The organism is Nostoc sp. PA-18-2419 (assembly GCF_005869855.1).
GTDB lineage: Bacteria > Cyanobacteriota > Cyanobacteriia > Cyanobacteriales > Nostocaceae > Nostoc.
Genome location: NZ_SZNH01000015.1, coordinates 115,343 through 160,764, shown reverse-complemented (window position 1 = coordinate 160,764; position 45,422 = coordinate 115,343). Strand labels below are relative to the sequence as shown.

At 40.5% G+C, this 45,422-nt stretch carries 41 protein-coding genes and 1 pseudogene (1 of these 42 cut by a window edge); 24 read left to right on the top strand and 18 right to left on the bottom strand.

Features of this window, described 5'->3' with window-relative positions:
- From FCR06_RS17285 to FCR06_RS17275, 3 genes are all read left to right on the top strand, one after another.
- The coding region (locus FCR06_RS17285) for a tetratricopeptide repeat protein (protein WP_138501829.1) at window positions 1–1,583 on the top strand (1,583 nt) is incomplete at its 5' end.
- A 176-nt stretch (window positions 1,584–1,759) separates the two neighbouring features.
- Window positions 1,760–1,960 carry a hypothetical protein gene (locus FCR06_RS17280; RefSeq protein WP_138501827.1) on the top strand — a complete coding sequence of 67 codons (201 nt, stop codon included), beginning with the start codon at window positions 1,760–1,762 and terminating at the stop codon, window positions 1,958–1,960.
- 471 nt (window positions 1,961–2,431) lie between these two features.
- A complete protein-coding gene (locus tag FCR06_RS17275) occupies window positions 2,432–3,055 on the top strand; it encodes a 4Fe-4S single cluster domain-containing protein (protein ID WP_138501825.1) in 624 nt (207 codons plus the stop codon).
- A 117-nt stretch (window positions 3,056–3,172) separates the two neighbouring features.
- Here the strand turns inward: FCR06_RS17275 and FCR06_RS17270 are convergent.
- Window positions 3,173–3,448, bottom strand: a pseudogene (locus FCR06_RS17270) (NHLP bacteriocin export ABC transporter permease/ATPase subunit); the annotation flags it as partial.
- A gap of 92 nt (window positions 3,449–3,540) precedes the next feature.
- Between FCR06_RS17270 and FCR06_RS17265 the strand changes: the two are divergent.
- The 4 genes from FCR06_RS17265 (at window position 3,541) to FCR06_RS17255 (ending at window position 7,360) form a co-directional block, all read left to right on the top strand.
- Window positions 3,541–3,789 (top strand): hypothetical protein, encoded by a 249-nt coding sequence (locus tag FCR06_RS17265; RefSeq protein ID WP_138501823.1) that lies wholly within the window; start codon window positions 3,541–3,543, stop codon window positions 3,787–3,789.
- Between the two features lie 531 nt (window positions 3,790–4,320).
- Entirely contained in the window at window positions 4,321–4,482 is a 162-nt protein-coding gene (locus FCR06_RS32730; RefSeq protein ID WP_189523463.1) for a hypothetical protein, read from the top strand.
- A gap of 598 nt (window positions 4,483–5,080) precedes the next feature.
- Entirely contained in the window at window positions 5,081–5,740 is a 660-nt protein-coding gene (locus FCR06_RS17260; protein ID WP_138501821.1) for a DUF4142 domain-containing protein, read from the top strand.
- A gap of 303 nt (window positions 5,741–6,043) precedes the next feature.
- Entirely contained in the window at window positions 6,044–7,360 is a 1,317-nt protein-coding gene (locus FCR06_RS17255; RefSeq protein WP_138501819.1) for a Gfo/Idh/MocA family protein, read from the top strand.
- Window positions 7,361–7,717: 357 nt separating this feature from the next.
- Here FCR06_RS17255 and FCR06_RS17250 read toward each other — a convergent pair whose 3' ends face one another.
- Complete coding sequence (locus tag FCR06_RS17250) at window positions 7,718–8,428, bottom strand: GDYXXLXY domain-containing protein (RefSeq protein WP_138501817.1); 711 nt, start codon at window positions 8,426–8,428, stop codon at window positions 7,718–7,720.
- Window positions 8,429–8,734: 306 nt separating this feature from the next.
- Window positions 8,735–10,129, bottom strand: a complete 1,395-nt coding sequence (locus FCR06_RS17245; protein WP_189523464.1) for a DUF2157 domain-containing protein — start codon at window positions 10,127–10,129, stop codon at window positions 8,735–8,737.
- Window positions 10,130–10,316: 187 nt separating this feature from the next.
- Here FCR06_RS17245 and FCR06_RS17240 point away from each other — a divergent pair, with 187 nt between their 5' ends.
- Both FCR06_RS17240 and FCR06_RS17235 read left to right on the top strand, forming a co-directional pair.
- Window positions 10,317–11,291 (top strand): RsmB/NOP family class I SAM-dependent RNA methyltransferase, encoded by a 975-nt coding sequence (locus FCR06_RS17240; RefSeq protein WP_138501813.1) that lies wholly within the window; start codon window positions 10,317–10,319, stop codon window positions 11,289–11,291.
- Window positions 11,292–11,346: 55 nt separating this feature from the next.
- Window positions 11,347–11,550, top strand: coding sequence for a hypothetical protein (locus tag FCR06_RS17235; protein ID WP_138501811.1), 204 nt, complete (start codon window positions 11,347–11,349; stop codon window positions 11,548–11,550).
- 287 nt (window positions 11,551–11,837) lie between these two features.
- Here FCR06_RS17235 and FCR06_RS17230 read toward each other — a convergent pair whose 3' ends face one another.
- Complete coding sequence (locus FCR06_RS17230) at window positions 11,838–12,383, bottom strand: NADPH-dependent FMN reductase (protein WP_138501809.1); 546 nt, start codon at window positions 12,381–12,383, stop codon at window positions 11,838–11,840.
- A gap of 394 nt (window positions 12,384–12,777) precedes the next feature.
- Here FCR06_RS17230 and ftsH point away from each other — a divergent pair, with 394 nt between their 5' ends.
- The 3 genes from ftsH to FCR06_RS17215 all read left to right on the top strand — a co-directional run bounded on the left by ftsH (window position 12,778) and on the right by FCR06_RS17215 (window position 17,462).
- Window positions 12,778–14,667 carry an ATP-dependent zinc metalloprotease FtsH gene (gene ftsH, locus FCR06_RS17225; protein WP_138501807.1) on the top strand — a complete coding sequence of 630 codons (1,890 nt, stop codon included), beginning with the start codon at window positions 12,778–12,780 and terminating at the stop codon, window positions 14,665–14,667.
- A gap of 555 nt (window positions 14,668–15,222) precedes the next feature.
- Window positions 15,223–16,473 carry an MFS transporter gene (locus FCR06_RS17220; RefSeq protein ID WP_138501805.1) on the top strand — a complete coding sequence of 417 codons (1,251 nt, stop codon included), beginning with the start codon at window positions 15,223–15,225 and terminating at the stop codon, window positions 16,471–16,473.
- A gap of 29 nt (window positions 16,474–16,502) precedes the next feature.
- Entirely contained in the window at window positions 16,503–17,462 is a 960-nt protein-coding gene (locus FCR06_RS17215) for an N-acetylglucosamine kinase (protein WP_138501803.1), read from the top strand.
- A 43-nt stretch (window positions 17,463–17,505) separates the two neighbouring features.
- On the opposite strand, the gene FCR06_RS17210 is transcribed toward FCR06_RS17215, so the two are convergent.
- Complete coding sequence (locus tag FCR06_RS17210; protein ID WP_138501801.1) at window positions 17,506–18,246, bottom strand: dienelactone hydrolase family protein; 741 nt, start codon at window positions 18,244–18,246, stop codon at window positions 17,506–17,508.
- A gap of 213 nt (window positions 18,247–18,459) precedes the next feature.
- Between FCR06_RS17210 and FCR06_RS17205 the strand changes: the two genes are divergently transcribed.
- The gene (locus FCR06_RS17205; RefSeq protein ID WP_138501799.1) at window positions 18,460–20,043 is read left to right on the top strand and encodes an McrB family protein; all 1,584 of its coding nucleotides are present in this window, start codon (window positions 18,460–18,462) and stop codon (window positions 20,041–20,043) included.
- Complete coding sequence (locus FCR06_RS17200; RefSeq protein ID WP_138501797.1) at window positions 20,034–21,233, top strand: McrC family protein; 1,200 nt, start codon at window positions 20,034–20,036, stop codon at window positions 21,231–21,233. Before FCR06_RS17205 ends, FCR06_RS17200 begins: the two co-directional genes overlap by 10 nt.
- A 237-nt stretch (window positions 21,234–21,470) precedes the next feature.
- Here the strand turns inward: FCR06_RS17200 and FCR06_RS17195 are convergent, their stop codons facing one another.
- Complete coding sequence (locus FCR06_RS17195; RefSeq protein WP_138501794.1) at window positions 21,471–22,832, bottom strand: FGGY-family carbohydrate kinase; 1,362 nt, start codon at window positions 22,830–22,832, stop codon at window positions 21,471–21,473.
- A gap of 157 nt (window positions 22,833–22,989) precedes the next feature.
- Between FCR06_RS17195 and psaM the strand changes: the two genes are divergently transcribed.
- Window positions 22,990–23,121 (top strand): photosystem I reaction center subunit XII, encoded by a 132-nt coding sequence (gene psaM, locus FCR06_RS17190; RefSeq protein ID WP_138501792.1) that lies wholly within the window; start codon window positions 22,990–22,992, stop codon window positions 23,119–23,121.
- A gap of 252 nt (window positions 23,122–23,373) precedes the next feature.
- Entirely contained in the window at window positions 23,374–23,784 is a 411-nt protein-coding gene (locus FCR06_RS17185; protein ID WP_138501790.1) for a hypothetical protein, read from the top strand.
- A gap of 159 nt (window positions 23,785–23,943) precedes the next feature.
- Here the strand turns inward: FCR06_RS17185 and FCR06_RS17180 are convergent, their stop codons facing one another.
- Complete coding sequence (locus FCR06_RS17180) at window positions 23,944–24,666, bottom strand: tetratricopeptide repeat protein (protein ID WP_138501788.1); 723 nt, start codon at window positions 24,664–24,666, stop codon at window positions 23,944–23,946.
- Between the two features lie 661 nt (window positions 24,667–25,327).
- On the opposite strand from FCR06_RS17180, the gene FCR06_RS17175 reads away from it, so the two are divergent.
- A complete protein-coding gene (locus tag FCR06_RS17175) occupies window positions 25,328–25,792 on the top strand; it encodes a hypothetical protein (RefSeq protein ID WP_138501786.1) in 465 nt (154 codons plus the stop codon).
- A gap of 5 nt (window positions 25,793–25,797) precedes the next feature.
- Window positions 25,798–26,355: a glutathione S-transferase family protein gene (locus FCR06_RS17170; protein ID WP_138501784.1), complete on the top strand. Its 558-nt coding sequence runs from the start codon at window positions 25,798–25,800 to the stop codon at window positions 26,353–26,355.
- Window positions 26,356–26,480: 125 nt separating this feature from the next.
- On the opposite strand, the gene FCR06_RS17165 is transcribed toward FCR06_RS17170, so the two are convergent.
- From FCR06_RS17165 to FCR06_RS17155, 3 genes are all read right to left on the bottom strand, one after another.
- Complete coding sequence (locus tag FCR06_RS17165; protein ID WP_138501782.1) at window positions 26,481–26,972, bottom strand: YajQ family cyclic di-GMP-binding protein; 492 nt, start codon at window positions 26,970–26,972, stop codon at window positions 26,481–26,483.
- Window positions 26,973–27,359: 387 nt separating this feature from the next.
- Entirely contained in the window at window positions 27,360–27,863 is a 504-nt protein-coding gene (locus tag FCR06_RS17160) for a DNA recombination-mediator protein A (RefSeq protein ID WP_138501780.1), read from the bottom strand.
- Window positions 27,864–27,944: 81 nt separating this feature from the next.
- On the bottom strand, window positions 27,945–28,493 hold the full coding sequence (locus FCR06_RS17155) for a PadR family transcriptional regulator (protein WP_138501778.1): 549 nt from the start codon (window positions 28,491–28,493) through the stop codon (window positions 27,945–27,947).
- A gap of 99 nt (window positions 28,494–28,592) precedes the next feature.
- On the opposite strand from FCR06_RS17155, the gene FCR06_RS17150 reads away from it, so the two are divergent.
- On the top strand, window positions 28,593–29,117 hold the full coding sequence (locus FCR06_RS17150; RefSeq protein ID WP_138501776.1) for a DUF4188 domain-containing protein: 525 nt from the start codon (window positions 28,593–28,595) through the stop codon (window positions 29,115–29,117).
- Between the two features lie 123 nt (window positions 29,118–29,240).
- On the opposite strand, the gene FCR06_RS17145 is transcribed toward FCR06_RS17150, so the two are convergent.
- Entirely contained in the window at window positions 29,241–30,335 is a 1,095-nt protein-coding gene (locus FCR06_RS17145; protein WP_138501774.1) for a phosphotransacetylase family protein, read from the bottom strand.
- Window positions 30,336–30,640: 305 nt separating this feature from the next.
- Between FCR06_RS17145 and FCR06_RS17140 the strand changes: the two genes are divergently transcribed.
- Window positions 30,641–30,889, top strand: coding sequence for a S8 family serine peptidase (locus tag FCR06_RS17140; RefSeq protein WP_138501772.1), 249 nt, complete (start codon window positions 30,641–30,643; stop codon window positions 30,887–30,889).
- 211 nt (window positions 30,890–31,100) lie between these two features.
- Here FCR06_RS17140 and FCR06_RS17135 read toward each other — a convergent pair whose 3' ends face one another.
- Window positions 31,101–31,601, bottom strand: coding sequence for a fatty acid hydroxylase (locus FCR06_RS17135; RefSeq protein ID WP_138501770.1), 501 nt, complete (start codon window positions 31,599–31,601; stop codon window positions 31,101–31,103).
- 817 nt (window positions 31,602–32,418) lie between these two features.
- On the opposite strand from FCR06_RS17135, the gene FCR06_RS17130 reads away from it, so the two are divergent.
- The gene (locus FCR06_RS17130; RefSeq protein WP_138501848.1) at window positions 32,419–32,565 is read left to right on the top strand and encodes a ribbon-helix-helix protein, CopG family; all 147 of its coding nucleotides are present in this window, start codon (window positions 32,419–32,421) and stop codon (window positions 32,563–32,565) included.
- 695 nt (window positions 32,566–33,260) lie between these two features.
- Here the strand turns inward: FCR06_RS17130 and FCR06_RS17125 are convergent.
- Window positions 33,261–33,440 carry a RepB family protein gene (locus tag FCR06_RS17125; protein WP_138501768.1) on the bottom strand — a complete coding sequence of 60 codons (180 nt, stop codon included), beginning with the start codon at window positions 33,438–33,440 and terminating at the stop codon, window positions 33,261–33,263.
- A 440-nt stretch (window positions 33,441–33,880) separates the two neighbouring features.
- On the opposite strand from FCR06_RS17125, the gene FCR06_RS17120 reads away from it, so the two are divergent.
- Complete coding sequence (locus tag FCR06_RS17120) at window positions 33,881–37,423, top strand: NB-ARC domain-containing protein (RefSeq protein ID WP_138501766.1); 3,543 nt, start codon at window positions 33,881–33,883, stop codon at window positions 37,421–37,423.
- A gap of 59 nt (window positions 37,424–37,482) precedes the next feature.
- On the opposite strand, the gene FCR06_RS17115 is transcribed toward FCR06_RS17120, so the two are convergent.
- The 3 genes from FCR06_RS17115 to FCR06_RS17105 form a co-directional block, all read right to left on the bottom strand.
- Window positions 37,483–38,466 carry an SGNH/GDSL hydrolase family protein gene (locus tag FCR06_RS17115; RefSeq protein WP_189523462.1) on the bottom strand — a complete coding sequence of 328 codons (984 nt, stop codon included), beginning with the start codon at window positions 38,464–38,466 and terminating at the stop codon, window positions 37,483–37,485.
- 62 nt (window positions 38,467–38,528) lie between these two features.
- Window positions 38,529–39,641, bottom strand: coding sequence for a 3-oxoacyl-ACP synthase III family protein (locus FCR06_RS17110; RefSeq protein ID WP_138501764.1), 1,113 nt, complete (start codon window positions 39,639–39,641; stop codon window positions 38,529–38,531).
- 20 nt (window positions 39,642–39,661) lie between these two features.
- Window positions 39,662–41,416, bottom strand: coding sequence for a ScyA-related TPP-binding enzyme (locus tag FCR06_RS17105; protein WP_138501845.1), 1,755 nt, complete (start codon window positions 41,414–41,416; stop codon window positions 39,662–39,664).
- A 340-nt stretch (window positions 41,417–41,756) separates the two neighbouring features.
- On the opposite strand from FCR06_RS17105, the gene FCR06_RS17100 reads away from it, so the two are divergent.
- Both FCR06_RS17100 and FCR06_RS17095 read left to right on the top strand, forming a co-directional pair.
- Window positions 41,757–42,461: a haloacid dehalogenase type II gene (locus FCR06_RS17100; protein ID WP_138501762.1), complete on the top strand. Its 705-nt coding sequence runs from the start codon at window positions 41,757–41,759 to the stop codon at window positions 42,459–42,461.
- 420 nt (window positions 42,462–42,881) lie between these two features.
- Entirely contained in the window at window positions 42,882–43,751 is an 870-nt protein-coding gene (locus FCR06_RS17095) for a DUF5895 domain-containing protein (protein WP_138501760.1), read from the top strand.
- 177 nt (window positions 43,752–43,928) lie between these two features.
- Here FCR06_RS17095 and FCR06_RS17090 read toward each other — a convergent pair whose 3' ends face one another.
- Window positions 43,929–45,200 carry a murein transglycosylase A gene (locus FCR06_RS17090; RefSeq protein ID WP_138501843.1) on the bottom strand — a complete coding sequence of 424 codons (1,272 nt, stop codon included), beginning with the start codon at window positions 45,198–45,200 and terminating at the stop codon, window positions 43,929–43,931.
- A gap of 3 nt (window positions 45,201–45,203) precedes the next feature.
- On the bottom strand, window positions 45,204–45,422 hold the 3' portion of the coding sequence (locus tag FCR06_RS17085; RefSeq protein WP_138501758.1) for a hypothetical protein. It continues 36 nt past the right edge of the window; only the last 219 of its 255 coding nucleotides appear in the window; its start codon lies beyond the right edge, outside the window; its stop codon occupies window positions 45,204–45,206.

Below are 45,422 nucleotides of genomic sequence, written 5' to 3'. Positions count from 1 at the left end.
ATACACTAAAAGCTATTGGCGATGTTTTGCAGTTTCTTGACCGACGCGAACAAGCTTTACAACGCTACGAAACTGCTTTGCAATTCTACCGCGATATCGGCGTTCGCTTGGGGGAAGCAAATACACTAAAAGCCATTGGCGATGTTTTGCAGTTTCTCAAACGCAGTGAACAAGCTTTACAACGCTACGAAACTGCTTTGCAATTCTACCGCGATATCGGCGTTCGCTTGGGGGAAGCAAATACACTAAAAGCCATTGGCGATGTTTTGCAGTTTCTTGACCGACGCGAACAAGCTTTACAACGCTACGAAACTGCTTTGCAATTCTACCGCGATATCGGCGATCGCTTGGGGGAAGCAAATACATTACAATCCATTGGCAATGTTTTGCAGTTTCTCAAACGCAGTGAACAAGCTTTACAACGCTACGAAACTGCTTTGCAATTCTACCGCGATATCGGCGATCGCTTGGGGGAAGCAAATACATTAAGAGCTATCGGCGATGTTTTGCAGTTTCTTGACCGACGCGAACAAGCTTTACAACGCTACGAAACTGCTTTGCAATTCTACCGCGATATCGGCGTTCGCTTGGGGGAAGCAAATACACTAAAAGCCATTGGCGATGTTTTGCAGTTTCTCAAACGCAGTGAACAAGCTTTACAACGCTACGAAACTGCTTTGCAATTCTACCGCGATATCGGCGTTCGCTTGGGGGAAGCAAATACACTAAAAGCCATTGGCGATGTTTTGCAGTTTCTCAAACGCAGTGAACAAGCTTTACAACGCTACGAAACTGCTTTGCAATTCTTCCGCGATACTGGTTCTCGCTTGGGGGAAGCAAATACATTAAGAGCTATCGGCGATGTTTTGCAGTTTCTTGACCGACGCGAACAAGCTTTACAACGCTACGAAACTGCTTTGCAATTCTTCCGCGATACTGGTTCTCGCTTGGGGGAAGCAAATACATTACAATCCATTGGCGATGTTTTGCAGTTTCTTGACCGACGCGAACAAGCTTTACAACGCTACGAAACTGCTTTGCAATTCTACCGCGATATCGGCGATCGCTTGGGGGAAGCAAATACACTAAAAGCCATTGGCGATGTTTTGCAGTTTCTCAAACGCAGTGAACAAGCTTTACAACGCTACGAAACTGCTTTGCAATTCTACCGCGATATCGGCGATCGCTTGGGGGAAGCCAACGTTCTGCAAGAATTCGGGAAGTTACAAGAAAATCCGACAGCAGCACTCGACTATCTCCAGCAAGCGCAAAACCTCTACATCGAAATTGGCGATATCTACAGCCAAAGTCGTAACCTGTTGTTTATCGCCGATGTCCAGTTAAACATGGGAGACTCAAACGCCGCCATTAATTCCTTAAATGATGCGGCTGAACTCGCCAGAACCATTAACTATGCACCATTCCAAGAATACGCCCAAACTCGCATCGCTCAAATCAACTCACCACCCGCATCTACAAACGGAATGAAAGACAAACTCATCCAATTTATCCAACAGCCTTGGGTAAAGTTCGCGCTTTGTTTTTTGATTGGCTTAATTGCTTTTATGCTGCTGCGCCGCTAAGTATTAAATTACTAATTAATATCTTTAGAGAAGCGAGTATATCTGGCTACACCTTTTCCATTCTTTATATAGTATCCTGTCAACTAGTAAAAAGTCAACAGTTTTGTGCCTTTTTAAGGCTACTATCTACACACAAGTCTTTTAAAGTTGTTGTGTAACTTAAGGTAGGTTAGTTTTTGCAAGCCAATGCATTAACAGTGCAAGCCAATGCATTAACAATGCAAGCTAATGTATTAACAATGCAAGCCAACGCATTAACAATGCAAGCCAACGCATTAACAATGCAAGCCAACGCATTAACAATGCAAGCCAATGCATTAACAATGCAAGCCAATGCATTAACAATGCAGGTCAAGAGACTTATACATACACCGTAGCTTTTTAAGAACTTTCAAATAAATAGGACTTATGCAACGCCAATATTGTCATTGCGAGCGGAACGGAGTGTAGGGAAGCAATCCCAGGGTCAGGGGGGATTACTTCGCTATCGCTCGTAATGACGGAGTTGCGTTATTTTTGCGTAAGTCCTGATAAAAAAACATCTAATTTTCTTGTGGGGCTGTATTACAAAATATACTTTTAGCAGTCACACATGTATTTTTATCTATTTCTTTAGAAATTTGCCATTTGAAAATTGATGTTATGAATTGGTGCTGAATATTCCATCTGTGACAAAGATTATTCAAATTACTATTAATAGCAAAACTCAACCTCAAAAACATCCATTTTAAGTAATGATTGAGTACAAAGTCTGACAAAAAGCCTGAGTTTCTTACTAAGGTTAAGGATTATAAGACTTCGCTATAGTTAAAGATTAACAGGCAACGGCTTTAAAAGGAGTTAAAGAGATGGAAACTAAGCCAACTGACCCATCACTAGCACTCACAGAAATTCCCTCTGGCTATCTTAACATTATGGGTTACGTTGATGAGTCAGAAGTCAACGGCCCTGGTTGTCGTGCAGTCATCTGGGTGCAAGGTTGTCCACGTGAGTGTGCTGGCTGCTTTAATCCTGACTCCTGGTCTTTTGAAGCTAACCAACTAATTGCTATTGATACTCTTGCCGAAAACATTCTTAGCAACCCCCGCAACATGGGTGTAACCTTTTCTGGTGGAGAACCGTTTTGGCAAGCACCTGCACTCACATCTTTAGCTCGTAAGGTAAAAGCTGCTGGATTAAATATCATGTCTTTTACTGGCTTCACCCTCAAGCAGCTACAGTCCGAATCTGCGCCGCCAGGTTCTCAAGAATTGTTAGAACAACTCGATATCTTAATTGATGGGCCTTTTGTGCAATCTCTGGCAATTAATTCTCCCAATTCTCCAGTTTCTTCTAGCAATCAACGGATTCACATTCTTAACCCTGCTTTCGCTGACCAGATTACCTGGGCTAGCGACCAAATAGAAGTCCACATCCTCAAGGATGGTAGCCGCATTGTCACTGGCTATCGAGGTGGGCTGGAACTGGCTTAGCAGTAATTTTTAGAGAACTCTACCGAGAAGCAAGCTAGCAAGAGCGTCTGGTAGAGAAGCTCACCGTTCGCGTAGCCTCTCGCACAGAAGGTATGGCTCAGTGATTTTGCAATCCTTTTACAAATATTGCCGTTGAATGAGTTGACTAAATAATCCTGCTTGATTTGTCATTTGCTCAAAATTACCTTGTTGTACTAGTTTCCCATTTTCTAAAACATAAATTCTATCGACATAGCGAATTGTACTCAGGCGATGCGCCACAACAATCTGGGTAACGTTCAGCTTTTGTAAACTTTCGCTAACTATTTTTTAGGTGTGATTCTCTCAAGCGCTGGTGGCTTCGTCAAAAAGCAGAATTCGTGGACCTAAAGCCAGCGCCCGAGCAATTAATAATCAATGACAAATTACGAATCACAGCTGACATTAGCACCCAAGATGTGTAAAGTAGTTGAAGATGAATAAAATAATCTTTAACACATCCATCTATGGATAGAAAAAGTAAAAAAACGCGACGTCTTTTGCTGCTAGTTGTTTCCTGTAGTATAACTGGTGTAATTTTAGGAGGTACTGCCAGTTGGGCAGAAAGCAATCTGTGTTTGCAAGATAGCAAGGTTACAAGTGATTGCCTAACCCAAGATCCAATCCAAAAAACTATCGAAGGAATGAGTACAGGATTGTTAGCTGGAGCTGGAGCCGCTTTTGGTGCAGTATGGCAGTTACGTCATGAAGATTAAGGGACTTCCAGAAAATAAATTATCCAATTTCATGCCCATCAAAACGACTTTCTCTCCCCCTGCTCCCTGCTCCCCTGCCCTCAAGGCGTTCGCGTAGCATCCCGCAGGGATGAAGTATTTTTTTAATTAGAAGTCCCTAACTTAATATCTGCCCAAGTTATATATTCTTTAGTTAAAACCGTCATTGGTCATTAATCTTTTGTCCTTTATATTTCTGAAGGACAAAGGAAAAGCACAGCAACGTGATTTTGTGATATTTGACAAAAACCCGTTTTGGCAGAGCGATCCTTTTGTAATAATTATTAAAAAATTTAAGGTCGTTTGACTAATTTAGCMTGCATTCGCAGCAGAATCATAGGAAGCAGCCCGAACACCTATCTGACTTTTCACCAGATGTAAAAAAAGAGGATTAGTTCGTGATTAGAATCTGCGAACAAAACCTAATCCTTCTTCTTATTTAGAACTTCTTCAAATCTGATTTTTTCTCTTATAGCCGTAGTCACATAAATTAGGACATCATGACAAGCGTGAATGTTAGGAGCAGTAATAGTTTTACTCCAGCAAGAACTGCCTTCTTCTGACGCTCTCTACGACACGCGCAAGGGACGCAGACACGGCTTAGCTGCGCTATCCAGCAAGAACTGCTATATTATATTCGCTCAAATAATACTGATTGCCACCGTAGGCAAGTAATCCTGAAAACTTTGTAATTACGTTGTTTTAGTACCCTGTCGTGAACCCTTTAAGCGAACGTTTGACTCGCTTAGGACGACATATTACGAACTATTCACTGAACATCATATTACATGCATAGATATATAAAGGTTATATAATTATCATTTTCTGTAGAAGCTCGCTTCCTTGCTGAAGTTTTAAACAAAAAGCGATCGCCTAACGTAATACAAATCACTTCGCTTTTGGTAACCCTCTTCGGTTATAATGAACTATATTTTGTATGAAAGATAACTTCAGCCTCCGGGCAGGTATTTTCCACTAATATTTTTTTTACTATTCGAGCTACTACTATAAATTTAAAAGTTACAGAGATGAAGCTGAGGTTAAAACACCCTGATTTAGACTGCTGCTGATAGCATTCAGTCTGGAACTTTTGCTGGAGAGCAAGCAAAGGAATTGAATTATGGAAAGAATAATTCTACTTAGCACTACTGAAATTAATAGATTTTGTTTGTAGTTAGTGATTGTACTCAAAAGGGCGATCGCTAAGTTGATATTTTAAATCGTTGCAACTGTAGGTTGCAAGATAGAACTTTATCCAAGGAGAACATCGCTCGTGCCTAATTTTAAAATAGTCTCTACTGGTCTAGTGGCGATCGGCTTATTGGCAAGTGGTTGTACACCAACAACTCCCCACGACCAGAATACATCTGAAGCTCCACCTGCTCAATCAGTGCAAACAACTGAAAGTCCATCACCAACTGCATCACCAACTGCCTCACCAACCACATCAGGGCAAAACACCTCTAGTTCTTCAGACAAACAGTTTATGACCGAAGCTGCTCAAGGTGGTTTAGCAGAAGTCCAACTCGGACAACTGGCATTGAAACGTGGAACTAGCAATGCGGTAAAACAATATGCACAGCGCATGATTAAAGACCACACCCCAGTGAACAATCAACTTAAACAGTTGGCGAAGAAAAAAGGTGTAACCCTGCCAACTAAGCTTGACAGCACAAATCAGCAAGTCAACCAGCGCTTATCAAAACTTTCTGGTACTAACTTTGACCGCGACTATTTGAATCAAATGCTTCAAGACCATCAAAAGGATGTTTCCGCATTTCAAACTGAAGCTCAACAAGGACAAGATCCAGACGTAAAAGCATTTGCGGCTCAAAAGCTACCAACCCTTCAAGAACACCTGCAACAGGTTAGTTCCCTTGTAAATCCTGGAAGTTCAACTAGTAGCACCCCAACTCCAACCAGTACTCCTTAATATCGTGTCCGGCTAAAAACTTATTATTAGGGCTGAGGCAAAGAGAAGTCGGAGCGTTGGCTTGCGGCGATAGCGAGTCCTCTCCCAAGGGGGACGCTTTAGCGCAACGAGCGTCTGGCTTCTCTACGAGACGCTACGCATAGCTTGCTTCTCCGTAGGAGTACGACGAACTGAACTTCTCCTTCAAAGACGCTCTTGCTAGCTTGCCTAAGAGCAGGGGTGTGGGGGACGCAGAGAGTTTTTTTGATAAATAGATTAGGTGGACATGATATGAGTCTAAAATTTCATGATTAAGGAACCATAATGTCTGAATTGTTTAAAGGAGAATTTTCTCGTCGTCAGATTTTGACCACTGCTGGATTAGGAGCGATTTCAGCCGCCGCGCTTGGTAGTATGGGCGAACAGGTTGCTGCCCAGCAGCCGACTGGGCAAGCTACCCCACACGGAGGCACTTTGCCCCCTCAGATTCAGTTTCCGCCCATATCGGAAAAGACTGAGGTTGAAACAGGAGGCCCTCCGACTGCATTGCCTCCAGAGCGACGTTTGGGGTTTGCGATCGTTGGTCTGGGGAGACTGACATTGGAAGAAATCATGCCTGCGTTTGCAGAATGTAAACTAGCAAAGCCAACTGCATTAGTTAGTGGCGATGCAGTCAAAGCCAATCAAGTTGCCCAACAGTATGGCATCAAACCGCAGAACATTTACAACTATCAAAATTACGACAATCTCCGCAATAATTCAGACGTTGATGTGATTTATATTGTACTGCCCAACAGTATGCACCGGGAATATACGGTGCGTGGAGCTAAAGCGGGAAAGCACATTCTGTGTGAGAAGCCAATGGCAACCACAGTCGCAGATGCTCAACAGATGATTGACGCGTGCAAACAAGCCAATCGCAAGCTGATGATTGCTTATCGCTGCCAATACGAGCCACACCATCGCGCCATGATTGGGATGATTCGCAGCAAAGAATTGGGAACCATCAAAGTAATTCAAGCAGATAACGGACAAAACCAGGGTGGTGACTTAAACCAGTGGCGATTGAAACGCGCTTTAGCTGGAGGTGGCTCTTTACCAGACGTGGGAATTTACTGCTTGAATGCAACTCGTTATTTGACAGGAGAAGAACCGATCGCAATTAGCGCCCAAACTTTCACCACTCCCAGCGATCCCCGCTTCAAAGAAGTAGAAGAAAGTGTCACTTTCCAATTGCGGTTTCCCAGTGGGATACTAGGGATTTGCTCCACTAGCTACGGCTTTCACGAAGCGCGGCGGTTTCGGGTCTTCGGTTCTGATGCTTGGGGACAACTCGATCCAGGGTTCTCCTACAACGGTTTGCGGATGATGATTTCGCGTAAATCACCAACAAACAGCATGGCTGAAAACATCAGTGAAGTGCGGATCGGCGAGAAGAATCAGTTCGCCTTAGAAATGGATCACATGGCGGATTGTGTAATTCAAAATAAGCAACCCCATACGCCTGGTGAAGAAGGTTTGCAAGACCAAAAACTGATCGCGTTGATTTACGAAGCGGCACAAACAGGTAAAACGATTACCCTACCTCGTGTGTCGGGACTGGATACCACTCGTGGACCTGCTCCGAGAATGCTCAAGTAAATAGGTGTACACCGCAAGCCATGATCAAATAATTACTAATTCGTAATACTCGCCTCCGGCGAGAAGCAAGCTACGTAATGACGCTCTCTACGAGACGCACAAGGGACGAGGACACGGCTTAGCTGCGAAGACAGTAATTCGTAATTAATAGATACTTTAAAAAACGTGATACCGGCGGTTTTGGACAGTTTACACTAGTTTTCAAATAAAGACTTCCAATCCTGATTTTGTCTAAATCCTCACTGATTGAATTGTGAATTCTTCTTTAAAGATATGATTAGCCCTTTGTCATTTGTATTCACAAAGGGCTAAGGACTAACTTTGCGAGTAGACATGCAAGTTTATTTGCATAAAAACTTAAAAGCGATAGTTGCGATCGCGTACCCACATACTAATTGGTACTGCGCTTCCTTGGGGATCGACTTTTGCCTTCACCACAATTGGTGGTACTTGTCCTCTCCTGGCACGTTGGGTTTGCAAGTCATTTCTAATCTGCTGCCGTTGGTTTTCTGGAATATAATATGTTTCCAAACCGTAGTTAACGGAACCATCCTCATAGACACCTCTTAAGGCTGCTTGATTAGCTCTTAGGGAAGTGGGGCGCGAGCTACTGACTCGTAACGGTCTCCAAGCTCTAGGAACACCACGACCAAAAGATGGTTGCTCTTGTAAAGTCACGTAGATGTTGGTTCCTTCGGGCAATCTCCTGCCACTTCCACRACCTTTGCTGACTAATGTCTGCCAACCAGGCAGTCTGCTCAAATTAGCAGTCCGGGAAATGTTATAGTCTAAGGCGAGGCTATTTCCTTGTAGGGCATCATTAGGATTTACGGGTACGGTTTGCAAAATTACCGTTTTACCCGTCACGTCTGTATAAAGCGCTTGAGCTGGTACTGCCATAATTAGCGCTGTTTGTACCGCTAATGGTGCTATTAACCGCCAAACAGGTAAAGGCTTATTCGATTTTTGTTCAGTAGCAATCAAGTAATCCCGAAAAGTCACTGTATTGGAAAATTCAGCTTCGGGAGACAAGGGTTTATTTTTAGATTCAGAAGAATTACTTGCCATGAGCGTAGTCCTAAAAAGCAGGGGGTAATGAGGAGGAGAAAAGTAACGAGATTAGGACTGACGCAGAGAAACTTTCAAAATTTGAGATTTGGGTCGCACCTTTAGTGCATTGCTGCTATTTGGATTTTAGATTGAAATAAAAATCTCAAATTTCAAATCCAAAATTTGTAGAGTTAGAAGTCATTGAATTTTAGATTTGGAATTTTCGATTGCAGGAAAAATTGAAACTCCCAAATTATTACCAAATTAGTGAATTCTGACTTCTTTGATCGTTTACACTACTCCTGACTTATAAACTTAGATGCACTACTTTTGACGGCGTTCAAACCAAAGTCCAGCACTGATTAAAGCTGAACCGCACAAAACAAAGACCAGGGACTTAAAAAGTAAGTCGGTATCGTACTCTTGTACCCGACTGATAATTTGCAGTGTTAATAACAGCATACCGCCCCAAAAGGAACTTCTGCTTTTTAATTTCAATCCTTCTTGAATTAGTCCCCAGGCTAATGTTGCTAGAAGTACATTGAAAATAAAAATCCCAAGTTCATCAATTCGGCTGATAGTTTGATGCCAAAAAGGTACTAAGACAATAAAGACAAGAAAAGTAGTAATCACAGCAGTCGTAAAAATCACTTCGCGGCGGGGAGGATTATTTCTTTGACGCAGTAGAAACAACCATTGCAACACCGCTAAGCCACTAAGAATTCCCAAATCAATGATTGGCAGAGACTCGAATAAGTTTGTCAAAGTCGTTGGCTGATTAGAGCTATAATCTGAAGATTCCCAGACCCAACGAAAAGACAAGACATAGAAGACAACACCAAAGCTTACCAACGCTAAATTACGAGCTAGGAATTGGAACAACCTGTAATTTATAGTTGGAAACAGCAAGTCATCATAACTCCAGAATAATGCAGGTGGAAGTGCAAAAGCAAAAGATGCCACCCAAGGGGCTATATCAGCATAATTTAGCAGTGGCAGAGGATTGAGATTGGCTTGCAAAGAACTAGCAAAGACAAAGGCTGCTAGAGCGAAAATCCAACGCGATCGACACAAGTAAGCCAAAGGTACAAACACCAGCCATGCCAACAGAGGCATATGCTGTACCACTAGTCGCGACCAAATTACTTCACTTGAAGAGTACCACAAATCTTCTAGCCCCGTCCAATAGCCAATTTCCACAAGGATAATAGACAGAATTCCTAAAGAATTTAAGAACAGACTATAGGCCATGACTACAACACCAAAGCCCCAAGCGAGAAACAGTTGGGAAATTGAGCCGCTAATATTGAACATCTGGGCCATCAGCAGTAGATTTGCACCGAAAATCAAAGCGCTTAAAAATAGCAAACCCTCTCCCAGCGAGCGTTTGCTTTGTTGTGGCTTTTTTGTTCCAGGTTGTCTCCAAGTATAAAAACCAACGATCGCCGTGGCAAAAAACAAACTCATCAGCAGAATAAACTTGACTTCTCGTGAGCCTGACTGCCAGTTTGCTGCTACAAAAGTAACTATGCCTAAACATAAAAGGATGCTGCCTATAGCAATCACCATTGCAATAAAGCGATCGCGTGCAGCAGCTTCCAGATTTTTAAATTGGTAACGTTCTGCTATTTGTTCATACTGCGAAGAACTAATTATTCCCTCATCCCTCCATAATTGTGCTTCTTTACGTAATTTTTGCCCAAAATTATCTAAGAACACGACCTTCTCCGGTGCAGTGGGGTAGCTTGGCCATTGCATTCCCAATGGCGGTCATTATATTTTGAGTATGAAGCTAAAAGCCTGAATTACACTGTTCTTGTGTAACAGTTTGACTTGTATTCTGATACAACCAAATTAGTAAGAATTCAGAACTCATAATTTTGACTGCATTTATTTATATATCTACATGGAAAAACCTTCTAATTTATTACTTAAACTTTCACGGCGTTTGTTTACTAATCTAGATGAACAAGAAAAATTTATTGAGGCATTAATAAATCCTCAACCATTTCCAGCTAGTATTCTTTGGTGTCAAGAAAAACCAGAACTTTCACCTTTTGCAGTGGAAACACCAACATATTGGCAACCGCAATTTATAGACCGTTTACAGTTAGGAGAAAAACCTGGTCAACATTCACTACATGGAAAAGGATATTTTTATTGTTTGGATTTTTCTTCAGTATTTGCGGCTGCTACTCTGTTCGCTATTCCTCAGCCAATAGATTTAGTTTTTGATATGTGTGCTGCACCTGGAGGGAAAAGCATTTTTGCTTGGAAAGCCTTGCAACCTAATTTACTTATCAGTAATGAAGTAATTGGCAAACGTCTGGGAATGCTAATTTCTAATTTGAAACGTTGCCATATTAGTCCTAGTGCTATAGTTAATAGAGATTCGAGTATATTTTCGGAAATTATCCCAGTTTCTAGCAATTTGGTAATAGTAGATGCTCCTTGTACTGGACAATCGCTACTTGCTAAAGGTGAAAAAGCAACCGGTTGTTTTCATCCAACTGCTATTAATAAAAGTGCAAATCGACAAAAACGTATTATAGCTAACTCTGCTAAACTTGTCTCGCCACAAGGATATCTGGCTTATATGACTTGCACCTATTCGTCAGAAGAAAATGAGCAAGTTTGTGAATGGTTTTTAGAACGGTTTCCTGATTTTAAAGCGATAGAAGTTAGCTATTTAGCTAAATATCAGTCTCATTTAGCTACAATGCCTTGTTATCGAATGTTTCCTCAAGATAGGTTAGGGGCTGGTGCGTTTACAGTACTATTTAAAAATACTAATCAAGGTGAAAGTAAAGAAATTAATTTAGATGCAATGTCTTTGTTATATATCTACCAAAATTTGAAGAATTCAACTGCTATTAGTTAGTGGCAATGTAGCTTGCCAAATAGTAGTACCATTGTTTCTCTAATACCAATTCTCTATGAAGTTGGTTGCCAATCGCCGTGAAGTAGATGCAATTTTAGCTAGTAAAATTGAGAGTGATCGCCAACTAACTGTTGAAGGTGTCCAAGATTATCTGCATCATTTCAACGATGCAATGTTTCCCAACATTTTGGCAAATCAAAGTATGTTATTTGCTTGGCTCAGTTTACTATACACAGCTAGTACAGCAGAGCGGAAATAAACCAACGATTTTAAATGTCTGAAATCCTTTCTAATTACGAATTACTGTCTTCGCAGCGTTAGCAAGTCTTTGAGCGTCATTACGTAGCTTGCTTCTCGCCAGAGGCGAGTATTACGAATTACGACTCGAAGCTATTGAAAAAGAAATTAATCACAACAATCTTACAAGAATCATGCCTTACAAGTTGTTACTACCTTCCAAAATTCCACAAGGTATAAATATCTAATTCGATTTTATCAATTGACTTGAAAAGGTGTAGGGTGGGCAAAGTTTTGCTCACCCTACAACTAATTTACGCCTTGCAACTTGCGAGTATTATCAACTAAACTCTGAGCAAATTGGTCAAATCTTTGAGAAAGTTTCTCATCTAATAACTTACCTTCAGGACTGAAAGCACCCCAAGCTTGTCCGATCGCAATTTGTTCTGGAATTACCCAACCGTGTACCCAACGGACGATTAATCTTAGGTCATTCAAAGCGTTACTATTAGACTGACCACCCAAAACACTAATTAGTCCTGTTACTTTATCCGACAGTTGGTCAAAGCTCATTAAATCTAAGGCATTTTTGAGAACACCACTCACGCCACCATGATACTCTGGTGTCGCTAAAATTAACCCATGAGCATTACTAACTGTATCCTGCAACCGCTTCACGTCTGGGTATTCTGGATACTCCTTTCCACCATTACAAAATGGTAGCTGCAAGTCCCGTAAATCGAGAATCTCAACCTCTGCACCTAAAGCTTCTACTCTTTGCATTGCAACTTCCAAAGCCACTTGAGTATAGGAATTAGGTCTCAAACTACCGCCAATGCCAACAATTCTCACCATTATTAACACCCACTTACTTACTAACTACTTAACTAACTACTATCACTCACAAAAATTATTGAAAAATGAAGTCGTTATGACTATGTTTATTTTAACGATTTATGTCGGAATGTGTCAAATTGATATCGAGGGGAGGTGGGGAACTCGGGGCCCCCAAGAAGTTGGGATTAGGGGCAATAAGGAGATAGAGAGAATTTTACCCCATCACCTCATCACACTACCTTTCCTCCACTTCTAATTGAACACTCCCAATCGTCAATACCGTATCCCCAGTCCCTTGTCCTGAAGTTAAACTAGATAAGAAAACCGTAATTTCCAGTTATTGGAATTTTTGCTAAAAGAATAGACATAAAACCATAGCTCAACTTCTGCCAGCACACAAAGGGTAATTATTATGACAAATTTGCGAAAAAAAGCGTTGCTCAAACAGGGGTCATCAAAGCGTGCTGCTTGGATTGGTGGGCTAGCAGCTAGTTTGATTATGTTGCCAGGAATTTTTGGAAGTACTCCTGTTTTGGCACAAAAAGCAGACAGCAACTCTCTAAATTATGGCGAGTTGATTGAGAAAGTGAAGGCTGGAGAAGTTCAAAAAGTTGAGCTTGACGAAACTGAACAGATAGCAAGAGTTTATCTTAAGGGTCAAAAACAGAATACACCACCGCAACAAGTGAGACTTTTGGCGCAAAACACGGAGTTAATTAACACCCTCAAAACTAAGAATGTTGATTTTGGCGAAATTTCTTCTGCTAACAGTCGGGCTGCTGTTGGGTTATTGATTAATCTGATGTGGATTTTACCACTAGTAGCTTTAATGCTATTGTTCCTCCGTCGTTCTACTAATGCTTCTAGTCAAGCGATGAATTTCGGCAAATCCAAAGCTCGCTTCCAAATGGAGGCCAAAACAGGTGTAAAATTTGAAGATGTCGCTGGAGTTGAAGAAGCAAAAGAAGAACTGCAAGAAGTTGTTACCTTCCTCAAACAGCCAGAAAGATTTACTGCTGTGGGCGCACGTATTCCCAAAGGAGTGCTATTAATTGGCCCTCCTGGTACAGGTAAAACTTTACTAGCAAAAGCGATCGCAGGTGAAGCAGGTGTACCATTCTTCAGCATTTCCGGTTCGGAATTTGTGGAAATGTTTGTGGGTGTAGGTGCATCCCGCGTGCGCGACTTGTTTAAAAAAGCTAAAGACAATGCACCTTGCCTGATATTTATTGATGAAATCGATGCTGTAGGTAGGCAACGGGGTGCTGGTATCGGTGGCGGTAACGATGAGCGAGAACAAACTCTTAATCAACTACTTACCGAAATGGATGGTTTTGAAGGTAACACAGGCATCATTATTATTGCTGCCACTAACCGTCCAGATGTATTAGATGCAGCATTACTTAGACCGGGACGCTTTGACAGACAAGTAATGGTGGATGCACCGGATCTCAAAGGGCGGTTGGAAATTTTGCAAGTCCATGCGCGCAATAAGAAGATAGATCCTAGCGTATCATTAGAAGCGATCGCTCGTCGCACTCCTGGTTTTACCGGAGCAGACTTAGCCAACTTACTCAACGAAGCTGCGATTCTCACAGCTAGAAGGCGCAAAGAAGCTGTCACCCTCTTAGAAATTGATGCTGCTGTAGATAGGGTAGTTGCGGGTATGGAAGGTACCGCTTTGGTAGACAGCAAGAGCAAACGCTTAATTGCTTACCATGAAGTTGGACATGCTTTGGTAGGCACATTGCTCAAAGACCATGATCCTGTACAAAAAGTCACACTCATTCCACGGGGACAAGCACTGGGATTAACTTGGTTTACTCCTAATGAGGAACAAGGATTAATTTCGCGTTCGCAACTCAAAGCACGTATCACCGCCACTTTAGGCGGTCGAGCTGCTGAGGAAGTTGTCTTTGGTAAACCAGAAGTAACAACAGGTGCAGGAGATGACCTGCAAAAGGTAACAGGAATGGCACGCCAGATGGTCACACGGTTCGGAATGTCAGAATTAGGTCCATTGTCCCTAGAAAATCAAAGCGGAGAAGTATTTTTAGGACGCGACTGGATGAATAAATCAGACTATTCCGAGGAAATTGCCGCCAAAATTGATTCGCAAGTCCGCGAAATTGTCAACAATTCCTACATCAAAGCAAAAGAATTGTTAGAAGAAAACCGCATAATTTTAGAACGTTTAGTAGATTTGTTAGCTGAACAGGAGACAATTGAAGGCGAATTATTCCGTAAAATTGTTGGTGATCATGCTCAAGTAGCTGATGAAAAGTTAGCTATATCTCATTAAGAGATTAGTCAATATTTACTAGTCAATAGTTGGGATTTTTCAACTATTGACTAATAAAATATAAGATTGAAGCTAGAAAAACTAAAATTACCCAATTTAGACAAATTTACTTTAAAGAAAGGAAAAAAAGAGATATTTGTGAAAAAATTATCTTAGCTCAACTCTAGTCTGGTAAAAAATTCAATCTATATAAAGAAATATAAACTTATTGAGTTTTTTCAAAAATCAAATATGAGTTTTATAGATAATTTAAGTACACATATTAATCAATTCCAACAGCAGATAGAAGATTTTCAAGTTCAGATTAAATAGATTCAACTTTCTAAAAAATCACGTTAGTTAAAGTATCTTCCTAAAGCATAAATTTCAAGTAAGGTGTGTTGTCGCGCATTGCAACACACCTTTAATAGTTAAAGGTGTGTTATGCCACATAACATACTCTACAGAGTATTGGCTGAAATTCCGAAGATGTCAAGAGATTTTAAGTGCAATTGATTAACCGAATATGATATTAGAATTAATGCGAAATACTTCAGGTTTTTGTTAAATAAACCTATGAAAAATCAAACAATTTCCCCTTGGACTTTCATCCCCACTTTATATTTCACCTCTGGGATACCTTACGTCATTATCAATACTGTTTCCGTAATATTTTATAAAAAACTGGGAATCGATAACGCTCAAATCGCCTTATGGACAAGTTTTCTTTATCTACCTTGGGTTATCAAAATGTTTTGGGGGCCAATTGTTGATATTTACTCTACCAAACGCAAATGGATAATTTACACTCAATTTGCTATGTTCTGCTGCTTGGGTTTGATAGCTTTATCCTTACAACTACCAAACTTCTTCTTCATCTCCCTAACAGCTTTAACAATTGGAGCCTTTATTTCTGCAACTTATGATATTGCCACAGATGGTTTTTATTTGCTGGCTTTATCTCCTGAACAACAAGCTTTATTTGTCGGCATTCGCTCACTGTTTTATAGACTTGCTGTCGTCTTTGGCTCTGGAATATTAGTAGTTATAGCAGGTCAGCTTGAAGTATCTCTTAATAACATTCCTCTGGGTTGGACACTAGCTATTGGCTTCTCAGCTTTAATTTTAGCAATCCTATTTATTTTCCATCGTCTAATTTTACCTCTGCCTGAATCAGATAGTCAACGACATCTACAAGCTACAGAAAAAATAGATTTTTGGAAAATTATTAGCTTATATTTTGCTCAAACTAAAATTATAAATATAATAGCTTTTATTTTGCTCTATAGATTTGGTGAAGCAATGCTTTTAAAGATAGCTTCTTTATTTTTGTTAGATAAACCAGAAGTAGGAGGCTTGGGTTTATCAACATCAGAAGTTGGATTAGCTTACGGGACATTTGGTGTAATCTCCCTAATTTTTGGTGGAATATTAGGAGGCCTGGCAATATCTAAGTATGGCTTAAAAAAGTGTCTTTTACCTATGGCTTTAGCCTTAAATTTACCTGATATTTTTTATGTATATATGGCTTATATCCAACCTCCATTGATATTAATATATCCCTTAGTTTCCCTAGAGCAATTTGGATATGGTTTCGGATTTACAGCTTTTAGTGTTTATTTAATGTATATTTGCCAAGGGGAATACAGGACCTCCCATTTTGCCATATCTACTGGCATTATGGCTTTAGGCATGATGTTACCTGGATTAATTAGTGGTTATCTACAAAAAGCACTTGGCTATCCACTATTTTTTATCTTAGTTTGTTTGCTGACTATTCCTGGAATGATTGCTCTGTTTTTTATACCTTTAAAATCAGAATCGTAACTTAAGACTAATTAACACTTTTAGATGTTATGCGTTATGTTTTAGGAATAGATGGCGGCGGTAGTAAGACTGTGTGCGTATTGATGGATGATTCGCATCAAGTGCTAGGACGCGGTGAAGCTGGGGCATCTAACTATCAAACTATAGGTATTGAAGCCACTCTAAAATCAATTCAATCTGCAATTTTAAATGCAGTCAATCAGGTAACATTAATTCCAAATACTATTACTATTAAAGCAATATGTCTGGGTTTAGCAGGTGTGGGGCGTCTCTGTGATATCGAAGTAGTAAAAAATTTAGTTCAAGAATTGCAGAATAGTAAATTACCTATTAATTGGGCATTACAGCCAGCGAATATTGTAATTTGTAATGATGCATTGATTGCTTTAATTGGTGGAATTGGTCATGATGTGGGAATCGTCGTTGCAGTAGGTACTGGTTCTATAGTTTTTGGGCGAAATCATCAGGGAAGTACCAAGCGAGTAGGCGGCTGGGGCTATATTTTAGGGGATGAAGGTAGTGCTTATAAAATTGCTGTTGCTGGGATGAATGCAGTATTAAAATCCTATGATGGCCGGGAGATGCCAACGAGTTTAGTAGAGGCTTTTAAACAGCATCTTGGCTTGAAAAATATAGAAGACTTAATAGAAGTAATATATCGACGAAAATGGGAAGTAAAACAGATAGCTGCTTTAGCACCAATTATCGATTTAGCAGCAGCTTCAGGCGATGAAGTAGCGAATAATATAATTGATGATGCTGTCAAAGAGTTCGTAAAAGCTACATCCACAGTAATTAATACAATTTTTAGTCATGACTCAGTTTTAGAAGTAGTCACAGCAGGAAGTGTGTGGAGGGGGAGATCCAAAATACATGAGAGATTTGCAATATCTATTATTAATAAGTTTCCTTCTATTAAAGTAATTTATCCAAGGCATGAACCTGCTTATGGTGCTGGTTTGTTGGCATTGCAGATAACTCAAATTTGATGGATTACTAACTGTCAAATCAAAAAAGCAATAATAAAAGTTTTTAGTCTGCAAATATGCGCCCCAAGAAAGTTATTATTTCAGACCAAGCAGAGGTGGTAGCACTAGAATCATAACGATAACCGTCGTCGCGCATGAATGTATGCTCTGCTTCATACAAGAGAACTTTGTGAAGTATATTAGCATTCTCAATTGCTTTTATTATGGTTTGGCGATCGCTCTCTGGTATATGAGGGTCAAGAGTACCAAATACCATTAGCATCTCGCCTTTAATTTCACTTACTCTCTGAATTGTATCAGCTACCTCTTTACCTAGTTTACCACTGGGAATACCAGTAGGGTAACAGCAAACGGCAGCCCGAATTTCGCTTTGAAATGCGGCCCGAAAAGCTAAATGTCCACCAATACAAAAGCCGAGAGTGCCTATTTGATTTGGAGAAACCGCACTCTCTGTTTTCAGAAATTCAATCACAGCTAGGCAATCAGCATCATAATCAGCTACCGAGGTTCGACGCGCATCGTCATTACCGCGCATCCTTCCCAGATCGTCTGGCTCAATTACTAAACCAACTGGCTCAATTCGGTGAAAAATTTCTGGGGCTGCTACTACATAGCCGTATCCTGCTAAGTAGTTAGCTAGACGAATCATTGGATCGCCTAACTGATAAATATCACTGTAGAAAATAATACCTGGGTATTTTCCTGCTGCTTTGGGAGCTGCAACATAAACACGCATTAAGCTACCATCTACTCTTAATTCAACATTGCGCTTAGTGATTTGCACTTTTTTGTCTCCGTGTTACGCTTGCTGTCATTAGCTTCTACACTATAGCGCCGCAGCATCCGGTTACTTTCAACTTACAATTTGGCTTTCTTTTACATTACTGCGATCGCTTAATTATCCCTAGTGAAAGTTTGTCGCGATCGCATTAATACTTAATAAATAAGTATTAAATTTTATAAAGTAATGAATTGGGCTATTTAAATCATCTGTGATATGAATCAAAAAAATATTCTTACTTGGGGTGATGTAGCTTACGCGTCCCGAATTGCAACTGTAGGATCAAAATATGAATGGGAAGCATTAGAACTGATTTGGCAAGCATGGGAAATAATAATCCAAGCTGGACTTACAACTTATTCTAATAAGCCTGAATTTTTGCAAGTGGTCATACGCTTTGTTGCTGTTGTAAGTTTTTATCTAGAATTATTGAACGAGGATGATTGGCAATACTATGTTTATTATTACATGATCGAGTGGATTAGAGCTATTAAAATGGCCGATGATTATCTCCAATACATAATCGAATGTGTAGATAGTTTGGCTTTGCCCCTAATACCAAACTTACAATTAGATAGTTTACTTTTCTATTCTATAGATATTACTTTACAGCAAGTTATACAATTATTAATCAATCAGCTTGACAGGGAATCAATATTTTTTAAAAAAGTACAGAAAATTAAAGAAAAAGTTTTTGAAGAAGAGGAATATAATTGGCAAAGAGCAGATGCTGAACTAATTAGTGATAGCAGATTAATGGAAAAAATAATTAAATTATCTGAAAAGCATGAAAGTTATTATGAAGACAACCAATTTATAAAATATGAAGTTGCAATTATAGAAGTATTTGAAATTCAAGAAAACATGGGTAACATATACCTGTCAAAAACAGATTGTAATAATTTTGATGAATCGCAACAAGTTATAGATGCTGCTAATAAAGTATTCAACTTTTTCTCCTCATATCAATTAAAACCTAAGTATTCTATTAAGCTAATTTCTGGTAAAACTGGATTTAATGAAATAGAGTTAGGATGCTGGATACGTACAATTAATCGCAAAAAGCAAATAATCTTATATGGTTCCCCTGGAACAGGAAAAACTTTTATTGCTGAACACCTTGCAAAATATTTAATAGGTGGTGGTGACGGTTTCTCAGAACTGGTGCAATTTCATCCTGCATACTCTTATGAGGACTTTATTCAAGGTATACGTCCTCAAAGCCAAGATGGACAATTAACATATCCTTTGCTTCCAGGCAGTTTTCTAAAATTCTGCAAAGAAGCAGAGTATCATCAAGATACTTGTGTTTTAATCATCGATGAAATAAACCGTGCAAATTTAGCGCAAGTCTTTGGTGAACTAATGTACTTGCTTGAGTACAGAGATAGAGAGATTCTATTAGCTGGCGGTAACAGGTTTCGCATCCCAAAAAATGTCCGCATTATTGGGACAATGAATACAGCAGATAGGTCTATTGCAAATATAGACCATGCTTTACGCCGCCGCTTTGCATTTATCGAACTTCGCCCAAACTATAATGTGCTGCGACGGTATCACCTGAAAACAGGTTCTGGAGTAGAGGGATTAATTAACATTTTACAGCAATTAAATCAGGCGATCGCAGATAAAAACTACGAAATTGGTATTTCATTCTTTTTAACAGACAATTTAGATGAAGATATAGAAGATATATGGCGTATGGAAATTGAACCATATTTGGAAGAGTACTTTTTTAACCAGCTAGAAAAAGTAGATAAGTTTCGCTGGGATGAAATAAAAAATAAACTATGGATATAAACTCAGCACAACCAAGAATTATTGAAATTACAGAATACGAAAATAAATTATTTACGCTTGATAAAATACCCTATTCAGCCGGAGTCGAGTTATATGAAAAATACAAAACACAAGTAGATATAGAATTTCCTACCTATACAACGAAAGGACATTGGAAACTCAAAGCTAAAGGATGGATAGGTTACATTCCTGTTACTCCTGAATTTCATCTAAAAATAAATCCGAAAGTGCCTATCCAAAACCTTTTCGGAATGCTGGAATATGTCTACAATTTGAAAAGTTTTCGCTTTCTCGAAGGGCTGATGGATTGTGAATCTTTAGAGAATTTTTATAATCATCTGGCTCAGATCTTAGCCAATAAAGTTTTAGAACGGTGTCGCAAAGGATTATATCATACTTACTTGCCTAAAACAGAGCAGCTTTCTTATGTGCGGGGAAGGCTAGATGTACGACAGGTAATTCAAAAGCCGTGGAATATTAAACTTAAATGCGATTACGAACAACATACGGCTGATATTAAAGAAAATCAAATCCTGGCATGGACATTTTATATCATTGGTCGTAGCAGTTTATGTTCAGAAAGAGTATCGCCAACAGTACGAAAAGCTTATCATGCTTTACAAGGATTAGTAACGCTGCAACCTTGTAACGCAGAAGATTGTATCGCCAGACAGTATAATCGCCTCAATCCAGACTATCAACTATTACATAATTTATGTCGATTCTTTTTAGAAAATAGTAGTCCCAGTTATGAGAGAGGAAATTACAAAACCTTACCCTTTCTCGTCGATATGGCACATTTATATGAACTTTTTGTTGCAGAATGGCTTAATAAAAATACGCCACAAGGGTATTTTTTAAAACAGCAACATCCAATAGAAATTAGTCAGAATCGACACTTTAGTATAGATATATTACTGTGTGATGCTGCCACTGGCAAAACAATAGCAGTTTTGGATACAAAGTATAAAGCCCCTGAATTGGCAGGATATACAGATATTCATCAAATGATCAGCTACGCCAACACAACAAAATGCAAGGAAGCCTTTTTGATATATCCCAAAGACTTGACACAGCCACTAGATATTAAAAGTGATGAAATTCGAGTCCGCAGTCTTACCTTTTCCCTAAATGATAATCTTGATCGCGCAGGTCAAACCTTCTTAAAAAACCTTTTTCTTTTCTCCTAATCCCCCTTAAAATTAACTCTAATAATTAGTAAAGGGGAAAGATGACATTCGCTTACTGCAAAGCACCCATCCCCGAATAGCTGCCCAGATAGTGAAACCTGGAATTTTATAGTCCGGTATCTAATCATCCCAGTATCGTTTGAGAGATGTTGATTGTCACCCGGATAGATACTGATTTAAAAGATATTTATAAAAAGAGAACTATTACTTAATGGGACATTGGGTATTAGACATTGATTATTTCGGTGTCACTTCCCGATCTCCCTCATCCTCATGTCCCCTTATACCCTCGCATTGCAAACAGCGCTGTCCTGTAAACAGCTTGTCTATATGTTCAGGCTGCTTCCCCTCATACCCTCGCATCGCCAATAGCGCTGTCCCATAAGCAGCTTCGGTATATTTTGAGGCGATGACAGGCACTTTTAAATACCGTTCACGAATAGCAGTCCAAGTGTCATTTGCTGCGCCACCGCCAGCAGTATAAACACGAGTCAACTTGTCGGCTCCCATTTTTTGTAATAATTCATACCCTTTTAGTTCTATACGGGCAATACTTTCTAATAATCCATGTAGAAATTCCACTGAGTTATCTGGGCGTGGTTCCAATCGTGGAGGTAAATTCGGGTCGTTAATCGGAAAGCGATCGCCTGCTTTCAACAGTGGATAATAATCTAATTCACTGGCTTTTGATGGATTAATCTCACGGCTGAGGCTTGTTAACTCAGCGTTGGTGAAAAATTGCTGTAGCACTGCACCCCCAGTGTTAGAAGCACCCCCAGTCAGCCACAATTTACCCAAGCGATGGCTATAAACTCCGTACCGTGCATCCTCAATCCGGGTACAACTCAATAATTTTAGTACCAGCGTCGAACCCAGAGAAGTCACCGCTTCACCAGGCAATTTGGCGCCACTGGCAACAAAAGCGGCAATACTGTCAGTTGTACCAGTACACACCAAACAATCAGGCCGAAAACCATACTTATCTGCAATTTCAGAACGTAATTCAGCCACAGGAGTACCAGGTGGTAAAACTCTGGGTAGTTGAATCGGTATTTCCAACTTTTGCAGCCATTGTGGATATTTCAACTCTTCCACGTCATAACCCAGCTTTAACGCATTGTGGTAATCACTAATGCCTAAATACCCATGTAGCAGAAAGCCTAGCCAATCTGCTTGGTGCAAGAAATATCTAGCTTCAGCAAAAGAGGGTAATTGCTGCATCCAAATGAGTTTGCTCAGGCTAGAGGTGGCGCTTAACACAGTATGATTGGAGGGTGCTACGCTCTTCAAATCATCGAGCACAGACGCTCCCCGTGCGTCGTTATACAATAGCGGTGCATCTATTGGTTGACCAGCAGCATCCACCAGCAACACAGTCGAAGAAGTACCATTAATGGCGATCGCCCTAATTTCTCGCCGCAATTGTTCAGGTATTTGTTCAATTAAAAAAAACAAAGCCTCCTGCCAAGAACTCGCCATCACAGGGACAGGTGGATTCTCAAAGGGATATCGAACCTCAGCCTGGATGCTAGCCTCCTCGTCAATCACCACACCACGTGCCCCAGATGTCCCGAAGTCGATACCTAAATACAAATCCATAGTTTTACAAATTTTTTTAATGCAGAATAACTAATAACCACTAACTAATAATTGCTTTTGTTGCATCTTGTAACAAGATCTTCCACGAATCTGGCAAAACAAGGAAAAGTAGTAAACGAACAGTTCAAAATCTATTCAGGTTAGGAGATTAAAAGCCATGCCTATCTTAGATACTTTATACATTGCTCAAGTATCTTCCATTTCTGATGCCCAAGTATACATCGCTTTGGTTGTAGCGCTGATTCCAGGAGTTCTAGCTTGGCGCTTAGCCACAGAACTTTACAAATAAAGCTACGATGTGACACAGTTAAAAAGCTAATAATCCTGGCATTACGGAGGTGCAATTTCCAAACGCTTACGGCTTTACGCCCTAAGTCTTACCAACTAGCACTTACGTAAGCCAGGTTATTTTTTAACTTGTACAACACTTGTAGCGATTTTCCAAAAATGAAGTAATATGACAGCTAAATCAAGTAGTAATTAGTGCCAGAGAGCTTTTTATAGTGCTTCCCTTCACCAAGCGAGGTTAATTTTTAAGATCATGAACGCGATTCAACCCTCAAGACCACCGTTACAACCGATACAAAAACGCCGGGTCATTCCTCGACCAAAGCGGCATCTTCGTCAACGTTCTTATCAAGTGATGGCATTGGAAAGTACTGCCAAGATAGCTGTTAATCTTTTTATTACAGCCGCCGCCGCATCTGCCTTGGCACAACTTTTGCCTTACCAGTGGTTACAGCAACAAAAATTGCGAGAAATCCATACAGAAGTCAATTTGATGGAAGGACATGTCAATAGTTTGCAGGCAGAATTTAGTCGTAACTTCGATCCCCAGCAAGCAAAAAGTATTAGGCAACAACAAGGATACCGATTCGATCCCAGCCAGCGTCGAGTGGTGCTAATGAATCAGGATGGGAGAGTAATTGAACAAACAGATTTATTACCCTAAAAAATATTGATTTTAGGATTATTCTGTTGGTTATGATTTTGGTTACGTATAAACCGGGTGAAAATTTATATTATTGCTAATAAATAACAGCGTCACTATATTCAAAATTCAACATAAAAAATTCACTTTTTGAATCTTGAATTTGCCGAAATGGCTCATCTACCAATCATGACGCTGAACAGATAGCAGATCGTTGAGCCAATTTTCAAGTTGTAAACGCAAGCGATAACCAGTAACGTTTTTACTGTTATCTAGAGGAGGTAGTTGAGTCAGGGCGCGACGATAATCAGCGATCGCACAATTCCAGTCACCCCAAAGATGGTAAGTTCTGCCGCGTTCAGCCCAAATGTGACCTTCGAGTTGACCGAAAAGCAGTGCTACCTCAAAATTCTCAATTGCCTCTTCATATTCACCCAAGTCACGCAAGGTTATGCCTCGGTTAATCCACGCCCGGACGTGACGAGGATTTAAATTAATTGCTTGATCATAGTCAGTAAGTGCTGCTGCTAATTCTTCACAAGCAGCGTAGTAATTTGCTCGATTGTTGTAAGCGCTAGCCAAATAGGGATTCAGTTTTAAGGCGGTATTATAATCGCAAAAAGCTTTTTGCATTTCACCACTTTGGAAATAAATCAGTCCCCGGTTATTGTAATCAATTGCATTGTAGGGATGGCAGAAAATTAGTTGGTTTAAAAGTGCGATCGCCTCAGGATAATTTCCTTGTTGAGCTAACCTTAAAGCATAAGAGCGTAAGTACCGATCTTCTAATTCACTGCAATTGTTTTTTCTGTAATATAGATGATTATTTATATGATTTATAGCAATATTTTTATATTGATTACTTTGATGGTCATCGGAAGCTAAAAATGAGTGAGTATTCATATTTTTATGCCTAAAATACTTGCTTTATCAAATCAAATTATAATTTTATCTGCTAGAGTTTTTACTAACATGACTATTTTTCAAGTATTTAGGGTTACCTGAAAGCTATCTCAAAAGAGAATTTAACTAGTCACATTAGTAAAAATCTACGCCTTAAATAGGCAATCGCTCCTCAAACCTAATCATGGATACTTCATTTCTCAGGTGAATTCCAGAAATAGCCAAGATAAATTTTAAAGAGTTGTAATGCTACGCCAAAGTAAGACCAACTGAGCATTCAGGATTAGGTTTTGAAAAACTTTTCGCCAGTCTCTAGTACTTCACGAATTGTAAAAAATTAAAAATACATGCCTGCAACTTTCTTTCAAACCTAGCCCCAACCTCTTCCCTACTAAGTTTGGAAAGCAAGAATCAAAGCCTCTCAGGAATGGAGAAGGGTCTAAAAATAACTTGCACATCCTGTAAATACTATATCTACACGGTTATGAAGCATTTGTAATGCTATTTTTATTCCTTTGGCAGTGTACAAGTCAAGTAGTGAGAACAACAAATTGGTAGAATGCCAACAAGCTGGATTAGAGGTTGGGGACTGGCGAAAAGTTTTTCAATACCTAATCCTTAATTTTCAATCCCCAATCCTTAAGTTTTGAGAAATTTTCTGATGACGACTACAATTTCTTATACCAATGCCCCCGATTTAGCAGCCGATGATTACATTGTTATCGGCTTGGCAACTTGCTTCATCAAAGAAGATGGAGAAGTTCATCAAATCGAAGTTATAGAACCGATTCCCTCTGCGGCTTTGGAAGCACTATTAAAGGGCATTCCTACCTCCTACAAGCTGGCTTGTGCGACAAATTTGGGTTCTGTGCTAGATGGCGATTCACAACTGATACCAGATGGCTTCCCTGAGTCAGCTCAGTTCGGTGAGGAATTTATACCACGGCTATTTGCAGCAGCTCGTACCTACAAGCGTCGTGAATCTGCAAAATCTCTAATTCCTTTAGGTACAGCTTACACTGAGTTTAAGTATTCCCTTGACCGGAAGCGGGTGCTAAATGCCGGTAGAGTTGTTACTAAAGAAGATAACGTTAAGCAGCATTCTCACACTCACAAAGTTCTTTAAGTAATATGCTAAAACTTTACGGTAGCGCTCGTAGTCGAGCGTCGATTGTTCACTGGTATTTAGAGGAACTAGAAGTTCCCTATGAATTCGTCAAGCTAGATATGCAGGCAGGTGAACACCTCCAACCTGAGTATTTAACAATTAATCCATTTGCCAGAGTTCCAGCAATTGTTGATGGAGATTTACAGCTTTGGGAATCTGGAGCAATTTTGCTCTATTTGATGGATAAGTATGGAAAAGCTCCAACTTCACTAGAAGAACGTGCTGTAATTTCCCAGTGGGTGTTATTTGCCAATTCAACCCTGAGTACAGCAATTTTGGTAGAAGCAAATCGCGATCGCCAAATACCCCGTTTATTGACTACCTTGAATGAAATTTTCACTCATCAAGCTTTTTTGCTGGGCAATGAATTCACTGTTGCCGATGTTGCAGTAGGGTCTGTCTTAAACTACATTCCGATGATTTTGAAACTAGACTTTAGCCCTTATCCAACCCTATTGAATTACATGAAGCAATTGGCTGACCGTCCGGCATTTCAAAAAAGTATCGGAGCGAGGGCTTGATAATAGCTGTTTTCAAGTTGGAATATCAAGCATTGTAGTACATAAGTACTGCTGTAGTGCGTATTAAATCACGAAAAATCTTTACAAAACGTAATTTAGTGGGGAATACCCACTAGAAAAACTTTTTAACGATAATTTGTAAATTGCAAAGCCACAGGATAATCTTCTTGTTTTAGCCGTTGAATCACAACTTGTAAGTCATCTTTAGATTTGGCAGTAACCCGCACAGCGTCACCTTGAATTGAGGCTTGCACCTTTTTGAATTCGTCACGAATCAATTTAGAAATTTGTTTGGCAATTTCCTGACTGATGCCTTTTTTGAGTTTAATTTCTTGACGCACACGGTTACCACTTGCTGATTCAACTTTGCCAAAATCAAAAATTTTCTGAGAGAGATTACGCTTTGCAGCTTTTTCCCGCAGGATGTTGTGTACAGAATCCAATGTGAACTCGCTGTCAGTGCTAACATTAATGCTTTGTTCAGCTAACTCAACGGTAGTTTGAGTATCTTTGAGGTCGTAACGGCTTTTGATTTCTCGCGCAACTTGGTCGACAGCGTTAACCAATTCTTGTTGGTCAAAGTCGCTCACAATGTCAAAGGAAAAAGTAGAAGCCATAAAGTATTTTGGATTTTAGATTTTGGATTTTGGATTGCGAATTGAACATTGGGCAGAGGGCAGGGTGTAGGGTAGAAGATTTTTCCCTCTGTTCCCTGTGCTCCGCATTGCCCCTAATCCCCACTGGGCTTCGCCCCGCTTTGCTAACGTGGGGGCCCCGAGTTCCCCATCTCCCCAATCAATTACTAGTTTGAATAATTTTATTAGTTATAGCAGAAGGCAGGAGGTACAACCATTACTACTCCAAGCATTCATGCTTGTCATTATGTCCTAAAGGGTGTGACTACGGCTATATTTAGTCATTGGTCATTAGTCAAATATTATAGACGCGCTTTAATTTGCTGACCACAAACTTTGCACTTTGGATAAATGACAAATGACAAATGACTAATCAAAGTAAAACAGTGTCAGCACTTTTCTTTGTTCTTCTGCATCTTGACAAGTTTGCAACAAAGTGCCGCTGTCGTGAAACGCAAAGCAAATCAGTTGCTGACACCGAGAGACAATTTCCTTGTTGCACAGATAACTAGCTTCTGCAAGAGAGAGATTATCGTTACTCGGATTTTCCACTAAATGCATCACCTGCTCCAATTGCTGGCGCGATTCTACAGGCTGGCGTTCCAAGCTTTGGGGTAAAATCACGGTTAACAAGTTCGGATCGGCCCGCGTTGCTCCTCGGATGGCAGCGGAATTCGTACCTGTAGCACCAGAAGTGATGATCCGATTACCTGATAAAACAAGGGCATAAGTCATCATTTCAATAAGATTCTGATGCGTAATCGGGACATGACGAGAACCTAGCAAGGCAATTCTTTTAGAACCTGTTTGCTGGATTGTCGCCAGTTCTTGCGCTAATGTATCAAGGTTAATAAGGTCTGTTGACTGGCTCAAAGATAAACGTAATCAGATTAAACGACCCAGATATTCTACCAAAGAGCGTGTAGGTGCGAGGCAAACCTGAGTTAGACATTGCTACAATTTTTCAATTTTTTGGTTCAGTAATTGAATTACATGCTCGCACCAAGCTAGCCAGTGTGTTTCATAGCTAATACCATTTAAAAGCGTTAAATACTTATATTTTGCTGATTCTGACAGTTCTTGCGAATTTGGAAACTGACGCTGTTCTAAATCTTTGTATGTAGACAATTTTTCTAAATGGGCTTTTTGATGATGTTCTAGTTCTGCCAAAATCGTCTGGTTAGTAGCAACATGACCAGCAAAAATTTTCACGAGTAAATCATCTTTAGTCGGTGTGGGTTGACAAGGTTGAGCAATCCACTCTTTCAACTGCTGTTCTCCTAAATCTGTAACTCTGTAAAGTTTTTTATCTGGGCGTCCTGCTTGGAGAATTGTCTCGCAACCAACCCAACCCTGGTCTTCCAGCTTTGATAACTCTCGATAAATCTGCTGGTGACTTGCTGACCAAAAAAAGCCTACAGAGCCATCGAATCGCTTTGCTAAATCATACCCACTACAGGGGGCGTCAACCAGAGCAGCTAATATTGCGTGCGCTAATGCCATGATTTTTGAATTTACTACTTGACTTATGCAATTAGTTGCATACAATAATTAATATGCAATTAATTGCATATTAATCGAAAACAGCAAGGAATGTAACTCATGCCTCAAGTAATACCAGGACGATTTACCGCCGAAATTAACGAACCCTTTGTTGTGTTTCTGATTGGGATGAGAATTAACAAATTCTTTGCTTTTTCTAAATGGATTCCCACAGCCAGAGCAATGTCGCCGATGCTACGGAGTCTTCAGCAGAATCCTGAAAAGGGGTTTTTAGGGGGAGAACGTTTTGTTTACTCACGAGGGGTAGGGCTAATTCAGTATTGGCGATCATTCGAGGATTTGGAGCGTTTTGCTAGAAATCCCGCAGATGCACATCTACAAGCTTGGCAAAGGTTTAATCGAGCCATTGGTGTTGATGGCAGTGTTGGCATTTGGCACGAAACTTATTTAATCGAACCAGGAAAATATGAGGCAGTTTACGGGAATATGCCCGTCTTTGGATTAGCAGCTGCAACCAAGCATGTCCCAGCTATGGGACGAAGGGAAACAGCACGCCGTCGCTTGGGAGGTGACAGCGAGCCTGCTGTGCCTTCGCCAGGGGGAGATGAGGAGATGGGGGGATGAGGGAGTGTGGGAGGATAGGGGGGTAGGGGAAGATGGGGAAGATGGGAAAGAAATGTTTCCCCTCACACTTCCCACACTCCCCACACTTCCCACACCTCCCACACTCCCTGTTTGCCCCATGCCTTAAGACAATGCCGTCGCGGGAGTTAAACCGAGTTTAGATAATAGGCGGTCAATGTCAAAATGTTCAACCATTAACTGGCGAATATACTGAACCTTAATCGGCTCGTGGAGGCGGACTTGACCAAAAGTCTGGTCAACAATTTCGACTGTGGTGAGGGTGTCTAAGTCAACGGATAAAATCGGGATTTCTAATTCTTCAGCACGACTGAGAATGAAAGGTGGAGGTGGTAGTTGCCCGGTGAGAATTAAACATTGGGTAGAAGTTTCTAAAGCAGCTTGTTGAATTTCCACCCGATCGCCCCCTGTTACCACTGCCATATTCCGGCGTTTGCGGAAATACTTCACAGCCGAGTTGACATTCATTGCTCCAATTGCCAAACTTTCCACCAACAAATCTAGGCGATCGTTACGACACAAAACGTCAGCTTTTAGCTGCTTAACTAATTCGCCAACACTCACACTCTTGAGCAAATCGCTGTTTGGCAGCATTCCCAGCACTGGAATACCCTGCTGCTCCAAAAATGGGCGCAACAGACTCTCAACTGCTTTTAGTTGTGTTACAGGAATATCATTAATCACAACACCAATCAGGCGATCGCCTACACGCTGCTTAGCAGCCAATAATGCCTCAACTGAAAGCAACGATTTATAGCGGGTTACTAACAGTACGCCAGCATCCAATACTTCAGCCACTTGTAGCAAAGATAAATCAAACAAATTGCCTTCAGACAAATCACCAGGTCCCTCTAGCAACACCAAATCTCCTGGAGACATTTGTAAATATTGCTGTAATAGGGACTGCTGATAATTGGTTTTGTCCTCCCCACGCAAGCGTTTTTGCACATTTAGTTCATCCAAAGCCAGCATTGTAGGTGCAACACGGTTTTCCGGCAAATTGAGGCTCAGAGCGATGAACTGGACATCTTCTTCTATAACAGTTCCGCTAGAGGAATTCAAACATGTACCGAGCGGTTTACCGTAGGCTATATCCAGTCCTTTTTGCTGTAGCTGATGAGACAAACCCAGAACAGTTGCAGATTTACCGCTGTAAGTCTCGGTTGATCCAATCAGCAAATATTTAGGGGATTTGGGCACACATGCACTCCTAATTTCAAAAGTCAGAAGAACCCAGCTAGGTGTTTCCTAATTCTAGTTCGTTCTGGCAAAAGCCTCCCGCTCTTATAAAGCAGGATTTTCAGAATATAACCCTTGGAGTTTGAATGCAATACACAACGATACACAATAGGCAATACTAATTTCAAAAATGATTGCCACAGCTGGATTCCCACCAAGCGTACTCTACTCATCAAACTATGCAATTAGTGGCGAATTCTGTTTGGAAACACTCTGCGTCTGTGTAGATTGAGATTGAAATCTCTATTCATGATTAATTTGCGGGTATCATCGTTTTATTCGCTGCTGGTAACTGTGGCGAACGCTGCGCTATAGGTAGATGTGGCAGCGATACAGGCTCAAACAAAAGTATTTGGGGAGCAAATGGACATCCACGCGTCATGACAGTGGGGGCGGTGAATAAGAATGAAGAGATTATTGGCTACAGCAGTCAAGGGCCAGCCGCTTTCGACCCCAAAAAGCCAGATTTTTGCTCAATTAGCCAAAATTGGGGAAAGACTAAGGGCGATAGTTAGTCATCGTTATGAATGGTTATATGTTTATGGAAACCGGATTTCGTATTAGGTTGCCCTCGGCAACCCAATATCCCACTCTGGAATAATTATCATTATTGAAAAAATCTTATTTATTGATTTTTTTGGGATAATTTATTCTTTGTCAGTCCCTAACTCCTCACTTAGCACTCCCAATATCTAATTGAAAAGTATTTAATTAACGCTATTTGAGTTAAATACGAGAGTAGCGAAAACGAAGCCTCAGCAGCCGTAGCCATCGTAACCAAATTTGTGCAGGTTGTTCAAAGAAGGTAAAAATATCACCAAAACCCAAATTAGTTTTGTGATGATGTAACCAGTGTCTCTCAGGAGTAGTAATAAATAGAATTTGACATAAAACATTTATAGGCTTTGGAGTTTGCCAACCCAAGACACTTATGTGTCTCCACCAGACATGAAACTGACCAACCAGCAGTCCACAGATAACACCGATGGGAGAAAAAGACCAGAGAATTACCGCTATGAGTATATAAGGCAAAGCTCCTAAGATACCGTCTAAAAGAACCAGGGGATTGAAAGTCAAAATAGCGTAGTGACGAAAGTCTTTCTTCCAGGAATGATGCGTTTTTAAATGAAGGCTACCAAAAACATGCTCGGGTACGTGATAAAAGAATGTAGATAGGAAATCACCAAAGAATAGTAATAACCAAGCAACAGCGATAGCCTCAAGCATTTTTACTCCTCAAGTTTAATAACAAAACTCCATACAAAACATGCAAATGTCATCCTGTTGGCGTAGACACCTGGTTTTTCACTATGCAACCAGTATTTGTGTATTTTATGGGTCTACGCTTGAGTTAATTTGGTTGGCTCAGAGTATGTGTAAATTGATTGGCAATTTTATAAATTTACAATTCTGAACGCACTAAAAAACAACTAATAAAAGCTTTCAACTTGGCTTTTATCTTTCAGTTATAAAAAACAAACATCTTTAATTCGATAGAGTTACCGTATTTTAACACAGTTACTAGACAATCTTCTTACTAAGGCATACAGTCTGAGCAAAGGTTGAGTTAAAATTAGTACAAATTTAGGTTAAGGTTTTATTCGATATTGATAATTGGAAATTGGTTATAATTCAGCCTCATTTGTCGGACTAACTATAACCAGAGAATAGTTATTATGTGAAGTAAATTAAGATTATTGAGATGAGTAAAGCGGGTTGACAATAAAATTGCTCAACAACAAAGTCTGAGATATCTAGAATTAACTAAATAGTTTAAGCAGCAGAGTATTTAATATTACTAAAATTTTCTAGGGACAGAATAAGCGATCGCCTCAAGCTCTTTTGTGTAGGTTTCTCTAACTTGCGCGCTCAAAGCCCTCAAAGGTGAGTGTTTTTGAATGAGTATAAAATACAACTGCAATATTTATTCACAATCTGTCCTATCTTACGGGTATCTTGATAGATGCAAAATTTAGGTTACTTTCCAGTCGGGAGGGTAAAATCAGGTTCTGAAGTTACTAAAACACAATTTATCTGTTTGAGCATGAACAAAAAATGGGCGGTCAAACGAATTACTATAAACTTGGCATTAAATGAAGCCAAAAGCCTTGAAAAGTACTGTGAACAGACAGGCAGACCAGCAACGGATGTGATTCGAGAACTTATTCGAGCCTTGCCAATGATGAAATGAAAGTAGTTTGGAATTTTTTAGTGATGATTGAAACCTAACAATCTAACGATGGTATGCTAAGCTCGTTGACGGCGGACGCAGTACTTTAACGTGAGTTCGAGGAACTTAACCCCAACTCTTATAGGGTTGGGGCAAAAAATCTCCAGCTTGGGACGAAAGAATAGGGTTTTTAAACCTCTGTCTGTTTCTCTAAGAGAATTGGAAGCGGGGTTATTGAGAATCTCTCGAACTCACGTTGCTTTAGAAAGGCAGCTATACTCAAGGCACAAGCAACCTACGTGGTATTTAAGTAACTAGATTATTATTTTAACTTGCTACAAGGGTAATCCCTGTGATGTAGTGAATTTTCAACTAGCTGTCACAGATACATATTTGGACACAAATTCAAGATTTATCTACTTAGTTCTTACAACCTCCTTCTGAGGTCTTAGAAGTTTCCCTTTTTTAAATAAGGGGAATCTACATTTAGTAGCTCAGATGCGTAAGTCCTAAAATCTTGTTCCTTTAGTGCGGGTCTAAACCCACTTATCAGTTATGGAATTACTCTTACCTTGTATCTTCTATTTTTTATGTGTAAATAAAATGACATAATAACCATTATTAGCTTGCAGAATTAAGAGTGAGAGACTATTTCTCCACTCTAACTGTCACTGTTGTGGAGTGTCGACTTTTACAACTCAGTATGAAAACTTAGATCATGGCAATGCTTGAATGAGTTCCCGAATGACATCCGTTACTGTTTTACCTGTTTGTTCACAATACTTTTCAAGGTTCTCGGCTTCATCTAATGCCAAGTTTATAGTAATTCGCTTAAGCGTCTTTTTTTTTGTGGAGGTTGCTAGAGTGGATAATCTCCCGAGGGCACTGTTATTCATGGACTGATAGACTAAGTATTTACAAACTTTCTTTATCAAGATTCTCAATTCACAACCCTCTTTACCAGTGAAAATCGAGATTTTAAGATTGAACTTAAGCTTTGTGCCCTACTCATATTACCCAAAAGTTAATGTATTAAGCAATTAGCATCATACGTAGTGAATCTAGCATTACCTAATGCAACAAGCTTTGAGTTGAACAGATAATGTCAGCAATACCGCACACAGTAGATTGTATATTGGGCAAGGAGTGTTGACTGCTCAAAACGAGTGGATTACTAAATCTAGCTTTGATTAGTGACCATTTCGGTCATACACTTGTTTTCAATCCTCTGTAATATCAGATTATTTCTTTGTTATAAGTATCACTTCATATCTACAGCAACCTGCTAGATAATTCTTTTTAGTCACAGGCGATTACGTAAACAGTGAGTTAATACATGACTTTACAGAATTGGAGACGCAAGCGTGGCGTTGCACTTACTATCAAGGGTTTGCAAAAAATTAAGGAAGCAAAGTATCACTCAGAAGCAAAGGAAAATTTTGGAAACAGGTACACTCTTGAAGAAATGAGCGCACGCTCTGGATTATATTCCGCTACGATATCAAAAGTATTGAATCGCGAAGGAGGGGTTGACAAACAGACTATTGAAAAACTGTTCTCAGCTTTTTCCTTAAAAATAGATAAAAGTGACTATTCAAGCTCAAAAAATCGTCTAGATTGGGGAGAAGCTATTTTTACGTCAGTTTTTTATGGACGTACGGAAGAACTTAAGACGTTAGAACAATGGATTCTTGATGAACAGTGCCGATTAGTGACAGTATTGGGAATTGGAGGTATTGGTAAAACAGCGCTGTCTGTAAAGTTTGCTCAACAGATTCAGGAGAACTTTGAGTATGTTATCTGGCGATCGCTACGAGAAGCTCCACCTGTTAAAATTATTCTCGGTAACTTAATTCAATTTCTCTCTGACGAACAACAAACCGAAGCTAACTTATCAGAAAGTTTTAGCGATCGGGTATCGCGCCTACTTGATTATTTACAAAATAATCGTTGTCTACTGATACTTGATAATGCAGAATCAATTCTCCGTAGTGGTAGCCGTGCCGGAGTTTATCGAGAAGGATATGAAGAATATGGTGAGCTTTTAAGGCGGGTAGGAGAAGCAACTCACCAAAGCTGCTTACTGATAACTAGTCGGGAAAAACCGAAAGAAATAGCATTGCTGGAAGGAGAAACGCTACCTGTTCGTTCTTTACCACTAGGTGGTTTAAAAGTAGTAGAAGGGCAAGAAATCTTAAAACTTAAAGGGCTATCTGCCAGAGAAGATGAATTGAAACTAATGATTGAACGCTACGTAGGCAATCCATTAGCTTTGAAGATAGTTGCCACGACCATTCAAGATATTTTTGATGGGGATGTGAGTGAATTTTTGCAACAGAACACCGTTGTTTTTGGTGATATTCGTGATGTTTTAGAGCAGCAGTTTGAGCGCTTGTCAGATTTAGAAAAAGACATAATGTATTGGCTAGCGATTAATCGGGAGCCAATAACACTAAAAGAATTGCGAGATGATATTATATCGCCAGTACCACAGGCAAAATTACTAGAGGCTGTGGAATCTTTGGGAAGGCGATCGCTAATCGAGAAGGCTACGCCTACACTCATCGAAAAAACTGCATCGCTTTTTACGCTCCAGCCTGTGGTCATGGAGTATGTCACCACCAGCTTGGTAGAACAAGTTTCTCAAGAGATGATCGCTGAGAATATTGATTTATTCAGGCGTCATGCTCTAATGAAGGCAATCGGTAAAGATTATGTTAAAGATACTCAAATTCGCCTTATTATCAAACCAGTTTTAGATGGTCTGCTTACTGTCTTTAGAAGTAAAAAAATTCTAGAAAATCACTTAGCTCAAATTTTAGCAACTTTACGAGAAATATCTCCTCTAGAACAAAGTTATACAGCAGGCAATGTCTTTAACCTGCTTTGTCATTTAGAAACAGATCTGGGCGGTTATGATTTTTCTTATCTAACTATTTGGCAAGCCGACTTGCAAAATGTCAAATTGCATAATGCAAATTTTGCTCACGCCCATCTAGCTAAGTGTGTTTTTATTGAAACCTTTGGTGGTATTTTTTCGGTAGCCTTTAGCCCGAATGGTAAACTTTTAGCTACTGGTGATACCAATGGAGAAATTCGCTTGTACGAAGTTGCCAATAGTCAGCAACTTATGACTTGTAAGGGGCATACTGGTTGGGTTTGGTCAGTTACTTTTAGTCCCAACGGTCAGGCTATTGCCAGTGGTAGCAATGACCAAACAATAAAACTGTGGGATATCAGTAATGGTCAGTGTTTCAAAACTTTGGAGGGTCATAGTGGTGGGGTTCGTTCAGTCACTTTTAGTCACAACGGTCAGGTCATTGCTAGTGGTAGTGACGACCAAACAGTGAAGTTGTGGAATATCAGTACAGGCAAATGTCTCAAAACGTTACAGGAAGAAGGTTGTAGTGTATGGTCTGTTGCCTTTAATCCAAAAGGTGATCTGTTGGCAAGTGGAAATGATGACTATAAGGTAAGGCTGTGGGATATTAACAGCAGTTCACGTATTCACACTTTAGAGGGTCATACTCAGTGGGTATACTCAGTCACTTTCAGCCCTGACGGTAATACACTAGCTAGCGCCAGCCATGACCAAACAGTTAAACTTTGGGACATAAATACTGGTAAATGTATTAAGACTTTGCAGGGGCATACAGACTTGGTACATTCAGTTACCTTTAGTGTAGATGGTAGCGCTCTTGTTAGTTGTGGTGAAGACCAAACAGTTAGGGTATGGGATTTTGTGAGTGGTCAATGCCTTAAAACTCTACAAGGACATAAAAGTAGGGTATGGTCATTAGCAATATGTATAAATCAAAATATTTGTGCTAGTAGCAGTGATGACCAAACGGTAAAGTTATGGAATATCAGCACTGGTCGATGCATTAAGACCTTCCAGGGTTACAACAATGGAATATGGTCAGTTGCTGTTAGCCCAAACGATAATTTCCTTGCCAGTGGTAGTAACGACCAAACAGTGACACTGTGGGATGCTATGACTGGTAAGTGTCTCAAAACTTTACAGGGACATGGTAGGAGAGTTACATCAGTTGTGTTTAGTCCTGATTTTCACTTGCTTGCAAGTGGCAGCGAAGACCAAACAATAAGAATATGGGATCTAAGTACTAGTAAATGTCTTAAAATATTGAAAGGACATAGTAATCGAGTTACATCAGTTACTTTTAGTGCCGACAGCTATTTTTTGGCAAGTGGTAGCGATGACCAAACAATAAGAATATGGGATGTCATCACTGGTCAATGCCTCAATATTTTACGAGAACATAGTGGTAGAACATGGTCAGTTACCTTCAGTCCTGACAGTCATGTATTAGCTAGTGGTAGTCATGACGGAACAGTGAAACTCTGGAATATTCGCACTGGCAGATGTCTTCATACTTTACAAGGTCATACCGAATGGGTTTGGGCAGTTGGCTTTAGTTCAGATGGTAGTATGCTAGCTAGCGGTAGCGGAGACCAAATGATTAAACTCTGGGATATCTGCACTGGTCACTGTCTTACAACTTTGCAAGACCATATAAATACTGTATATTCAGTTGCTTTCAGTTCTGATGGTCGCATACTGGCCAGTGGCAGTGGTGACCAAACAGTTAAGCTTTGGGATGTTAACACAGGTAGCTGTTTAAGAACTTTATTGGGACATACTAGATGGGTTTGGTCAGTTACTTTTAGTTCTGATGGTCAGACTGTGGTCAGTTGTAGTGAAGATGAGACAATTAAGATTTGGGATGTACAAACAGGTAAATGTTTGAAAACTTTGAAAAGTAAAAATCCTTACGAGGGAACGAATATCACTAGTATAAGTGGCTTAACTGAGTCTCAGAAGGATACTTTAAAAGCTCTAGGAGCAGTTGAGTCTTAAATGAGGCTTAATATTAACTGATAATACAGAGTTAAGCTGGCTGGCGATCAAGCGCTAATTTAGTAAGTTCTTTTGCGTTTCAATAGCGAAACTGCACCTAAAATGCTGTATGCTAGCATTCCTAATTCAACAGATGGTTCCGGTACTGCTACTGACTTAAGTGCTGAGAATGCTAATTCTCCAATTAGCTTATGAGCAGTAGTTGTCGGATGCACTTCGTCCCAAAACAAAAATTCTTCAGGGTCACAGAAAACTTGTTGTGTGGGAACATCTATACGCACTACTGATAAGTCTTTGCTAATACAGGAGTTAGTAACGTTTGTAAAACCGAATTCCCCTGGAGCTGCAATGATCCTATCAAATAGGGAATTAACATTCAGTTCTATAATGTTGATATCAGGACCTAATTGTTGGCTCAAAACTTGGAGTTCTGTATTCAAGCTAGAGTTATGTTCACTGCTGAATGTATTGAATAAGTTAGAACGTTGACTAGTGAAATTTGCAAAAGGTAACTTTCCCAAATCCGGTAAGTTAACCACCATGATATTTCTAGCGCCATCAGCAACAAGTGATGTCAACGCTGTTGATAGGTTTGCCACTGTATTGCTAGGATTTGGCTCACCATCGAAAAAGTAACTTAGATAGTCATTAGTACCAGCCCAAATAATATATAAAGCATTAGGATCGGGAGTTTTATTTGCTGCTACAAAGTTATTTATCTGTTGCCACAATCCTGGTAAAGTCGCTAAACCAATATTCTCAGTTCCTGTAGTCGCACCACCAAAAGCAAAGTTATTTTTCAAATTTAATGTTAATCCTAGATTAAAGGCAAGATAATCAACCCAATTTGGACCATTAGAAAAACGCCCATTATAGTAGGTTGGATTTGGAGGAATAATGCCGTTAGTGGCATTAAATACATTACCAGTATCAGAAAAACTGTCTCCAAAGACGTAAATATTGTCATAATCCTTTGCTAATACTTTGAGTGGAAACATCAAAAATAACAGCAAAAATCCTGTTGTTATAATTTTTCTTTGCACAGTTAATTTCTTAATCTAATTTCAACCTTGGAAAGATGCTCTGAGAAAAATCTTGCTCCTTTCTACAAAGCTTTTTTATCTAATTTAGAACTTTCAAGAGGGTGAGGGGCTAACGCCACATTACCCCAGCGCATTACACTTGCAGAGGCAACACCTGCTGCACCAGAACCATAAATGAGAACTAAGTCATTTTCGTGAATCTTACCCAAATGTGCAGCATGGTACAGATTTGCCACAGTCAGTACTGGTCCTATATTTGCATATAGAGGGTAGAGATTGATTGTGCGCTCTGGGTTAATACCCAGTAGCCGCGTGCAGAACTGTGTCATCCAAGCAGTAGGGGTATTGAAAAGAAAAAAGTCGATTTGCTGCAACGTTACACCAGCAGATGCGATCGCACCCTCACAACATATAGAAAGAAACTCCGCAGCAGTTTCGCGTAGAGCCTTTGCACCCTTACCCGTCTGTATGCGAACTCGGGAATTTCCTTGTTCATCCTTTATTACTCCAGTAGATACTACTTCACACAGCGCACCTGTATGAACTGTCTTAGTGCCAAGAATACCCTGATTTCCTTCAAGTGAACTGACTATAAAAGCTCCAGCACCATCACCAAGAAACCAAGACACAGTATCTTGCTCGTCACAAACGCGAGAGTACGAACACGAAATAACTACGAGTACATTGCGATACTCTCCTGCTCGCACTAAAGCACTGGCGGTTTGAAGTACAGCTGGCGTACTCCCACACGTTCCATCAAGATTCCATGCAGCACCCACAAGACCGAGTTTACGGGCAAGAAAAGCGGCATTGCCAAATCCAACTTGTTCAGGCCAAACTGAGGTGACAATCATCAAATCAATATCATTAACAGAAAGTTTAGCTGCATTCAGGGTATCTGTTGCCGCGCGATACTCCAAGGTTAAAGAGGACTCTTCATGACTAAGCAGCCAGCGCTCAATAGTACCACGGAAGGGATCTGAAAGATAAGGCAGCATCTCCATATCAAACTCATTATTCGGAGTTGTTTCAGTCATCGAAAACAGCCTTGCCAGTCCTTTTTGTTCAGCCTCAGCTATTATATCTGGATACTTTTCTACATAATAGTTATTAGTACGTCTAATAGTTGGAAAACTTAGTGCAAGTGAACGAATACCTACTGGGAAATGCACCATATAAAAAATTATCTCTTATTTTAATAGTTGGTAGCGCCCTGTAAAATCAGACTTAGATTACGACTTTGAGCCGGTGCTATTTGGGTGGGATCTATAATTACATCAACCACAAATGGGCCTTTCGCCGCGATCGCTTTTTCTAGTGCTACTTGAACGTCAGCTTCCCTTTCAACCCGAATACCTTCTGCTCCCATCCCCTGAGCAATCTTGACAAAATCTGCTTGTGGAATCGTTGCATCTACATTCTTGAATCCTAGATACGCTATTCCCTGTTCGCAGATGTTATAACGCCCATCATTGAGTATAATCCAGACAGCAGGAACTTGATATTTTACTGCCGTGTTTACCTCGCTGTTCATCAGCATGGCACCATCTCCGACAATGGCAACAGCCTTGCCATTCCGTGCCAAAGCAGCACCTACTACACCTGTGACAAAATGCCCCATAGAACCAAATCCGTTGCTAATCCGGTAACGGTTTTGTGTGTTAAATCGTAGCAGGTGAATTACCCAAGCAAATGAGTTACCCGACTCTGCCATTACTAATGCATCGCTTCCATCAACAATCACTTGTTGAATTAGATTCATGAGCAGTTCTGGTCGAACTAGACCGTTCACCTGTGGCTTGATGAGATCGCATTTAAATTGAGGCAGCATTATTGTTCTTGCGCCAGTACTTTCTGGAAAGTTCTTCAGCAGGTTCTTCATAAAGATTTCCACGTCGGACTGGATAGCGAAAGTCTCGGTGGATGGATATGCTGTTCCCGGTACCTGGGGATCAATGTCAACATGCAGCAAGCCTTGCCAGGGTGTCATCACAGGATTCCACAAGGAGGTAAATTCACCAAGGCGTGTTCCCAAAACCAGTATGTGCCTTGGACGTTGCTCCCTCATGTACCTAAAAACCGACTCATGCCCACCAAAGCCCGTAACACCTACAAACTGAGGATGATCTTCAGGAAAAATACCTTTGGCCCGTGGTGAGCACATCACAGCAGCCCCCGTTCTCTCGGCAAGCTGGCAAATCTCTTTTGCAGCACCCCGTGCCCCAAAGCCCACCCAGATTGCAAACGGTCCCTTAGAGAGTAAGTGGACACATTCGGCTATTGTCTCCTCACTTGCTGTTGCTGTAGCCTGAGACAAAGTTACTCGTGGCAAAGATGTTTTTACTGAACTTGTCTGGATGTTTGTGGGAATACTGATATGAGCTACAAATCCTCCTGGTTGTCCTAGACCGATAGCAATCCTGCGAGCAACCTCTGGAAGTTCATCGCTGGATTCGAGGGTTGTTGCATAATGGAATATTGTCCCCGAAGTAAAAATACCTGCACTAGGCATAGTGTAGTTGCTAGTTTCTTGACAAGCCCACCGACCACGTTGTGGTGAAGAGGTCGAAGCTGACACGAAAATTACCTTAGCTCCCTCCCAACGGGCAGCCAACAGCCCTGTTAAAACGTTGATGATCCCCGGTCCTGTTGTAGTGAATACTACAACAGGGCGATCGCTAGCAAAGTAAGCCTCAGTCGCCGCAAAAGCTGCTCCGGCTTCGTGGCGAAAGTGCAACACCTGAATGGAACTTTGATGTAATGCAGCCCACACTGGGGCGATCGCACCTCCTGAAACACCAAAGGCATACTGCACTCCCATCTCTTCCAGAATTTTCACTACTGCCTCTGCTACCGAAAAAGCTCTGGATGATTTGCTATCAAATTGCTGTTCAGTTAAGTTTAATTTTTTACTAGGATTGACTTTTATATCCTCAAATTTAGCATCCATACAAACTACTTTAGGAAGAATTCCTGTGTTATGTAGCATTATCCCACATACTTAGACTTAACTAAATATTTATTGTCTAGAGCGGGTACAAGCCAATAGCTAAAAAGGTTTTAGTATACTTTATTTTTATTTACATAGTTGAGTTTTCTTGTACCCATTTGCTTAGTTGGTTTTACATAGGTTGCTATTTAATTGTCTACCTACTTAAACTCTGCTTTGATATAGAAGAAATGGTCACGAGACTCTAACAGCAGCAGATGTAGCCAACAGCAAATAGATTCACCCGTTTTTCGGTTCGTAAAAACTGAAGACAATTAATCTACCTATAGAGTATAAAAATATGATTAACTTCGATCAGTACAAGGTTTTAACCTTCGATTGTTATGGAACCCTAATCGATTGGGAAAACGGCATCTTAGAAGCACTAAAGCCACTGCTACTGGCGCACAATAGTGATTTAAATGACAATAAAATTCTAGAACTTTTTGCCAAATTTGAAGCAGAACTCGAACAAGGAGAATACATTAAATATCGAGAAGTTTTGAGGAGAGTAGTCCAGAAATTTGGTGAGCGAATAGGCTTTGAGCCAACTGCTAAGGAACTCAATTCACTTGCTGATTCGATTGCGTACTGGTTACCTTTTCCTGATACTGTTGAGGCACTGAGAACCCTCAAGCAAAATTTTAGACTAGCGATTATATCAAATGTAGATGACGATCTCTTTGCTTTCTCAGCAAAGCGCTTAGAGGTAAAATTCGAGCAAATAATCACAGCAGAACAGGCTAAAAGCTACAAACCTTCCTTAAACAATTTTAGACTTGCTATTGAGAGAATTAATTTACCGATAGAAGAGATATTACACGTTGCCGCCAGTGTTTATCACGATATAGTGGCAGCGAAATCTCTAGGACTATCAACAGTTTGGGTGAACCGTCGAGCAGGTCAACAAGGAGTTGGTGCTACTGTATCAGCAGTCAGTCAACCTGATTTAGAAGTGCCTGATTTGAAGACCCTCGCTGCTTTGATTTCAGCAAAACAGTTTTGAGGAACTTTAACAAATAAATTATCCTGTTTAAAGTTGCTGACTAATGAACGCTAGTTGCTTCTTCTATCGGAGACGCTACGCGAACAAGTCGGGAAACCCGCCCACGGCGCTGTCTCACCAACGCACTGGCTCCTGTTGACTGTTAACTATGAACACTGGGATATTTTTGAGAAAGGAAGTCTCTTGAGTCGCTGAAACGATTTCAATGAGAAGATGTTGTTAAAAAACTAAACAGGGATTGCAACATAGATTGATTCTGGCTTACTCTGGAAAAACTACTATGGCAGTTTGACTACCCCATAGCGATCGCTCACCACAACGCAGTTGTTTCAAAGTTTTGGCTGAGTACAGAAATTGGCTCCCCAAGATAGACTCACTGCCGATAAACTTGTTTAAGAAAACACTTGATAGCCTAAAACGATGAAAGCATCTGCTAATTTCGACTTTGAAGACGAGAAATTTAATGCACCGCCTTCTCAAGTCATCCCTTGGTGTCAGATGATTAATCCTCGGTATGGCACAGATGGTATACAATCTTACGGTTTGGCGATTAAGCTGGATAATGCTAATGCTGTCGGTTTTGTGCCAGATGATAATTGGCAGCAGGTAGAGCATGAATTTAGCTCTGGAGTCGAAACGGTCTTTATTAGCACTACTCCCCGCTTAGTTATAGTGCGTCGCGGACCATTGTCTGTCAAAGACCGGGAAACCGGTCTAAAACTGGGTACGCTCAAAGATAATTATGATGCTTTTTTAGCAGACAAACTTAAATTTAAAACCTTTACTCGCTATCTAATTTTTATAGTCGGAGAGAATAAAAAGTTTTTACATGAATCACCACTACAATTAACACTTAATGGTGCTGCTGGAGCGAGTTTCAGCAAAACTTACTCCGAATTACAACAAGGGAAAGTGGTTAGTGGATTCGTTGCTGAACTAGAAAAGGCTTATGCTGTTTATCGCAAGCAACCCTTGAGTGCAAAAGGCCCTTTGTTCCACGCTCACGGAATTTTTTCCCCGATAATTGAGTGTGAAGAAAGAGGCATTGAACCAAATACAGTTCTGGTAGCTTCAACTGTAGACTACAAACATCCCACGGTAGGAACCTTAACACAATATTTAATTCCTTCCGATTGTGCTGAATCTGCAATTATCTGCAAAACTTTTGAAGAATATAAAGATTTCGGTAAGGAACCTGTAAAATCAGAAACACCAAAAATGGCAATGGCAGGAGTTTCTAGTTCTTACGTCTATGCTGATGAAGATGATTTTGCTTATCCGCCGTATTAGATGAGGAGTGGAAAGATGGGAGATGAAGAGATAGGTGTGGGGGGTGTGGGGAGATGAGGGAGTGGGGGGAGTGTGGGGGGAAAGATTTCTTCCCCATCTTCCCCATCCTCCCACACCCCCTCATCCTCCCACTCCTCCTTTTCCTCCCACACTCCCTGTTTGCCTTATGCCCAATATCTACTCTTTGAGCAATAAATAGTATAGTGAACCATTACCGCCTGTGATGCCAGCGCGATCGCCTGCTAGTTTCCCAGATCCCATGAAATAATCTACTCGTCCCGGACCTTTGATGGCGCTTCCTGTATCCTGGTCAAGGACAAAGCGGCTGACGGTACGCTTCTGGAGTTTACCACCACTGGCAGGATAGGGAAATGAATTGTAAATTAGGGCTAGCGCTCCCGGAGGCATGAGAGACTTATCTGTGGCAATGGAACGCTCTGCGGTTACTGGTACATGAATACTGCCTGTAGCTCCAGTACCACCTGTTTCTTGGAAGAAAATAAATCGTTGCCAGCGCGGCAGATAATTATTCAACTCTTGTGGTTTTTGCCGGAAATAAGCAATCATACGTGGCATTGTCAATCCTTGCAAAGGCAGTTTGCCATCTTTGGCTAGTTCTTTGCCGATACTAGTCCAAGGGTAATCGGTTCCACCTGCATAGCCAACAGACGTTGTTTCGCCATTAGTTAATTTAATTTGGGCAGAACCTTGGATGTGTACCATGTATGCGTCGAGGCGATCGCGAAACCAAAGCAGTTCTAAACCATGCAACCGACTTTTACTTCCTAGTAAACCATCCTTCCCTTCCAAAGCAATTCGTTTTGGGTGGGGTTTCGCCCATTGGCTGAAATTAGGTGGTAGCCGATAAAGAGGATATTTATATATTGCAGTCCTGACACGGCTGGCGGTGTAAACAGGTTCATAATAAGCTGTGAATTTAACAGTACCTTTACCATCGTTGCCCACAGACTGGTAAAAAACAAACTCCCGTTGGACAGCTGCTCGTAATTCTGTTGGTGAATTAGAACTGACAACCAGTTGGCGAAAACGTAATAAACTCTGACGAACGCGATCAAGCGTGATTTCCTTGACAGGATAATTTTGATATACTGCGATCGCATCATCCTTTGCTAAGTAACGCAAACTATTGTCAATAGAAGCCAATAGAGCTTGGCGATCGCCTATCTTACCGCTTTGACCCCAAATTTGGTCATCCCAACCCAAGCAACTCTGCCGCAGCGTACAATCGGTTCCAATGGCGATTGGTTTTAACGGCGGCGTTACCTGAGGAGTAATTGGTACAGTAATTGGTACTGGTAGAGACGGGAGCTCCGGAGTAGTCGGTATTGGCAAGGGTAATAAATTAGGAACCTGAGCAACAACCGACAAAAGAGGATTTACAAAAGCAATTCCCAGACTCAAGGAAAGCAAAGCAAGGGTTTTTCTCATCATTTAGTTGAATCTTTCAACGCTGGAACTAAAAACGGGTTCTACCCGAATTGCCACGATTCGAGAAGGGCGTACTACCATATACTCTCCCTGAATATTCTTGATCGGGACGCTAATAAAATCAGTAGAAGCAGACTTGGGCACAAGTTCGCCACTATACCACTTCTGAAACTCTTGAATAGTAGGAAAACGTACTTCTTCCCGATGACCAGTTTCCAGTAG

Coding starts and splice junctions, on each gene's coding strand:
- FCR06_RS17220 (WP_138501805.1), top strand. CDS start 15,223: ATGAAAAATCAAACAATTTCCCCTTGGACTTTCATCCCCACTTTATAT.
- FCR06_RS17090 (WP_138501843.1), bottom strand. CDS start 45,200: ATGAGAAAAACCCTTGCTTTGCTTTCCTTGAGTCTGGGAATTGCTTTT.
- FCR06_RS17110 (WP_138501764.1), bottom strand. CDS start 39,641: ATGGTGCATTTCCCAGTAGGTATTCGTTCACTTGCACTAAGTTTTCCA.
- FCR06_RS17125 (WP_138501768.1), bottom strand. CDS start 33,440: ATGAATAACAGTGCCCTCGGGAGATTATCCACTCTAGCAACCTCCACA.
- FCR06_RS17215 (WP_138501803.1), top strand. CDS start 16,503: ATGCGTTATGTTTTAGGAATAGATGGCGGCGGTAGTAAGACTGTGTGC.
- FCR06_RS17275 (WP_138501825.1), top strand. CDS start 2,432: ATGGAAACTAAGCCAACTGACCCATCACTAGCACTCACAGAAATTCCC.
- psaM (WP_138501792.1), top strand. CDS start 22,990: ATGCCTATCTTAGATACTTTATACATTGCTCAAGTATCTTCCATTTCT.
- FCR06_RS32730 (WP_189523463.1), top strand. CDS start 4,321: ATGTTAGGAGCAGTAATAGTTTTACTCCAGCAAGAACTGCCTTCTTCT.
- FCR06_RS17195 (WP_138501794.1), bottom strand. CDS start 22,832: ATGGATTTGTATTTAGGTATCGACTTCGGGACATCTGGGGCACGTGGT.
- FCR06_RS17265 (WP_138501823.1), top strand. CDS start 3,541: ATGGATAGAAAAAGTAAAAAAACGCGACGTCTTTTGCTGCTAGTTGTT.
- FCR06_RS17235 (WP_138501811.1), top strand. CDS start 11,347: ATGAAGTTGGTTGCCAATCGCCGTGAAGTAGATGCAATTTTAGCTAGT.
- FCR06_RS17175 (WP_138501786.1), top strand. CDS start 25,328: ATGACGACTACAATTTCTTATACCAATGCCCCCGATTTAGCAGCCGAT.
- FCR06_RS17200 (WP_138501797.1), top strand. CDS start 20,034: ATGGATATAAACTCAGCACAACCAAGAATTATTGAAATTACAGAATAC.
- FCR06_RS17095 (WP_138501760.1), top strand. CDS start 42,882: ATGAAAGCATCTGCTAATTTCGACTTTGAAGACGAGAAATTTAATGCA.
- FCR06_RS17165 (WP_138501782.1), bottom strand. CDS start 26,972: ATGGCTTCTACTTTTTCCTTTGACATTGTGAGCGACTTTGACCAACAA.
- ftsH (WP_138501807.1), top strand. CDS start 12,778: ATGACAAATTTGCGAAAAAAAGCGTTGCTCAAACAGGGGTCATCAAAG.
- FCR06_RS17130 (WP_138501848.1), top strand. CDS start 32,419: ATGAACAAAAAATGGGCGGTCAAACGAATTACTATAAACTTGGCATTA.
- FCR06_RS17205 (WP_138501799.1), top strand. CDS start 18,460: ATGAATCAAAAAAATATTCTTACTTGGGGTGATGTAGCTTACGCGTCC.
- FCR06_RS17135 (WP_138501770.1), bottom strand. CDS start 31,601: ATGCTTGAGGCTATCGCTGTTGCTTGGTTATTACTATTCTTTGGTGAT.
- FCR06_RS17155 (WP_138501778.1), bottom strand. CDS start 28,493: ATGGCATTAGCGCACGCAATATTAGCTGCTCTGGTTGACGCCCCCTGT.
- FCR06_RS17120 (WP_138501766.1), top strand. CDS start 33,881: ATGACTTTACAGAATTGGAGACGCAAGCGTGGCGTTGCACTTACTATC.
- FCR06_RS17105 (WP_138501845.1), bottom strand. CDS start 41,416: ATGGATGCTAAATTTGAGGATATAAAAGTCAATCCTAGTAAAAAATTA.
- FCR06_RS17150 (WP_138501776.1), top strand. CDS start 28,593: ATGCCTCAAGTAATACCAGGACGATTTACCGCCGAAATTAACGAACCC.
- FCR06_RS17230 (WP_138501809.1), bottom strand. CDS start 12,383: ATGGTGAGAATTGTTGGCATTGGCGGTAGTTTGAGACCTAATTCCTAT.
- FCR06_RS17180 (WP_138501788.1), bottom strand. CDS start 24,666: ATGAATACTCACTCATTTTTAGCTTCCGATGACCATCAAAGTAATCAA.
- FCR06_RS17170 (WP_138501784.1), top strand. CDS start 25,798: ATGCTAAAACTTTACGGTAGCGCTCGTAGTCGAGCGTCGATTGTTCAC.
- FCR06_RS17240 (WP_138501813.1), top strand. CDS start 10,317: ATGGAAAAACCTTCTAATTTATTACTTAAACTTTCACGGCGTTTGTTT.
- FCR06_RS17255 (WP_138501819.1), top strand. CDS start 6,044: ATGTCTGAATTGTTTAAAGGAGAATTTTCTCGTCGTCAGATTTTGACC.
- FCR06_RS17100 (WP_138501762.1), top strand. CDS start 41,757: ATGATTAACTTCGATCAGTACAAGGTTTTAACCTTCGATTGTTATGGA.
- FCR06_RS17185 (WP_138501790.1), top strand. CDS start 23,374: ATGAACGCGATTCAACCCTCAAGACCACCGTTACAACCGATACAAAAA.